54 protein-coding genes, 1 tRNA gene and 1 riboswitch are annotated in these 52,841 nt (G+C 36.5%); of the genes, 23 read left to right on the top strand and 32 right to left on the bottom strand.

Going from position 1 to position 52,841, the window contains the following annotated elements:
* Window positions 1-87: 87 nt before the first annotated feature.
* The 5 genes from V7124_RS15460 to thiT form a co-directional block, all read right to left on the bottom strand.
* Window positions 88-543 carry a helix-turn-helix transcriptional regulator gene (locus tag V7124_RS15460; protein WP_335490587.1) on the bottom strand — a complete coding sequence of 152 codons (456 nt, stop codon included), beginning with the start codon at window positions 541-543 and terminating at the stop codon, window positions 88-90.
* A 102-nt stretch (window positions 544-645) separates the two neighbouring features.
* A complete protein-coding gene (locus tag V7124_RS15455; RefSeq protein ID WP_335411170.1) occupies window positions 646-801 on the bottom strand; it encodes a FeoB-associated Cys-rich membrane protein in 156 nt (51 codons plus the stop codon).
* 17 nt (window positions 802-818) lie between these two features.
* Window positions 819-2,825, bottom strand: coding sequence for a ferrous iron transport protein B (feoB, locus tag V7124_RS15450; RefSeq protein WP_335490582.1), 2,007 nt, complete (start codon window positions 2,823-2,825; stop codon window positions 819-821).
* Complete coding sequence (locus V7124_RS15445; protein WP_335490578.1) at window positions 2,825-3,049, bottom strand: FeoA family protein; 225 nt, start codon at window positions 3,047-3,049, stop codon at window positions 2,825-2,827. Before V7124_RS15445 ends, feoB begins: the two co-directional genes overlap by 1 nt.
* A gap of 146 nt (window positions 3,050-3,195) precedes the next feature.
* Window positions 3,196-3,771: an energy-coupled thiamine transporter ThiT gene (gene thiT, locus V7124_RS15440; RefSeq protein ID WP_335411175.1), complete on the bottom strand. Its 576-nt coding sequence runs from the start codon at window positions 3,769-3,771 to the stop codon at window positions 3,196-3,198.
* A gap of 107 nt (window positions 3,772-3,878) precedes the next feature.
* Window positions 3,879-3,985: riboswitch (TPP riboswitch) on the bottom strand.
* 167 nt (window positions 3,986-4,152) lie between these two features.
* Here thiT and V7124_RS15435 point away from each other — a divergent pair.
* Both V7124_RS15435 and V7124_RS15430 read left to right on the top strand, forming a co-directional pair.
* Window positions 4,153-5,283: a histidine kinase N-terminal domain-containing protein gene (locus tag V7124_RS15435; RefSeq protein WP_335490573.1), complete on the top strand. Its 1,131-nt coding sequence runs from the start codon at window positions 4,153-4,155 to the stop codon at window positions 5,281-5,283.
* A gap of 313 nt (window positions 5,284-5,596) precedes the next feature.
* The gene (locus V7124_RS15430) at window positions 5,597-6,949 is read left to right on the top strand and encodes a hemolysin family protein (protein WP_335411178.1); all 1,353 of its coding nucleotides are present in this window, start codon (window positions 5,597-5,599) and stop codon (window positions 6,947-6,949) included.
* Between the two features lie 8 nt (window positions 6,950-6,957).
* Here the strand turns inward: V7124_RS15430 and V7124_RS15425 are convergent, their stop codons facing one another.
* Window positions 6,958-7,242 (bottom strand): hypothetical protein, encoded by a 285-nt coding sequence (locus tag V7124_RS15425; RefSeq protein ID WP_335490567.1) that lies wholly within the window; start codon window positions 7,240-7,242, stop codon window positions 6,958-6,960.
* Window positions 7,243-7,325: 83 nt separating this feature from the next.
* Window positions 7,326-7,661, bottom strand: coding sequence for a hypothetical protein (locus V7124_RS15420; protein ID WP_335411180.1), 336 nt, complete (start codon window positions 7,659-7,661; stop codon window positions 7,326-7,328).
* Window positions 7,662-7,948: 287 nt separating this feature from the next.
* On the opposite strand from V7124_RS15420, the gene V7124_RS15415 reads away from it, so the two are divergent.
* The 6 genes from V7124_RS15415 (at window position 7,949) to V7124_RS15390 (ending at window position 13,279) form a co-directional block, all read left to right on the top strand.
* The gene (locus V7124_RS15415; protein ID WP_335411181.1) at window positions 7,949-8,251 is read left to right on the top strand and encodes a HesB/YadR/YfhF family protein; all 303 of its coding nucleotides are present in this window, start codon (window positions 7,949-7,951) and stop codon (window positions 8,249-8,251) included.
* A gap of 261 nt (window positions 8,252-8,512) precedes the next feature.
* A complete protein-coding gene (gene atpB, locus V7124_RS15410; RefSeq protein ID WP_335490544.1) occupies window positions 8,513-9,226 on the top strand; it encodes a F0F1 ATP synthase subunit A in 714 nt (237 codons plus the stop codon).
* 24 nt (window positions 9,227-9,250) lie between these two features.
* On the top strand, window positions 9,251-9,637 hold the full coding sequence (locus V7124_RS15405; protein ID WP_335490541.1) for an ATP synthase F0 subunit B: 387 nt from the start codon (window positions 9,251-9,253) through the stop codon (window positions 9,635-9,637).
* A 4-nt stretch (window positions 9,638-9,641) separates the two neighbouring features.
* The gene (locus V7124_RS15400; RefSeq protein ID WP_335490538.1) at window positions 9,642-10,613 is read left to right on the top strand and encodes a DUF3939 domain-containing protein; all 972 of its coding nucleotides are present in this window, start codon (window positions 9,642-9,644) and stop codon (window positions 10,611-10,613) included.
* Window positions 10,614-10,852: 239 nt separating this feature from the next.
* Window positions 10,853-12,109 carry a DUF445 domain-containing protein gene (locus tag V7124_RS15395; RefSeq protein WP_335490535.1) on the top strand — a complete coding sequence of 419 codons (1,257 nt, stop codon included), beginning with the start codon at window positions 10,853-10,855 and terminating at the stop codon, window positions 12,107-12,109.
* Between the two features lie 93 nt (window positions 12,110-12,202).
* On the top strand, window positions 12,203-13,279 hold the full coding sequence (locus V7124_RS15390) for a putative glycoside hydrolase (protein ID WP_335490533.1): 1,077 nt from the start codon (window positions 12,203-12,205) through the stop codon (window positions 13,277-13,279).
* Between the two features lie 169 nt (window positions 13,280-13,448).
* Here the strand turns inward: V7124_RS15390 and V7124_RS26290 are convergent, their stop codons facing one another.
* Entirely contained in the window at window positions 13,449-13,640 is a 192-nt protein-coding gene (locus V7124_RS26290) for a hypothetical protein (protein ID WP_420490548.1), read from the bottom strand.
* Window positions 13,641-13,941: 301 nt separating this feature from the next.
* Between V7124_RS26290 and V7124_RS15385 the strand changes: the two genes are divergently transcribed.
* Both V7124_RS15385 and V7124_RS15380 read left to right on the top strand, forming a co-directional pair.
* Entirely contained in the window at window positions 13,942-14,274 is a 333-nt protein-coding gene (locus V7124_RS15385) for a hypothetical protein (protein WP_335411188.1), read from the top strand.
* Window positions 14,275-14,504: 230 nt separating this feature from the next.
* Entirely contained in the window at window positions 14,505-15,038 is a 534-nt protein-coding gene (locus V7124_RS15380) for a DUF1259 domain-containing protein (protein ID WP_420490547.1), read from the top strand.
* A gap of 127 nt (window positions 15,039-15,165) precedes the next feature.
* Here the strand turns inward: V7124_RS15380 and V7124_RS15375 are convergent, their stop codons facing one another.
* Window positions 15,166-16,575: a SpoVR family protein gene (locus V7124_RS15375; protein WP_335411189.1), complete on the bottom strand. Its 1,410-nt coding sequence runs from the start codon at window positions 16,573-16,575 to the stop codon at window positions 15,166-15,168.
* 206 nt (window positions 16,576-16,781) lie between these two features.
* Here V7124_RS15375 and V7124_RS15370 point away from each other — a divergent pair, with 206 nt between their 5' ends.
* On the top strand, window positions 16,782-17,036 hold the full coding sequence (locus tag V7124_RS15370; RefSeq protein ID WP_335411191.1) for a YhdB family protein: 255 nt from the start codon (window positions 16,782-16,784) through the stop codon (window positions 17,034-17,036).
* A 105-nt stretch (window positions 17,037-17,141) separates the two neighbouring features.
* On the opposite strand, the gene V7124_RS15365 is transcribed toward V7124_RS15370, so the two are convergent.
* The 3 genes from V7124_RS15365 to V7124_RS15355 all read right to left on the bottom strand — a co-directional run bounded on the left by V7124_RS15365 (window position 17,142) and on the right by V7124_RS15355 (window position 20,182).
* Entirely contained in the window at window positions 17,142-17,864 is a 723-nt protein-coding gene (locus V7124_RS15365) for an SDR family oxidoreductase (RefSeq protein WP_335490530.1), read from the bottom strand.
* Window positions 17,865-17,910: 46 nt separating this feature from the next.
* Window positions 17,911-19,653 (bottom strand): phospho-sugar mutase, encoded by a 1,743-nt coding sequence (locus V7124_RS15360; protein ID WP_335490527.1) that lies wholly within the window; start codon window positions 19,651-19,653, stop codon window positions 17,911-17,913.
* Window positions 19,654-19,795: 142 nt separating this feature from the next.
* Window positions 19,796-20,182, bottom strand: a complete 387-nt coding sequence (locus V7124_RS15355) for a YhcU family protein (RefSeq protein WP_335411196.1) — start codon at window positions 20,180-20,182, stop codon at window positions 19,796-19,798.
* 141 nt (window positions 20,183-20,323) lie between these two features.
* Here V7124_RS15355 and V7124_RS15350 point away from each other — a divergent pair, with 141 nt between their 5' ends.
* Window positions 20,324-21,241, top strand: coding sequence for an RluA family pseudouridine synthase (locus V7124_RS15350; protein ID WP_335411197.1), 918 nt, complete (start codon window positions 20,324-20,326; stop codon window positions 21,239-21,241).
* 46 nt (window positions 21,242-21,287) lie between these two features.
* Here the strand turns inward: V7124_RS15350 and V7124_RS15345 are convergent, their stop codons facing one another.
* Entirely contained in the window at window positions 21,288-21,545 is a 258-nt protein-coding gene (locus tag V7124_RS15345; protein WP_335411198.1) for a GlsB/YeaQ/YmgE family stress response membrane protein, read from the bottom strand.
* Between the two features lie 315 nt (window positions 21,546-21,860).
* Here V7124_RS15345 and V7124_RS15340 point away from each other — a divergent pair, with 315 nt between their 5' ends.
* From V7124_RS15340 to V7124_RS15330, 3 genes are all read left to right on the top strand, one after another.
* The gene (locus tag V7124_RS15340) at window positions 21,861-22,475 is read left to right on the top strand and encodes a DUF47 domain-containing protein (protein ID WP_335490524.1); all 615 of its coding nucleotides are present in this window, start codon (window positions 21,861-21,863) and stop codon (window positions 22,473-22,475) included.
* 11 nt (window positions 22,476-22,486) lie between these two features.
* A complete protein-coding gene (locus V7124_RS15335; protein ID WP_335411201.1) occupies window positions 22,487-23,479 on the top strand; it encodes an inorganic phosphate transporter in 993 nt (330 codons plus the stop codon).
* 113 nt (window positions 23,480-23,592) lie between these two features.
* A complete protein-coding gene (locus V7124_RS15330) occupies window positions 23,593-24,168 on the top strand; it encodes a YitT family protein (RefSeq protein ID WP_335411202.1) in 576 nt (191 codons plus the stop codon).
* A gap of 44 nt (window positions 24,169-24,212) precedes the next feature.
* Here V7124_RS15330 and proC read toward each other — a convergent pair whose 3' ends face one another.
* From proC to V7124_RS15315, 3 genes are all read right to left on the bottom strand, one after another.
* Window positions 24,213-25,016, bottom strand: a complete 804-nt coding sequence (gene proC, locus V7124_RS15325; protein ID WP_335490520.1) for a pyrroline-5-carboxylate reductase — start codon at window positions 25,014-25,016, stop codon at window positions 24,213-24,215.
* A gap of 192 nt (window positions 25,017-25,208) precedes the next feature.
* Window positions 25,209-25,883 carry a deoxyribose-phosphate aldolase gene (gene deoC / locus V7124_RS15320; RefSeq protein WP_335411207.1) on the bottom strand — a complete coding sequence of 225 codons (675 nt, stop codon included), beginning with the start codon at window positions 25,881-25,883 and terminating at the stop codon, window positions 25,209-25,211.
* Window positions 25,884-25,986: 103 nt separating this feature from the next.
* Window positions 25,987-26,928: a sugar-binding transcriptional regulator gene (locus tag V7124_RS15315; RefSeq protein ID WP_335411208.1), complete on the bottom strand. Its 942-nt coding sequence runs from the start codon at window positions 26,926-26,928 to the stop codon at window positions 25,987-25,989.
* 253 nt (window positions 26,929-27,181) lie between these two features.
* Here V7124_RS15315 and V7124_RS15310 point away from each other — a divergent pair, with 253 nt between their 5' ends.
* A complete protein-coding gene (locus V7124_RS15310; RefSeq protein WP_335490517.1) occupies window positions 27,182-29,359 on the top strand; it encodes an MMPL family transporter in 2,178 nt (725 codons plus the stop codon).
* 14 nt (window positions 29,360-29,373) lie between these two features.
* On the opposite strand, the gene V7124_RS15305 is transcribed toward V7124_RS15310, so the two are convergent.
* The 6 genes from V7124_RS15305 to fabF all read right to left on the bottom strand — a co-directional run bounded on the left by V7124_RS15305 (window position 29,374) and on the right by fabF (window position 34,097).
* Window positions 29,374-29,919 (bottom strand): 2-oxoacid:acceptor oxidoreductase family protein, encoded by a 546-nt coding sequence (locus V7124_RS15305; RefSeq protein WP_335411211.1) that lies wholly within the window; start codon window positions 29,917-29,919, stop codon window positions 29,374-29,376.
* A 1-nt stretch (window position 29,920) separates the two neighbouring features.
* Window positions 29,921-30,673 carry a thiamine pyrophosphate-dependent enzyme gene (locus tag V7124_RS15300; protein ID WP_335411212.1) on the bottom strand — a complete coding sequence of 251 codons (753 nt, stop codon included), beginning with the start codon at window positions 30,671-30,673 and terminating at the stop codon, window positions 29,921-29,923.
* The gene (locus V7124_RS15295; RefSeq protein WP_335411214.1) at window positions 30,670-31,734 is read right to left on the bottom strand and encodes a 3-methyl-2-oxobutanoate dehydrogenase subunit VorB; all 1,065 of its coding nucleotides are present in this window, start codon (window positions 31,732-31,734) and stop codon (window positions 30,670-30,672) included. The genes V7124_RS15300 and V7124_RS15295 overlap by 4 nt, the downstream gene beginning before the upstream one ends.
* 20 nt (window positions 31,735-31,754) lie before the next feature.
* Entirely contained in the window at window positions 31,755-31,985 is a 231-nt protein-coding gene (locus V7124_RS15290) for a 4Fe-4S dicluster domain-containing protein (RefSeq protein ID WP_335411216.1), read from the bottom strand.
* Between the two features lie 12 nt (window positions 31,986-31,997).
* Window positions 31,998-32,666: a hypothetical protein gene (locus tag V7124_RS15285; RefSeq protein WP_335411218.1), complete on the bottom strand. Its 669-nt coding sequence runs from the start codon at window positions 32,664-32,666 to the stop codon at window positions 31,998-32,000.
* Window positions 32,667-32,855: 189 nt separating this feature from the next.
* Complete coding sequence (gene fabF / locus V7124_RS15280; RefSeq protein ID WP_335411220.1) at window positions 32,856-34,097, bottom strand: beta-ketoacyl-ACP synthase II; 1,242 nt, start codon at window positions 34,095-34,097, stop codon at window positions 32,856-32,858.
* Window positions 34,098-34,316: 219 nt separating this feature from the next.
* Here fabF and V7124_RS15275 point away from each other — a divergent pair, with 219 nt between their 5' ends.
* The 3 genes from V7124_RS15275 (at window position 34,317) to V7124_RS15265 (ending at window position 36,503) form a co-directional block, all read left to right on the top strand.
* Entirely contained in the window at window positions 34,317-35,042 is a 726-nt protein-coding gene (locus V7124_RS15275; protein ID WP_335490514.1) for an AzlC family ABC transporter permease, read from the top strand.
* Window positions 35,039-35,362, top strand: coding sequence for an AzlD domain-containing protein (locus tag V7124_RS15270; RefSeq protein ID WP_335411226.1), 324 nt, complete (start codon window positions 35,039-35,041; stop codon window positions 35,360-35,362). Before V7124_RS15275 ends, V7124_RS15270 begins: the two co-directional genes overlap by 4 nt.
* 130 nt (window positions 35,363-35,492) lie before the next feature.
* Complete coding sequence (locus V7124_RS15265; protein ID WP_335411229.1) at window positions 35,493-36,503, top strand: DUF1646 family protein; 1,011 nt, start codon at window positions 35,493-35,495, stop codon at window positions 36,501-36,503.
* A 53-nt stretch (window positions 36,504-36,556) separates the two neighbouring features.
* On the opposite strand, the gene V7124_RS15260 is transcribed toward V7124_RS15265, so the two are convergent.
* Complete coding sequence (locus V7124_RS15260) at window positions 36,557-37,585, bottom strand: GGDEF domain-containing protein (RefSeq protein ID WP_335411231.1); 1,029 nt, start codon at window positions 37,583-37,585, stop codon at window positions 36,557-36,559.
* 232 nt (window positions 37,586-37,817) lie between these two features.
* Between V7124_RS15260 and V7124_RS15255 the strand changes: the two genes are divergently transcribed.
* A complete protein-coding gene (locus V7124_RS15255; protein WP_335411233.1) occupies window positions 37,818-38,480 on the top strand; it encodes an FMN-dependent NADH-azoreductase in 663 nt (220 codons plus the stop codon).
* Window positions 38,481-38,519: 39 nt separating this feature from the next.
* On the opposite strand, the gene V7124_RS15250 is transcribed toward V7124_RS15255, so the two are convergent.
* Window positions 38,520-39,521: a DoxX family membrane protein gene (locus V7124_RS15250; protein ID WP_335490511.1), complete on the bottom strand. Its 1,002-nt coding sequence runs from the start codon at window positions 39,519-39,521 to the stop codon at window positions 38,520-38,522.
* 177 nt (window positions 39,522-39,698) lie between these two features.
* On the opposite strand from V7124_RS15250, the gene V7124_RS15245 reads away from it, so the two are divergent.
* Both V7124_RS15245 and V7124_RS15240 read left to right on the top strand, forming a co-directional pair.
* Window positions 39,699-40,805 carry a GGDEF domain-containing protein gene (locus V7124_RS15245; RefSeq protein ID WP_335490508.1) on the top strand — a complete coding sequence of 369 codons (1,107 nt, stop codon included), beginning with the start codon at window positions 39,699-39,701 and terminating at the stop codon, window positions 40,803-40,805.
* Between the two features lie 156 nt (window positions 40,806-40,961).
* Window positions 40,962-42,227 (top strand): HAMP domain-containing sensor histidine kinase, encoded by a 1,266-nt coding sequence (locus tag V7124_RS15240; protein WP_335411239.1) that lies wholly within the window; start codon window positions 40,962-40,964, stop codon window positions 42,225-42,227.
* A 45-nt stretch (window positions 42,228-42,272) separates the two neighbouring features.
* Here V7124_RS15240 and yhbH read toward each other — a convergent pair whose 3' ends face one another.
* The 6 genes from yhbH to queG all read right to left on the bottom strand — a co-directional run bounded on the left by yhbH (window position 42,273) and on the right by queG (window position 49,618).
* Window positions 42,273-43,439 (bottom strand): sporulation protein YhbH, encoded by a 1,167-nt coding sequence (gene yhbH / locus V7124_RS15235; RefSeq protein ID WP_335490505.1) that lies wholly within the window; start codon window positions 43,437-43,439, stop codon window positions 42,273-42,275.
* A gap of 288 nt (window positions 43,440-43,727) precedes the next feature.
* Window positions 43,728-45,623, bottom strand: a complete 1,896-nt coding sequence (locus V7124_RS15230) for a PrkA family serine protein kinase (protein ID WP_335411243.1) — start codon at window positions 45,621-45,623, stop codon at window positions 43,728-43,730.
* A 561-nt stretch (window positions 45,624-46,184) separates the two neighbouring features.
* Window positions 46,185-46,934 carry an oxygen-insensitive NADPH nitroreductase gene (nfsA, locus tag V7124_RS15225; protein ID WP_335490502.1) on the bottom strand — a complete coding sequence of 250 codons (750 nt, stop codon included), beginning with the start codon at window positions 46,932-46,934 and terminating at the stop codon, window positions 46,185-46,187.
* Between the two features lie 56 nt (window positions 46,935-46,990).
* Entirely contained in the window at window positions 46,991-47,464 is a 474-nt protein-coding gene (trmL, locus tag V7124_RS15220; RefSeq protein WP_335490499.1) for a tRNA (uridine(34)/cytosine(34)/5-carboxymethylaminomethyluridine(34)-2'-O)-methyltransferase TrmL, read from the bottom strand.
* A 66-nt stretch (window positions 47,465-47,530) separates the two neighbouring features.
* Window positions 47,531-48,397: an amidase domain-containing protein gene (locus V7124_RS15215; RefSeq protein ID WP_335490496.1), complete on the bottom strand. Its 867-nt coding sequence runs from the start codon at window positions 48,395-48,397 to the stop codon at window positions 47,531-47,533.
* Window positions 48,398-48,484: 87 nt separating this feature from the next.
* Entirely contained in the window at window positions 48,485-49,618 is a 1,134-nt protein-coding gene (gene queG, locus V7124_RS15210; RefSeq protein ID WP_335490493.1) for a tRNA epoxyqueuosine(34) reductase QueG, read from the bottom strand.
* 107 nt (window positions 49,619-49,725) lie between these two features.
* Between queG and V7124_RS15205 the strand changes: the two genes are divergently transcribed.
* Window positions 49,726-50,397 (top strand): B3/B4 domain-containing protein, encoded by a 672-nt coding sequence (locus V7124_RS15205; protein WP_335490490.1) that lies wholly within the window; start codon window positions 49,726-49,728, stop codon window positions 50,395-50,397.
* Between the two features lie 72 nt (window positions 50,398-50,469).
* On the opposite strand, the gene V7124_RS15200 is transcribed toward V7124_RS15205, so the two are convergent.
* Together V7124_RS15200 and uidA are read right to left on the bottom strand one after the other, a co-directional pair.
* Window positions 50,470-50,543: transfer RNA gene (locus tag V7124_RS15200), tRNA-Gly, on the bottom strand.
* A gap of 196 nt (window positions 50,544-50,739) precedes the next feature.
* Entirely contained in the window at window positions 50,740-52,551 is a 1,812-nt protein-coding gene (gene uidA / locus V7124_RS15195) for a beta-glucuronidase (RefSeq protein WP_335411256.1), read from the bottom strand.
* Window positions 52,552-52,841: the final 290 nt, after the last annotated feature.

Genomic DNA, 52,841 nt, shown 5'->3' with positions numbered 1-52,841 from the left:
GCGCTGGACAGTAATCTAAGTTCCCAAAACTTATACTTATCTATTAGAAAAGCCCTCGAAATAATCGAGAGCTTTTCTTCACCATACTTATTCATTCTTTGTTATTTCTTTAAAGCGGATTTTGGATTGTTTCTCATCTAAGCTGCTATATATCCGATAGTTTTTGTTATCCAAAATACGAAAGTGTTTACTAAGAATATTTTGCTGCAAAATAAAACCGTTTTTTCTTGAAACTTCACGCCACCAAATCCTGCCGCCAAACGTTTTCATTTTCCGGTAGTCTATCCCTTCGCGAGCAACTGTCTCCAGGACTTCAAGTGGTTCACTTCCAAATAAAAATTGGACTGTTTCTGTTTCTCTAAACAAAGCACAAATAGATACGACTGTTGACCAGCTTGCAAGGACCCTTCCTTTTTCAATTTGTACAAGGGTTTTCTTGGATACACCTATAATTTCTGCCATTTTATCCTGTGTATAGCCTGCTTCTGTGCGGATTAATCGTAATTTATCTGAAACTAGGATAATAATTTCTTCTCTATTCATATTAAAAACCCACTTTCACTACTACTAGTGTAATTTTACACAAGTTTACTACTATTTAAAAGAAAAAACTGCTATCGATTAAATGATAGCAGTTTTAATAATTTATTTTATAGGACTGCCGCATTGACTTTGACTCGAGCAGGATTTTTCAAGGTCACACGCTGCACACTTTCCCTTTTTTGACTTGTTAATAAATTTTACTAATGCCCAAGTAGCGTAACCAAAAATCGCAGTGCCAATTATGAAACTTCCTATCATATGGTACACCTCCAATCTTAGACTAGTCCAAACAATTTTCCACCTTGATAAATCACCAGGCATAAAACATAAGCAAGAATTAAGGCATAAAGAATTGCAAATGCCGTCCATTTTCTTGAGCCAGTTTCTTTATAGATCGTTGCCGCAGTTGCTAAACACGGAATATATAATAGAATAAAAACCATAAAGCTATAGGCAGCAAGCGGTGTATAGAAATCGCTCAATATACCTTGCAAGCTCGCATTTTCAGGTATGAAATAAATAATATTCATGGTAGAAATGATTGCTTCTTTTGCTAAAAATCCTGTTATTAAAGAGGCGGCAGCCTGCCATGTCCCAAATCCAATTGGCTCAAGGATCGGCGCAAATAAATTTCCGATTGCCGCTAAAAAGCTATCATCCATATCTACTTTTAACCCATTCGGCCCAGCATATGATAACAGCCAAATAAAAACAGAGCCAGCAAAGATAAATGTCCCAGCTTTTCTGACAAAGCCCTTGCCTTTGTCCCACGTACTCCTCCAAAGCGATTGAACCTGTGGAAGTCGATACGGCGGCAGTTCAATAACGAACATTGATGTTTCAGATTTTAATAATGTTTTAGTAAAGATTTTTGCTAATACTAATGCAACAAAAATCCCCAGTATATAAAGGCTAAACACAATAAGTGCTTTTTGGCCTGCAAAAAATGCACCTACAAATAATGCGTATACAGGCAGGCGTGCAGAGCAGGACATTAGCGGTGTTAATAATATGGTCATTAGTCTTTCTCTTGGTGTTTCAATTGTTCTAGCCGCCATGATTCCAGGTACATTACAGCCAAATCCAATCATCATCGGAATAAACGCCTTCCCATTTAGCCCAACGGACTCCATAATTCGGTCCATCACAAGCGCAACACGAGCCATATAACCAGAATCCTCTAATAAGGATATAAAAAAGAACAGAATAAAAATCTGTGGAACAAACACCAATACCCCACCAACACCAGCAACAAGTCCTTCTATAATCAATGCATGGATAAAGTCTGAAGCATTAATAACATTTAAAATGCTTTCAAATCCTGTGGTTACCGGTCCGGTCAAGAATCCATCAAGCACATCAGAAAGTGGTGTACCCAGCCAATCAAAAGTCAGCATAAACATCAAGTACATGCATAATAAGAAGATCGGCATTCCTAAAAAACGATTTGTTACAATATTATCTATTTTCTCCGATAATGGAACTGTGCTGCTTATTTTTTGAACAGAAGCATCGAGAATCGTTTCTATCATTTCTTTTCTTTTTAAATAAATAAAGTTTGCCAGAGATTTCCCATGGGAATTTTCCTGTTTAACTACTGACTCTAATTGTGTAATGATTGATTCAAGTTTACGATCTTCTATAAGATTGGACAGGTAACCTTTAACATATTCATTCCCCTCAAATAGTTGAATGGCAAGCCATCTAGGTGAATGTTCGGTTTTTCCAATTAATTCAATACTAATTTTATTTATAGCGTCTTCTACAGCTTTCCCATAGTAAACATGTTTTTTTACCTTTGAATGGTTCGAGCTTGTTGATATGACCTCAATTAGGCGGTCACACCCTTTACCACTGCGTGCTACTACTGGCACAACAGGCACACCTAATATCTGTGATAGCTTTTCCGTATTAATCTGAATTCCTCGATTTGTTGCGACATCCACCATATTTAACCCAATTAATACCGGTTTCTCATATTCAAGCAATTGCATTGTTAAATGCAAATTACGTTCTAATTGTGAGGCGTCTAAAATATTTAGCAACCGGTCTACTGGTTCATCTAAGAAAAAAGAAGTAACGACACCTTCATCCTTCGATAATGGGTTCAATGAATAAACACCGGGCAAATCAATTAATCTTCCTATATTATTCTTGAAAACTCCGACCTTCTTTTCGACTGTAACACCGCTCCAGTTGCCGACATACTCATAGGCTCCTGTTAGATTATTAAACAATGAAGTTTTTCCAGTATTCGGGTTTCCAATAAGAGCAATTTCCATTAAACTCTCTCCACTTCTATTAAGCACGCTTCTTTGCGACGGAGTCCAACACACTGTCCACATGATTCAATCATCACTGGCCCGCCAAATGGCAGGATACATTTGACACATACCTCTGACCCTTCTGTTATCCCTAAATCAAGTAACCGTCTTTGAACAAAGCGGCCCACATTTGATATATTTACTATTTTCCCTTTATCGCCTGCTTTAAATGATCCGAACATCTATATCACCCTACCTTTTGTTAATTGAGAATGATTATCTTTCTTTATATAGTCATTTTAACATTAATAACTGTGGAATATAATGTGACAAAAATCCGAAATAATTTCAAAAAAAAGAGAAAAGTCAAGGACTTTTCTCTTTTTTCTTAAACCATTTTTTTGGGTGCAGCACCTATCACAAGGATTACAATGATTGCAGATACGATAAAGCTTGGCAGCATATACGTTCCATTATAAACTAGAGAATAAACTGCTACAGGCTGGCCTTCAGGTGCAAATTTACCAAAGAATACGATACCTGAATAAACATGAGCGAGATATCTAAGAGCACTTCCCAAAAAGGTCCCTACAATCACATAAGTAATCCAGGTTTTTTTGTTATTATTAGAAAGGGAATTCTTCACCTGTGCTGCAAAGATACCAGCTAAACCAACAACTGTAAAGGCAACACCATAATCAACAATACCCTGAATCGGCGTATAAATTTGTGAAAAACCAAGGATAAATTGAAGTAATCCAAGTAGAAATCCAGATAATAAACCACCTTTTATTCCCCAACGAAACGCCATTATGAAAATGGGAATCATCGCGATTGATATAGATCCTCCTTGTGGCCATATTTTTAGCGACAAGAGTCCTGAAACCAAATCCAATAAATACGCTAGTGCTGAAAAGACTGCTACTTCAACTAAAAATAATGTGTTACTACGCTTTTTCTCCATACATGTTCCCCCTATTTTTTTGTAGAGAACGTCCGATAGGTTATTTTCTAATGGCGCCAAAAAAAAACAATGCAGGACATTTAAGGATTGTCTGCATTGCTTGAATTAATATCGGCAAACCACATCCCTACGCTAGTGTTAACTAACAGGTTCATAGGGTCAGAACTCGAACGTTCACTCTCAGCCACCAAAAGCAGCTCCCCCTGTGGAAATATTTAATTGATTTCATAAACGAATATACTATTAATATAGAACTTTTACAAGGAAAAACTACCATCCATGTTATAATTTAAAGATATAAACGCAAAATTAAAGGAATTATCAGGCAATATCACGAATTATGTTTTAATTAGTTTGCGAATGTCGTAGGGGGAAACATTAATGCTATCTGAAATACAAACAGATTTAATTGCCTTTTTTGATAAGAATAAAGAAAGCATGCTTCGCGAATGGGAAAATTCAATTATCATTTCTAAAGGTGATCCCTTTAAAGATAAAATTCGTGACAATGGGATAGCTCTTCTCAATGTCGTCCTTAACATGCATCTGATGAGTGAGCAAGAGATTCTGGACATTATCCAAAAGCACGCCTTAGAAGTTTCTGAAGAAAGAGCCCTAGCCAATATAAATATTGGAGAATTTGTTTATAACGTTAATCAAGGTAGAACGGTGTTGTACAGTTATTTAAGTACGGCTGGTTTACAATGGGACGATCTTCAAGAATCGATTAATAAGATAAATTTCTGCTTTGATAAATTTCTTTATTATGCGGTATCTCATTATACAGAAGCTAAAGACAAAATTATTGAAGAAAAAACAATGTTTATTGATTCAACTCATCAGGATCGTTTAACACTTCTTGGTCAAATGACCTCTAGTTTTATTCATGAATTTAGAAATCCACTCACTTCGATTCAAGGGTTTATTCAACTTTTAAAGGCTGACCATCCAGAAATGAAGTATTTAGAGATTATTTCAAGTGAATTAGAACAACTGAATTTCCGAATTTCACAATTTTTGCTTCTATCTAAAAAGGAACTAATCGGCAAAGAAAAAGAACATTTTCATCAAAATAAATTAATTGATGAAGTCTTAAATTTCTTATATCCAAGTATCTTGGACGGTAAAGTAAAAATAAAGAAAGAAAATGTTGGTGAGGTTACACTTTATGGCTATGCGGATGAAATACGACAAGTTTTTATTAATATAATATTCAATGCAATTGACGTGTTAAATCATAACAGAATCCCCAATCCAACTATTGAAATTAAAAGCTTTATAGAGAATAATACACATGTTGTTATATCCATCTCTAATAATGGTCCAATGATTCCTGCGGAATTGAGCAAAACCATATTCGAGCCTTTTTTCACAACAAAAAAACTTGGTACGGGTCTTGGTCTATTCGTATGTAAAGAAATTATAGAAAAACATAAAGGTGAATTAACCTGTTCTTCCACTCCCTATCTAACAATCTTTACAATAAAATTACCACTTGCCATGTCTCCTTAGAAGGAGACTTTTGTTTATTAATTTATTTTTTAAAATTATAGTTTTCTGATTCATACAGACAAGACTTTATTCATAAAATGTTGATACCAACTACTATATAAACTAGAACGTTTGACTGTACAGTTGTAATTTACTATAATTATTTTAAAATTTAGATTACCCGAGGTGATATGATGGGGCTGTCTATCGTATCTTTTTGATTTAGCAGTTTATTGTGAAAGACGTTCCGATCTAATTTCTTCATATCTAGTTTTCTTTTAAATAATTAGGAGGTGACTCCTTAACTCGTATAATACGAGTTAAGGGAATTTATTTGGACATATTTAACTTGGTTATTATAGCCATTTTAATTGCGTTGACTGCTTTTTTTGTAACTTCAGAGTTTGCTATAGTTAAAATTCGGAGTTCAAGAATCGATCAGTTAATTGAGGAAGGCAATTCGAGTGCTATTTCAGCAAAAAAGGTAATTTCGAACCTGGATGAGTACCTTTCAGCCTGTCAGTTAGGAATTACCATTACTGCCCTTGCATTAGGTTGGATTGGGGAATCAACCATTGAACATATACTCGCTCCCCTTTTCAATGGACTAGAAATTCCTGAAGGTGTTTCCCGCATATTATCCATTGGGATTGCATTTGCGACAATCACTTTTTTACATGTTGTCGTAGGAGAACTGGCACCTAAAACACTGGCAATTCAAAAAGCTGAATTGATTACGCTTATTATGTCACGACCGCTAATCTTCTTTTATAAAGTGATGTACCCTTTTATATGGATATTAAATGGGTCAGCACGAATTGTGACGAGCATTTTTGGTCTTAAGCCTGTGTCTGAAAGTGAAATGGCACATACCGAGGAAGAGCTTCGAATTATCCTTTCTGAAAGCTATAAAAGTGGTGAGATAAACCAATCTGAGTTTAAGTATGTAAATAAAATTTTTGAATTCGATAACCGTATTGCCAAAGAAATTATGGTTCCTAGAACAGAAATTGTTTCATTATCTAAAGATGATACTTTGGATACTTTTCTCCAAGTAATACGTGAGGAAAAATACACGAGATATCCGATTATTGATGGCGATAAAGACCATATAATTGGTCTCGTAAATATAAAAGAAATGGTTACTGATTTAGTCAGTAAAGAAATTCTTTCAACCAAAACATTAGAACACTACACTCGTCCGATTATTAGAGTAATAGAAACCATTCCAATCCATGATTTACTTGTAAAAATGCAAAAAGATCGAATGCATATGGCTATATTAATGGATGAATATGGGGGTACGTCTGGACTTGTTACAGTTGAAGATATCCTTGAAGAGATTGTTGGTGAGATTCGTGATGAGTTTGATTCAGATGAAATCCCAATGATCCGTAAAATTGAGGAACACCATTATATTATCGACTCAAAGGTTTTAGTTACTGAGGTAAATGACCTGCTTGGAGTAGATATAAATGATGAAGATATTGATACCATTGGCGGATGGATTCTTACAGAAAATTATGAAGCAAAAGAGGGCGACTCCATTCATCACGGACCATATTCCTTTAAGATACTCGATATGGAGGATCATCATATTAAATATATCGAGGTAACTAAGAATGTAAGTGATGTAGATCAAGATTCTCATAACATTTCCCTGTCACAAACAGAAGTACTATCCTAAATTACTTTTCATTGCAGACCAAATTGATTGTTGGTCTGTTTCTTTTTGTCATAATTTTGTAATAATCCGTCAATAATCCAATCACCCCAACACTTGAATACATACTTTAAACTAAAGGGGTGAGAAATAACGATGGAATTAATTTTATTATTTTTAGCTGCAATACTATCTGGTTTTGTATTAATGAGTGTTGAACTGGTATCATTTTTGAGCTTCTTAGGTCCAATTTTTGATATCATAGGCTCATTAGCGATGATTATTTTTTCTTTAGTACTTCTCTTTAAAGCGCTCAAGAAATTATTTAGTAAATAATTCGAGAACGCTTTCAAATATTTTTCAACAAAAAAGATCAGAGTCCATATCTGATCTTTTTCCGTTATCTATTTTTTAAAATAATTATTTCTTCTTCTGCTTTGGCTAATTTAATGAGGTGTGAATCAAGGCGGCGATTTATATGCCTAACTTCCTCACCATTACCTGAATTTCGCTTTAATTCATTTACTACATTACTCTGTACATCTTCAATACGCTGCAGTGATTCCTTTATGTCTGACAAGTCAATTTGATTAACTTCTACTCGATGCTCAATACTGTCCATTTGTTCTAAACGAGAAAGTCTATGTTCAATATTTCCTAAAGTTTTATTAAAAGATTGTATTAATGTTTTTATATCTGATATGTCCTCAGTCAATTTATTGAGTTTTTGCTCCATGTTTTTAACTCCCTTTTCGTATTACAACCATTTTATCATCTTTAGCACTTTATATATGTTACAATTTTTAAAACAACGCATTTTCGAATTTAAATTCTTTTTAGTATCCACTTTTCAGGAAGAATATTGCAGAAATATGAACTTTTTTTAAAAAAATCTCTCCCTTAAAAGATATAGTTAAAAATGTCACATGCAAATCAATTTAAAAGCCTTACTCTAATATTATAAGAAATGGACTAACACATTTCTTTCTAATTGACAGTCTATCTTATTATGGATATTACCATTTGGAAAAGGTTGGTGCATTTAATATGAACATATCTATTGATGAAAAAGCTGTAAGATGGTTTACTGATGAGTTCCAAAACAATCACGTAAGAATGTTCCCACAATATGATGGTTTTGGTGAGAAGAACAAAGGTTTTAGCTTGGCATTTTCAGCAGAAGCACCAACAAATATTGGTTTTTTGAAAGAAATAAATGGCATTAGACTATATGTAGAAGGTAATGATGTATGGTTTTTCGAAGATACAGAAACGTGGTTATCCTACAACGATGAAATAAATGAAATTCAAATTTCCTTCAAGTAAACATTAGCTATAAATTAGTTGATACCTTAATATTCTTAAATTTGGCACCCATTCTAATTGGCTGCCTTTTTTCTTTATAATTACTATTCTAAACAATATAATTGGTGTTACCAACACTACATTAAATTTGTTAACTATCATGCTAAACATATATTTCTGAAAATTAGGAATAAATTGTGAACTATGTTGCAATAACAATTTATTCGCCTTATAATGTAAGCGTAAACATAGTAAAAATTACCTATTTAAGGGGTTGGTATTATGGAACACGCTAGGCCTCAAGTCGTATTATTTAATTTAACCTTTGATTTATCAATCATCTTAACTACCACTATTTCTGCACTATTTGTTTTTATAATCGCCTATTTTTGTACAAGAAACCTTACAGAAGGTACACCAAAAAAATGGCAAAATTTTATGGAATGGATATTGGATTTTGTCAAAGACATAATGAATAATTCAATGGGTACTACTAACAACTTATTTATTTTGTCCACTGGAATATCGCTTTTAATGTATTTGTTTATTGCCAATCTGTTAGGTGTCCCGTTTTCGATCATCACAATTGAACAACACCCCGTTTCATGGTGGCGGTCTCCCACTGCTGATGCACATGTCACCATGACTTTAGCTATCATGATTATAGCCTACACACACTTCATCGACATCCGACTACATGGTTTTAAACACTTCATGTTCAGCTTCTTTAAACCTTTTAAAGCTTTGTTCGCAATCAATATATTAGAACAATTTGCTACAACTCTTACCTTAGGGCTCAGATTATTTGGTAATATATATGCAGGTGAGGTTATGTTAGCTTTACTTGCTGGTGCTGTAACACAAGGATTTTTAGTAGCTTCACTAGCTGTATTACCAATGCTTATTTGGCAAGCTTTCTGTGTTTTTATTGGTGCCATTCAGGCTTATATATTTGTTACACTTACGATGGTTTATATTGGTCACCGCTTAACATAATAAAATATTAGGAGTTGATTTATTTTGGGTGATATAACTCTGTTTGGACTACCAATCTCGTTGGGGACTATGCTGTATCAAGCTCTAATATTTACCATTTTAGTTTTTATACTAAAGAAACTAGTATTTAAAAAGTTAGTTGGTGTTTTGGACAGTAGAAAACAACATATTGAAAATCAGCTTCAATTAACAGAACAATATAAGCGTGATGCTGAAAAAAATCTAGAGCTAAGTTCTGAAGTTCTTATTCAGGCAAGAAAAGACGCTAGAGAAATAATGAAGCATAGTGAGAATGAAGCCAAATTAATATTATTGGACGCTAAAGCAGAGGCTAAAGAAATTCTGAAGGAAGTGAAAGAGGAATCATTTCGTTCCCGTTCATTTATGCATAAAGATAGTAAGGGGGCGTAAAAATATGAAACACAAATTTACAAAGTACTTAGGCAGGGTAACAGAAAACCTTGAAATAGGGTTTGAAGAAAAATTCATTTACGTTCATTACACAAAAGGAAAAACTGAAAAAACTGCATGCATTTTAAAAAATAATGATAAAACGCAAAATGAATATTTAGAGGCTTTTTTTGAAGAAAATAATGTCTCTGAAGAAATGAAGAAAGAAGTACGAAAATTTCTTAACAATGAAAAAAACTTTAACGATGAACATTGGACCGAGTTTACAAATTTTTTAATGAAAACCCTTTCGATGAATATGGTATTTGGTTTAACGGTAGCCTTAACCGTTTTCGCCTTTTATAAACTAGGATCTTTCCTAGAAGGACGCTATGGCTTCGAACCTCGGTTAACAGTCATTTTTACTTTAATAGGCATTGCGATTGGAGGATTTACCGGATACTCAATGATTCAAAAATATTTCAAAAAACCAATTCCTAAGAACGTCCAAGAAGAATATGAGTCACAAAAACAAAAAAATGAAACGACAGACTTTCCAATTATTGATGTCAGCGTTGAACAGGTTCGAAAAGCGGTAAGACAATTTTCAGATAATCTACCCAAAGGTGTATTCCGTACTATTATTGTCCAGGATGATAATAGTATCGATTTTAAACAACTAGCAAATATTTTAGGTGGGATTCCAGCGAAGAAGTTTTATATGTCCAAAGAAACCTATGATCTTTTTGAAGAAAATGAAAAGAATATTCCCGGTGAAATGGACATGGTTCAAAAAGCAGTCGACTTATATGTTAAGGAACGTAAGGAATATCCCATGCTTCGATTTGATCCACATCGAAGGGTTAACTATTATCAATTAATTCAAGATAGTTATCTAAAATCTGCACCTGAAACACAGTTTTATATTACTGAACTGGATGGACTCATAACCCATATTCGGCCAGAAAAAAGAAAAATGGAAAACTCCTCTCACTAGCGGCAGCGGAGTTTTTTTTTGCTTTTTTTCAGGATATTGAGATAATAGCAATAAATATATTTTATTTGTAAGGGCTCTTTTCTTAAACTTTATTAATTTTTATAATAAAATTTAAGAAGAAAAGAGCTTGCAAACTATAATCAAAGGCGCAAAATAACTATTTCCACGTTAAAATCGGCATTAAGATTTTAACAAAAAATATTACGAAAATAGCCTAGTGAAAAATGAGGGATACAAAGATGACGAATAAAAAGAATAAATCGCAGCATTTAGCGAAAATTTCTCTTGCTGTAATGGGAGTTGGTTTCGTAGCGACTTTCCCCTTTCAGGATTCCCTTTGGGGACTCATTCTTCAGGGGGGATTTGAAGCAGGCTTAGTTGGGGGACTAGCTGATTGGTTTGCAGTTACTGCATTGTTTCGCCACCCTTTGGGTATACCCATACCGCATACAGCCCTTTTACCAAAAAACCGCACGAGAATAATAGCTGGAATTATTAACATGTTAGAAAATGATTGGCTGACCAAAGAAAGTATCAGAAAAAAAATATCAACCATTCCATTTACCGAGAAGCTATTTAATTTAGCCAAAAATGCACTAACCGGACAGCAAGTAAGAAATGGAATCATTACATTAATCCAGCATTTACTTCATTCAGTTGACAGTGAGAAAGTTGCACCCATCATCGAAGAAGAATTAAAATTAAAACTTAAAGAAATTGACACTAGTAAATATCTTCCACTTGCGATTGATCAAATCCTAAGTAGGAAATATGACGAAAAAGCACTCGATTTTATCCTTAAGGAAATTCATGAATGGTCAAGTAAAGAAAGTACAAAAGAAAGACTTGGTCGACTTGCAGTTGATGCATTGGAAAATATTAAAGCGGATGGTTTTATGCAATTTGCTCTAAAATCTTTTACCAACATAGTGAATGAGGAAAAATTGGGAAATATTATTCAAGGTCTCATTCAAAAAGGTGTTGTAAGCTTAAGGGATCCCTATAATCAAAATAGGCAAACCCTACTTTATCATATAAACACCAAACTTCAAGATGTTAAAACAGATGAAAAACTAACTTTGGAATTGAACTTAATTAAGGAACAAATGATTTCAGATTGGAATTTAGCAGATACAATCACAAAATTTATAGAACAGCTTAAACAAAAAGCGATTACTACCATTAAATTACCCACCTTTTACGAAGGTTATCTTCTTCCACTTTTAACAAAAGCGCTTGAAAGCTTGAAAACAGATAATGAAAAAGTAACGGCAATTGAGTCTTGGATTCAGCAGCAAATTTCCATTTTTGTCGATAATAATCATGGGAAAATTGGTAATCTTGTTAAGGAAAACTTAGAAAAATTGGATGATAAAACTCTCATTGACATGATTGAAACAAATGTTGGAAAAGACCTGCAATGGATCCGTGTTAATGGTGCAGTCTGTGGTTTTCTTATCGGACTTATCCTAGTTGGAGTTAAATTGTTTTTTTAGAATTCTGGCTATCTTGTGCCTCAAGATAGCTTTTTTTATAAAAATCACTCTTAATGCGCATTCTAATGGGTAAAAATATAAAGGAGCGATATTATGAGAAAGTTTTTACTCACTCTGTTTGTAATTTTACTATCTTTTAGTCTTCCCTATCATGGAACCGTTCTAGCTGCTAAACCTTTTCAAGAACCGATTAGAGGTATTTATGTGACGGCTCCAACTACAAATAAACCTTTGTTTAATGAATTACTGGCACTCGTCAACAATACCGATTTAAACGCTATGGTCATTGATATTAAAGATGATCACGGAAATCTTACCTTCGTCCCTTCAAAAAAATCACCCTATCATCCAATTGCACGTCCATACATTACGAACCCTTCTTCACTCATGAATACGTTAAAGGCAAATAATATCTACCCAATCGCTAGAATTGTTGTCTTTAAGGACAATGTGTTAGCAAATCAGAATCCGAATTTAACGTTTAAAACCACAGGCGGATTATGGAAAAACCCACGGGGAGATTCCTTTACTAACCCCTTCCTTCAAGAAGTTTGGGATTATAATATTGGAGTGGCATTAGAAGCTGTAAAGTTAGGATTCAAAGAAATTCAATTCGATTATGTTCGATTTCCTGAGAAGTTTGAAAAAGTCGAAAATGAGCTTATCTACGACAAATCTCCCTTTCAAGGTAATAGGGTTACGGCTGTAAGTGAGTTTGTCAAATATGCAAAAGAAAAACTAACCCCCTACAATGTTAAAGTTTCCGTGGATATCTTTGGTAATGCAACGGTTATCCCTGAAGCAAGTGGAATTGGTCAGAACTTCACAAATATTGCACAGAACGTCGATGTAATCTCTGCCATGATTTATCCTAGCCATTGGACAGCCATTTTTGGCATTCCCAAACCTGATTTACAACCCTATCAATTAGTTGAGGGTTATGCCAAAGTTGAAAATGTCAGACTCAGAGAAATCACCAATCCCCCCATTTCCCGGCCATGGTTACAGGATTTTACCGCCACGTGGCTTGGACCGGGTAACTATAAGGTTTATGGAAAAAAGGAAGTGGAGGACCAAATTCGTGCCTTACATGCACAGGGAATAAATCAATATTTGATATGGAATGCTGCAAATAAATACACCCTAAACGTTGACTACACACCGTATTGAGACATGAGAAGGCAGCTATAATAAAATAGCTGCCTTCTTTTTTACATATACTTCCGATGAACACCTTTTCCATCGTATGAATAACCTTCTATTGAAAGTGAATGGTTAATGGTAATTCCCACAAATAATTACAGATAAATAGAACATCTTCCTTTTCATTTATTAGATGCTAATTGTCTCTGCCAGGCTTATAGTTATACAGACCTCTATTATCTTCATTTTCTTTATAATTATCTATAAATAACTTTCCGCCTTCTAAATAAGTTGCTAAAATTGTATCCTCCACTTTTTTTCCCTTTTTTCTAAGTTCGTTATTTAACCAATCTCGGTCTAATTGTAAGTACTTTAAATTATGATAAATAATTTGACCACAAAATCATCTTTTCCCACCTTAGCCATAAACACACTCCCCATTAACGTATTTCACTCATTCTTTTTGAAGATTAGCCTGGTACTACATACTTATCCCCTCCTTTACTATCCACTTTTCCATGATATTTGCACTTTTTTAATTTATGTTATTGGACATGGTTGATTTTCTTATGTTGCTAGTCAAAAAAAACATTTTCAGGAAAAGGGTGTTTGTCCTCGGTAACTCGTCCAATCCATAGTACATTTAGGGAATAAAATGCTTAATAGACAGGGAAAAGGAGTTGAAAAAATTGAGTAGAAGAAACAGAGAATTTGATAATCAAGGAAATCAAAGTGTGTTTAGAGGCAGTTCTAGAAATAACAATAACAACAATAACTCAAACGTCGATGTTAATGTTGATAATGAATTCGATAATGAAGTTAGAAATACTTCAGAATCAGAAGCAGAAGCAGAAGTACGTAATACAGACAGAAATACAAATATTGCCAGAGCAACTATCGAAAACTCAGGAAATGCTCGAGTAAATATTAATCTAAATAGCAGAAGCAATGCACGTGTAAGATCCGAACAAGACCAAGAAAATGATCAAGATCAAAACACCGATGTAGATGTAGATTTTTAAATAATAACAATTGTGGGTGGGATAAATGGATTCCACCCTTTATTAGGATAAATAGTTCAATAAACACTTTTTGATTTTATGGTTGTTGGGACTGGTCCTGCTGGTTCATTCCCATGTGAAAATATTGAAAGAAATTCTTCAAAAATGGTTTTTTTCCATAATATGCCTATTGCAAACTTCCATTCCTGAATAAACTAGTAATGAATCTGTTGGACAAGGAGGTGATTCGAGTGAGTAGAAGAGAGTATGATAACTCAAGAAATTTTGATACAAATTTTAATGTTAATAATGAATTCGACTTTGATTTTGACCCGAATATGGATGAAGATTCAAGAAGAAGAACTGCAAATAATCGCAGGAATATGGGTAAAAGGAATACGTCAACGTGCCAGCAACTTGCAGATATTATTGGAGGAGAGGTTATTACTTCAGCTCCTGTATGTGTTGTTCAACGCCTTCGTAATATTAATGCTACTATTTTGGGCCGCCGTACCCAATCCCCTCTAGCACTACCATTTGCTTTATCCTTTGAAAACAACATTGGCGGGAGAACGCTCAATTTAGGAGAAACAGTTATCCTTCAAAGAGAAATTAATCCTTTCCTAACTGCATTACGCCGAAGGGGAATTACAGTTACTGCTGTTCATAACCATTGGCTATTTGAAAACCCAAGACTAATGTATATGCACTGGGAAAATGTTGGAGATCCGTTTACGTTTGCTAGAAATAGTTTTGAAGCTGCTAAAGAAGTTGGTTTATTGTAAAATGGTGGCCATTTGTGATGCTTTCAATTTCACAAATGGCTTTTTATAATTACTTTTTAGGAGGTTTTTACAAATTGAAAATATTCAAATAATAAAGGCAGCTATTCTTTAATAGCTGCCTACATGGTTACAAATACTTCCGATGAACACCTTTTCCATCATACGAAAACAACATTCTCCGCTCTTCAATCATCGTCTCAATATGAACAGGTCTTCCCCATAATTGTTGAATATAGGGCAAAACCTTTTCTAAATATTTCACATCTAATTCTACACCCTCAAACCAATGCTTTAAATAAAGTTCCCCGTTTTTTAAATAGTCACCATCATTGACAGTAATGTATGGAAACCCTCCATTTACCCGCATGTTTACTAACTGATCGCGGACCTGTTCCCATTGTTTATCAACAATTTTGTAATCTCTTCCCTGTTTTTGAAACAGATACATATCTTCTCTCATAACGAGGTCTTTGTTTAAATAATTACGCAAAAACGATATGTCCGATTCCACTTCGCGAACTTCAAACATTTTTTCACGGCCAGAACCAGGCTTAACGCCTCTTCTTATCATATCTTCAGTCGGATTATCGTACCGTTCTTCAATATCCTCAAAAATCTTAATGCCAAGATAGTATGGGTTTATGCCTGTTTTTGATGGCTGGACAACTCCTGCGTTTAATTTTGCAAACTCTAGTGCCTCACCACTGGTTAAGTCCATCTCTCTAATGATTCTTTGATGCCAATAAGATGCCCAACCCTCATTCATGATTTTCGTTTCAAGCTGCGGCCAAAAATACAGCATTTCTTCTCTCATCATTGTCAAAATATCTCGCTGCCAATCCGTAAGTTCTCGGCTGTAGGATTCAATAAATAATAATAAATCTTTCTCTGGTTTGGGAGGAAATTGTTTCTTCCTCGGCTGATTTGTCTGCTTCTTGTCTTTGTCATCTAACTTCCATAAATCATCATAAGGTGATGCAGTTGGCTGTATCTCTTCTTCTACATCATCTTCCATGGACCAAGCTAGCTTAGGTCTCATTAAAGAAGGGTCAATATGTTCATCAATCGCCAATACCGCGTCTAAGAATGTTTCGATTTCCCTTTTTCCATATTGGATCTCGTAAAGACGGATTCTTTCTGCTGTTGCAGCCATACTTTCAACCATATCCCGCTTTGTATTCTGGAACCGAACATTATTCTTAAAGAAATCACAATGGGCAAGAACGTGTGCAACGATTAATTTATTTTGGATGAGTGCATTCGAATCTAATAAGAATGCATAGCAAGGATTCGAATTAATAACCAGTTCATAAATTTTACTGAGTCCTAAGTCATAATGCAGCTTCATTTTATGGAATTGCTTGCCAAAGCTCCAGTGTGAAAATCTGGTGGGCATACCATATGCACCAAAAGTGTAAATGATTTCCGCTGGACAAATTTCATACCGCATCGGATAAAAGTCTAAACCAAATCCACGGGCTATTTCAGTTATCTCACTAATTGCATATTCAAGTGCTTTGCGATCGTCCCCATTCATCTCCATTCCCCCTTTTACCTCTTACCACAATGTATGAAGTAAATCTGGGATTGATGAAACAAGATTTTTGTTGTCACTTGTTTAGAATGTTATACAGGTAAAAGTTGAAAACCGCGTTAGAACGGATTGTCCAACATTTTCTGTGAAAGTTATCGCTAAAATATCATAAAATAACTTCAACTCCTAGTAAGGAGGAGACAAAACAAATGAATAAAATGGATTATGATCGAGCCTTGTATTATACACATCGCTCTGAATGGGATAATTTACTGATACTCATGGTGCGTACAAAAGACCAATTGTTATCAAAGCGGATAGAGCAATTCCTGCATGCTTACAACTTTGAACGTGACTATTCAGTTATTGAAAACAAATTATATTCGCTACTTCGTTATATCGACCATGCTAACGAAACCATTGATCCTGAAAATAATGAGTTACCGATGTATAGTCTTTCCTGAAATACCAAGTGGATACTATTATTGTTGAGAAATGTTTACCCAACCGGACCAAAGAATTCCACCAAAAAAAACGGCTTCCTACCGGAAGCCGTTAAAATATCTATATTAAGCAATAGGATATTGTTGTACAAGAGGATGTAGTACAATCTCATCAATGACCATATACTTAGGCGCTGAAGCCATATACACAACTGCATTAGCAATATCTTCAACTTTAAGCCAATCCTGTTTCTCTGGTAATCCTTGTGTCGATTCGGCAAAATAGGTATCAACCATACCCGGGTTGATGGTTCCCACTCGTATGCCATACTCACGTACTTCTTGGGAGACAGAACCAGAAAAGCCTTGTACAGCATATTTAGTTGCGGTATAAGCAGCACCGTTGGGAATGGTATATCTGGCTACATCCGAAGCAATCGTAATAATGGTACCTGTTCTACGCTCTTTCATATGTGGCAGAACAGCTTTCGTAGCAAGAAACACACCCTGTACATTTACTTCAAACACCTTTTTCCATTCTTCAAGCGACACTTCCTCTGTTAGTTTAAAGAATCCGGCACCAGCATTATTCACCAACATATCCACATGACCATATTCCTCAATGGTTTTCTTAACCACCTGCTGCAAGTCTTCTTCTTTAGATACATCAGCTTGAATTGGCAGTATATGAGGGAATCCTTTTTTCTTTAGTTCATCAGCCGTTTCTGAAATTTGGGCTGAACTCCCTATAATTGCTAATTTCATTCCTTGCTCAGCAAGTTTAGCCGCAATTTCTTTACCAATTCCTCTTGAAGCACCCGTGACAATCGCTATTTGACCCTTTAACATATTTTCATACCTTTCGTATTGAAATACTTAGATGAGTGTTGAAAAATTAGTTACCTGTCACCATTTTGATTTTTTCGTCAACAAGCCCCATAAAATTACTTTCAATTTCAAGTAATTTATTCCTGCTTTCAGCCAAACTATCGCTATTCACACCAAAGTAAAATTTCACTTTTGGTTCTGTACCCGAAGGTCTCAAGCATACCCAAGAACCATCTGTAAATGTATATTTTAAGACATTTGATTTCGGTAAATCGATCTTCTCTTCTCCATTAGTTGTTTGTCGAATACTAGTTAAGTAATCCTCTGATATTGAAATCGTTAAATTACCAAGTTTCTTTATTGGCTCAGAACGGAAAGAAGCTAGAATCTGCTGAATTTGTTCCGCACCTTCTTTACCTTTTAATGTTAACGACCTAAGACCTTCCTGATAATAACCATACTTTTCAAATACTTGCAGTAAGCCCTCATAAAGCGATTTACCCTGTTTTTTATAGTGGGCACACACTTCAACAGCTAAAATAGCTGCTTGAACGGCATCTTTATCCCGTGCAAAATCTCCAATAAGGTAACCATAACTTTCTTCATAACCAAATAAGAAAGAATTCTCTCCCGTTAACTCATATTCTTTTATCTTTTCAGCAATAAATTTAAAACCTGTTAAGACATCAAAGGTAGGTAAATTATATGCTTGAGCGATTTTTCTGCCGATTTCAGATGTCACAATCGTTTTTAGGACAACTCCATTTGTCGGAAGAGTCCCTTTGCTCTGTTTTTGAGTGAGGATATAATCTAACAATAATGCACCGGTTTGATTCCCTGTTAAAACAATATACTCTCCTTCATGATTACGCACTGCTATTCCTAAACGATCTGCATCTGGGTCAGTTGCGATTAAAAGGTCAGCTCCAACTTTTTTACCATCCCTTATTGCTAATTCAAACGCTGCATGTTCCTCAGGATTTGGGCTTTTTACGGTTGAAAATTCAGGATCTGGCAATTCCTGTTCCTTCACAACGGTTACGTTTGTATATCCTAATGCTTCTAAAGCTGAGCGAACAGGCTTATTCGCAGTCCCATGCAATGGTGTAAATACGATTTTTACATCTATTTCATTTGCGATGCCTGGATTTTCAGAAATAGTTTTTAGTTTTTCGATATAAGCTTGGTCAATTTCCGCACCGATTGTGTTAATTAATCCAAGGGCTCTGAGATTTTCCTCAGTATCAACCTCAATTAACAATTCGTTCTCTATTTCGTTAACCTTCGAAATTACCACGTCTGCAGCATCCGGCGGTAACTGACCACCGTCTGAACCATATACTTTATATCCGTTATATTCCGGCGGGTTATGGCTAGCCGTAATGACTATTCCTGAAAAGGCATTTAAATACCTTAAGGCAAACGAAAGTTCAGGAGTTGGTCTTAATTCATCAAACACATATGTTTTTATTCCTTTAGTGGCAAGTGTTTTGGCAGCCTCCATACAAAACTCTGGAGATTTATGTCTTGAATCGTAGGCAATGACCACACCCCGTTGTTTTGCCTCACTACCTTGTTCGTCTATGTATGCAGCTAATCCAGCAGAAGCTTTGCGAACAGTATACAGGTTCATACGATTGGTTCCTACACCAATTTCTCCTCGCATTCCGCCTGTACCGAACTCAAGATTTTTATAAAAAACTTCCTCAAGCTGTTTCTCATCATTCTTTATTTCCTCAATCTGTTGTTTTAACTCATCATTTAAAGTAGAAAACTCAAGCCATCTCGTTGCATTCTCTTTCCAATTCATGATTTTTTCCTCCTTGTCCCTTACATATTTATATTGTTTGATTCTCCAATAAACTTACACCTATTTATTGTATATTTTATCTCTGTTAGTTCCAAGGATAATTAATAAAAAAATGCCTGCAATCGCAGACATCTTTCCGAACTTATATAAGGACTTCATTTGCGGCTTTGATATAAATACTAAAGATACTATTTTTCATAGTCCTTGCTTCAACAAATTGTTCAAACCCAAACGGAAAGAAAAGACCATATTCCTGCAGGGTGGAAACATTCCTGTTAAATAATGCTGCATATTGTTCATCAAGAGATGGCGACTCAAGTATTGAGATAACCGTCTGCATACTGGCCATTACTTGAAAAGCATCTTTTAATGTATTAAAGTCTTCTGGTGTATGCAATACTTTTAATTGATCAAACTCACTAATTTCCTCATCCGTAAAATAGAGTGGAAAAACAGAAGAATAGATATAACTCACAAGTCCACAAATTTCTTCTTCCTGTCCCGGCGTCGGGGCAAAAACAATTTTCACTTGTAACCCACCTTTGCGATAACAATAATCTATCGTAATATATATACATAAGAATAGCACAGAAAAAGACTCATTTACGTTGGTAATTAAAACCACGTTATTACTTTAGGGAATTTCCAAGTAAAAAGAGAGGGAGTTAAAATGCTGAAAACAACGCGAAAAGGCAACTGGATGGAATTGATTACACCAAAAAAATGGCAAGGAAAAACCATTGAGGATATACTTCGAAACGAATGGGAGGTCCCAAGAAAACTAACTCATTTATTCCGCATGGAACATAAAATACAAGTAAATGGAAACAAAGCCAATTGGAGTATACCGCTCGTAACAGGAGATAAGGTTCTTATTAAATTATTTGATGAAGAGGACCAAAATTCCATTCCCGCTTTCTTTTATGATGTACAAGTCTTGTTTGAAGATGATCATGTAATTGTTTTTAATAAACCACCTTTTATGAACACACATCCTAATGATGAAAAGGATCAAAATACACTTGTAAATGCAGCAAAGTTCTATCTTGAATCAAAAGGTGAAAATGGTAATATACACCAGATACATCGCTTAGACAAGGACACTACTGGTGCTATCCTCTTTGCGAAACACTCGCTTGCCGGTGCGATCTTAGATCGAATGCTCGAAAAACGTGAAATTAAAAGGACCTATTTGGCAATTATCCAGGGTCATATAAACAAGAAGAAAGGGACCATCGATGAACCAATAGGACGGGACCGTCATCATCCCACTAGAAGAAGAGTTTCTCCATCTGGCCAAAACGCCATCACACATTATCAATTCATTAAAGTTGAAAACAGTAATTCGTATGTTAAGTGCTGGCTTGAAACAGGGAGGACCCATCAAATACGTGTTCATTTTAGCCACATCGGTCACCCTTTAATTGGGGATATATTATATGGAGGGAAACCAACCTACGATAGGCAGGCACTTCATGCTGCAAAATTAGCATTCACACACCCCATTACTGGTGAAGAGATCATTTGCTATGCTCCAATGATTGATAAATCTCCTATATTCAAAGACATTGATGTCTATAGTTTATAATCAATAAAGACCTCCCCTTCTTTTAAAAGGGAGGCCTTTATTTTATTTATCTGTCTGTTTTCCTGAATGCTCTCATTACAAGTGACAGCAGGAAGACTAAGACTACAGCCCCGATAATGGCCGGGATAATGGCAAAATCAGCCACATTTGGTCCCCAATTTCCTAGAAGTAAAGTACCTAGCCATGCACCAATAAAACCAGCAATAATATTACCAAAAATACCACCTGGAATATCCCTACCAACAATAAGACCAGCTAACCAGCCAATAACGCCACCAACGATTAATGCCCAAATGAAACTCATTCAGAACACTCCTTTTTTGTAAATATCTTTTTATAACACGGTTATTTATAAATCATGGCACCCGTGTAACCATTAAAGTACCCATTTTATTAAAAAACATTCTTAAGAAATACAGTTAGCAAAAAATATACATAATTGTATTTCCTCAGGTTACATTAATGGAATATCTATGGTTATAGCATTGAAAAATTTGCAGAATATTCTTTTGTTAAGTTTTTGTAAATTACGTTAACTTTTTGTATTTTTTTAAGTATTTTTCCGCTAAAATGATATCCGTTGTCGTAACTACTTATACATACTTTAGGGGGATTCAAAATGGCAAAAAAGGTTGATAAATTTTCTGCTTTATTAAGTAATATTTCTTCTAACTTAAAGGAAGGTGCAATTTACTTTACTGATTATAAATTAAAAAATGTAAGTGATTTGAAAATTTTCTCTGAAAAAATGAAAGAAATTGAAACGAAGGGTGATACCTTTGTTCATGAAGTAATTAAACAATTAAATGATGCATTTATCACTCCTATTGAACGTGAAGATATTCTTCATCTAGCAAACAGTATGGATGATGTTTTGGACGGCCTTGAAGCAACAGCAGCATTATTTGAAATGTATTCCATTACACAGGCAGATGATTTTATGCTTCAATTTGTTAGTGCCATAAAATCCAGTGTTCATGAAATTGATAAAGCAATTGAATTGTTAGCAAGTAAAAAATTGCCTCAAATGAGGGAGCATGCAATAAAAATTAAAGATTACGAATCAAAATGCGATAACATTTTACGTCAATCGATTAAGCATTTATTCGCAGTCGAAAAAGATCCAATAAGGATTATTCAGTTTAAGGAAATTTATGAAAATCTCGAAGAAATTGCTGATAGCTGTCAGTCAGTTGCTAATACACTTGAAGCCATCATCATGAAAAATGCGTAAGGAGCACACAAATGGAAATATTAATTATTTTAGTTGTCGTTGGTGCCCTTGTATTTGACTTTATAAATGGGTTCCATGATACGGCTAACTCAATCGCTACCTCTGTTTCTACAAAGGCTCTTAAACCACGTCATGCCATTCTTTTAGCTGCAATTATGAACTTTGTTGGTGCAATGACGTTTACAGGTGTCGCTAAGTCAATTTCTAAGGATATTGTTGATCCTTTTACACTTGAAAATGGGTCTGTCGTTATTCTTGCAGCACTTATTTCAGCCATTTTTTGGAACTTACTTACATGGTATTTCGGAATCCCTAGTAGTTCTTCCCATGCGATAATTGGTTCAATTGCGGGAGCGGCTATGGCTTCAGCAGGGTTTGGCGCACTTAACTACACTGGATTTCTTAAGATATTAGAAGCACTTATCCTTTCACCAATATTGGCTTTTGCGGTCGGCTATATTGTTTACAGTATTTTTAAAGTAGTATTTAAGAATGCAAATTTAGCTAAAACAAATCGAAACTTTCGCTATATGCAAATCGCAACAGCAGCACTTCAATCTTATTCCCATGGTACGAATGATGCCCAAAAAGCAATGGGGATAATCACGATGGCCCTTATTGCCAACGGTTACCTAGGTGCAAATGCAGATGTTCCGTTTTGGGTACAATTCTCTTGTGCACTTGCAATGGGTCTAGGAACGTCAGTGGGTGGCTGGAAGATTATTAAAACTGTTGGTGGAAAAATCATGAAGATTAGACCAATTAATGGGGTAGCTGCAGATTTGACTGGTGCAGCTGTTATTTTCGGTGCTACATTCTTGCATGTACCAGTTAGTACAACACATGTTATTTCTTCAGGAATTCTAGGAGTGGGAGCTTCTCATCGATTAAAGGGTGTAAAATGGGATACAGCTCAAAGAATGCTGATTACCTGGGTAATTACCCTCCCTATATCAGCAGCAATAGCAGCCATTTGTTTTTTCATCTTAGATCTGTTTTTTTAAACAATACGTTTCAAGAGGATGGTATTTTCCATCCTCTTTTTTTATTGTGAACACTTCTAAATGTAATTCATCTTCATACTTTTTAAGTAGGGACAAGTTTTGGAGTGATCGCCATGAAACATAAAATTATCGCTATGCTTATTGGCAGTTTATTACTAAGTCTTGGTGTCAATGGTTTTCTAGTGCCCTATCATCTGCTTGATGGAGGCGTTATTGGCTTAGGGCTAATCATGCACTATTTTTACGGCTGGCCAACTGGCCTTAGTATGATCGTTTTAAGTCTTCCTCTCTATATCTTGGCATGGTTTTTTGAAAGAAGGTATTTTTATTACAGTCTGCATGGACTGATTATCTCTTCCTTTTGCATTGACTTACTCTCGTTTATTAATGGAAAAATACAGCTAGGTATTTTTCCTAGTACGGTCATTGGCGGCATCCTTGTAGGTGTTGGGATTGGTTTAATGCTCCGCTATGAAACAAGTACGGGTGGAACAGATTTACTAGCACAAATCCTTACAAAATTCACCTCTATCAATGTTGGGCTCATCATTTTTTTACTTGATAGTCTTGTTATTGCAAGCGGAATTGGAGTGGTAGGATTAGAAAAATTTTTCTATTCTCTTCTTGCAATTATTTTTGTTGCCTTGATGACGTCGATAACCGTTATTAAAAGGCCAGAAATATATTAATGCAAAAAGAAGAACCTACATAAGTGGGTTCTTTTAACGTACATTTATTTTAATGACTTCGCTTTTTCCGTGCAGCTTTCCATTGCAGAAAGTATTGAACCACGAAATTGCTTCTTCTCAAGGACAGCAACAGCATCTATCGTTGCTCCGCCTGGCGTACAAACATCATCCTTAAGTTTACCGGGGTGACTTTCAGTTTCTAGTACCATTTTAGCAGCGCCAAGGACTGCCTGTGCCGCCAGACGGTATGCCTTATCTCTTGGAATTCCTTGCATTACACCTCCATCAGCCATTGCTTCAATCAACAGGTACACATAGGCTGGGGATGAACCACTTATAGCTGGAACAGCATCCATTAAGTTTTCTTCAAGCCTCTCTGTTTTACTAAAGGTATTGAAAAGACGCTCAACCATCAAAACATCTTCCTCACTAAGCCGATTATTGGGACAAATAGCGCACATTCCCTCGCCAACCAATGAAGGGGTGTTGGGCATTGTCCGAACAGCCTTCATACGAATACCAAATGCATTATCTATATCCTCTAAGGTAATCCCAGCAGCAATTGTAATAATAATACAATCCTGATTGAGTTCATTTTTTATCTCTCCAATTACTTCAGTATATTGGTTAGGCTTTACAGCTAGGAAAAGAATATCAGCACCCCTAGCTACTTCTAAATTATTATTGGTGGCAGCAATTAGATAGTTTGTTTTAATTTTATCAACCGTACTTATTGATTTAGCACTAGCAATCATATTTTCTTTTGGTATTATCTTTGATTTTAAGATACCTTCAATCATCGCTTGGGCCATTTTTCCAGCACCAATGAATCCGATTTTTTTATTCAAAAAATCCTCCCCTTTTCTACTTCATTCCTTTAATGGATATAAAAATACATCCTTCCACCAATCAACCTTTTTCGATTGCGATATTATTAATATCTGTCCATCCTAACAATTATACTCATAAGCAGGAGACATTAAAAAAGACAGGAAACTGGTCTCCTGTCTATACATTTATTTTGTTATGCCAATCTATAATTAATAATCGCTTAAAGATCGTTCGCCTTTACTAATCGATACTCCAGAACTTGCACCAATACGAGTGGCTCCAGCTTCAACCATTGCAAGTGCGTCCTCTAAACTGCGTACACCTCCAGAAGCTTTAACACCAATCTCTGGTCCTACTGTTTCACGCATTAAACGGATATCTTCAACAGTAGCTCCACCAGTTGAAAACCCGGTAGAAGTTTTTACAAAATCTGCGCCAGCTTTTACTGCGAGTTCGCAAGCTCTTACCTTTTCTTCATTTGTTAATAGACATGTCTCAATAATAACCTTTGTTAATGCTTTTCCTTTTGCTGCCTCAACAACTGCTGTGATATCTTTTTTGACTAGGTCATCTTGTTTATCTTTAAGTGCGGAAATATTGATAACCATATCGATTTCATTTGCACCATTTTCAATTGCATTCTTTGTTTCAAATGCTTTTGTTTCTGATGTAGACGCACCTAAAGGAAATCCGATTACTGTACATACTTTAACTTCTGGGGTATCTTTAAGCATTTCTGCTGCTATTTTTACCCAAGTTGGGTTAACACACACAGAAGCAAATGAATATTCTTTTGCTTCTTCCACTAACTTCACGATTGCTTCTTTTGTTGCATCTGCTTTTAATAATGTATGATCAATCATTTTAGTAACATTTTGAGTCATCATGTAACCTCCATATTTTTAATTTACTTTTGTACCTTCACAATTTAACTATAACAAAGAAATTGAACATTTGTAAACAGTTATTTGAACAAATGTAAAGTAATTATTTTTTATCAAGAAGGAACTTGGCAGTGAATTGGTCCGTTATTAAAACATTAGCATACTGTCCTTTTAGTGCACCGTAAATGCCTTCAATTTTATTGGGTCCACCTGCAACGAGTATCGAATATTCCTTTTGCCGCAGGTCCTCGAGTTTAACGCCAAGTGTTCTTTCATTCAGACTTTCATTACATACTGCACCATCTTTATCAAAAAAACGAGAACAAATATCCCCGACTGCTTTTTCATTTAATGCCTTCTGGTCACTTTCAGTAAAATAACCCATTTGAAATAATAAGGAATCCTTTTTAATAGAACCAATCGTAAACAATGCTATGTTAGCTTGCTTACCCAGTTCAAGGATTTTATGAATATGACGATCAGCCTCCATTGCCTGTTTTACCACAACATGGTCCACGATTGCCGGCAAGGGAAGATTAAGGGGAGTAGTATTGTAGGCCTTCCCAAAAAGGTACAAGATTTCAGAGGCATACGTATTTGTTTCTGCGTGGCTGACGCCTCCTTTTAATTGGACAACCTTGACGCCTTTGACAAATTTCTGCTTTAACTCTACGGCAATATGGTACACCGTCGTGCCCCAGGTTACCCCGATAATATCTTGATCCTTTACAATTTCATCGAGAAATAATGCTGCTTTTTCACCGAGATAATTTTTTATTATATGATCTTCAAATTGCGGAATTGAGGCAACGATTGCCCTTTTTAAGTTGAACTTTTTTTCCAATTGTGCGGCCAGATTTTCAACATCCTCAGTTGGGTCCATGATCGTAATTTGAACAATTCCCTTTTCTTTTGCTTGTTGTAATAGACGCGAAACGGTGGGGCGTGAAATACCCAATACCTTAGCAATTTCGTTTTGATTATAATCCAATATGTAATATAATTTTGCTGCTTCAATTATCTTACTTAATTTCTCACGGTCCACTGTTCATCACCTTCGATCCAGACTTTTCTCCATTATAACAAGATATGATATTTTTTTCATTTGTAAAATATAGTTTGAACAATATTTCAATTTTCCCCTCTTGTACCATTGTTGTATTTTCATTAATTATTGAGGGAATGATTCTTATCATATTTATTATTGTGTTTGACATGAAATAGTTAACCGTTAGTATAAACGGGTTCTGATATACTAAGGTAAGGGAATTATTACCTAAAAAGGAGGTTCGAAAAAATTGAGTAAAGTCGGGGGATTCATATACCGCAATCGAAAATGGGTACTTGCCATTTGGATACTAATGATTGGACTATCGATTGTATTCGCATTAAAACTCCCTTCTGTTTTAAGCGGAAATGGTTTTGAATATAAAGGTGAATACAATGAGACAAGAAAATTGCTTGAAAATGAATTCGGACAAGCAAAATCTTCTATCATCCTTGTCTTTCAAAGAGACAGTAAGGTTAATGAACATGATTGGAATCAGTATATCAAAGCAACCATTGAAGATCTCAAACAATTTGATGGTGCAAACCATATTACCACTCCCTTTGATAGAGAAGGGATGATAAAAGATGAATTTGCCTATGCATTATTATCCTTTGATAAAAAAGCTGAAGACCTAGGCAAAGAAATTGATCAATTGAACCAATTACTTAAAAATAAAAAGGGATTAAAAGTTACCATGACCGGTGAGCCAATCATTGTTCAAGACCTAAATATCGCTAGCCAAGAAGATTTAGCGAAAGCGGAAATGATTGGACTCCCCATTGCATTAATCGTTTTGGTCCTAGCTTTTGGCGGATTAATTGCTGCCTCCATACCGATTGTTATTGGGGTTGTTTCGATTTTAGCTACAATGGGCGTCGTTTACTTTTTTAGTTATGGTACTAATTTAACCATCTTCATACTAAATATTGTCCCAATGATTGGACTCGCTTTAAGCATTGACTTTGCCTTATTATTAATCAACCGCTACAAAGAGGAATTACATACTAAATCCATTCAGGAAGCGATTGAAATTAGCGTTGCAACCGCTGGTCGTTCGATAGTATTTTCAGGTCTTTGTGTTTTTATTGGGTTATCAGCCCTATGGTTCATTCAAATTGACATTTTTCAGAATGTAGCTCTTGGTGGTATGACGGTTGTCTTCCTTTCAGCTTTTTGTGCTTTGACTTTTCTTCCCGCCTTACTTGCTGTTATCGGAACAAGGATTAACAAATTTAGCATCCTTCGTGTAACAAATAAGAAAACAAATTTTTGGCACAGGTTTGCTAAGTTTGTGATGAGGCACCCTGTTCTTATGGCAGGGCTATCCTTAGCCATTCTGTTAGCTGGACTGATCCCTGTTGCACAAATGACTATGTCGATTCCTGGAGTAGAATCGCTGCCGGCTAAATATCCTTCAAGAGTAGCTTTTGAGGATTTTGAGGACCATTTTATCCCTAAGGATAAACGAACTGAAAAGAAAGTAACGATTGTTCTTGAGACAGAGGGAAATATTCTAGAACCGGTAAATCTTCGGAAAGTAGACAAACTTCTTGAGGATATTACGACGGATAAACTAGTTGACACGGTTGATTCTCCCTTTTCTGCAACCGGCATTCAAGATGAGGAGCAACTCTCTCAACTACTCCTTTTGGGACAAAAAGAACAAACAGCACCAATCTTAGACTACTTTGTTAGAAACAACAAAATGCTGATTAACGTCTATCTAAATACTACTGATCATTCTGCTGAGGCTAGAGGATGGATCCGTGATTGGTCTAGCAGGGATTTAGATTTGAATGCTCATTTTGGCGGCGCGATAAAATTTGAACAAGAAATCTTTGATGAGATATTTAAGAAGGCTCCTTATGGATTAATATTAATCGTTGTCTCTACCTTCTTTATTCTCATGGCTGCTTTTCGCTCGATTCTTATTCCGCTAAAGGCAATCTTAATGAATATATTAAGCCTAAGCTGTACGTTCGGAATTGTGGTATGGATTTTTCAGCAGGGTCACTTAGGAATAGAACCTGTCGATATTGCACTTATTTTACCCGTTTTTGTATTCACCCTAGTCTTTGGACTTTCAATGGATTACGAAGTTTTCTTAATTTCAAGAATTCAGGAGTTTTATTTAAAAACGGGGGATAATACCGAGGCTACCATATCTGGGTTAACGTACACGAGTAAGATTATTACCTCTGCTGCAGCAATTATGATTGTTGTTACGGGAGCTTTTGCATTTACTGGTGTAATGCCAATTAAACAGTTAGGTGTCGGTATTGCCATTGCCATTTTCATTGATGCCACCATTGTAAGGATGGTTCTAGTTCCTGCATTAATGAAGTTGTTTGGTGACTGGAACTGGTGGTTCTTCGGACTTAATAAAAAAGGTCATAAAAACGTGGAAAGAAGCCAGCCTGATTAAGGCTGGCTTCTTTCTTAAGCAATCATTGATACAGCAGAGGCACCTTTATTCAATGCCTGTTTGTTTACTTCGATTAAATGATGTTTTTCAGATGATAGAACTTTTTTTAGTGACTCGATTATGGAGTCACTTGAAACTACCTTTTTACGTTCTAAAAATGCTCCTAATAAAATCATATTAGCGACACGTGCATTGCCTAAGTCGTTCGCCATATCTGTTGCCGTCAATTCCATAACCTCAATGTCTTTTCGTTCTGATACTTTCGTAACTAATGATGAATTAGTAATCAAAAGGCCACCTGGACGTACCTTAGGCTCGAATTTATCAAAGGAAGGATTATTTAAGACGATGACCGTTGATGGACTGGTTACTAGCGGTGAACCTACTTGTTCATCGCTCACTACCACTGCACAATTTGCTGTTCCACCGCGTTGTTCCGGCCCATAGGATGGCAGCCATGAAACACCTTTCCCTTCGAGCATTCCTGCATAAGCAATCAACTGCCCCATCGACATAACACCCTGTCCACCAAATCCAGCGATAATGATTTCTTCCAACATATCACATCTCTCCCTCTTTGTTTTTGTAAACTCCAAGAGGATAAACAGGGACCATGTTTTCTTTCACCCACTCTAACGATTCATTTGGATCAAGTCCCCAATTCGTTGGACATGTAGACAGGATTTCTATCATCGAAAAGCCAAGACCCTTTTTCTGAGCTTCAAATGCTTTACGAATAGCTCGTTTTGTTTTTTGAATATGTGGAACATCATGTGTTGAAACCCTTTCAATATAGGCCGTTCCATCTAGTGTTGCCAGCATTTCACAAACCCTTATCGGTGAGCCCTGAATACTCACATCACGGCCAAATGGTGTGGTTGCTGTTTTTTGGCCAATTAAGGTTGTCGGCGCCATTTGTCCTCCTGTCATACCATAAATAGCGTTATTGACAAAAATAACAGTAATTTTTTCCCCTCTGGCAGCTGCATGAATGACTTCACTTATTCCAATGGATGCTAGGTCTCCGTCCCCTTGATAAGTAAACACAAACCGGTCTGGCAAAACCCTCTTAACTCCTGTAGCAACTGCCGGTGCCCGGCCATGTGCAGCCTGGGTCATATCACAGTTAAAGTATTCATAGGATAAAACTGAACATCCTACCGAAGCAACTCCAATCGTATCTTCTAAAATATCCATTTCTTCTAATACTTCACCGACGAGACGGTGAATAACTCCATGGGTACAACCTGGACAATAATGTGTTGGTTTATCAGTTAATCCATTCGTTTTTTTAAAAACGGTCTTCATTGTCATACTGTGATCCCCCCAGCGACAGTGATAATCTTGTCGTAGATTTCCTCCTGTGTAGGTACAACTCCGCCAGTACGACCAAAGAAATCTACTTGTGCATGGCCATTAACAGCAAGTCTGACATCCTCCACCATTTGCCCAGCACTCATTTCCACAGACACAAATCCTTTTACGCTATCCCGAGTTTCGATGAACGGCTTTTCTGGGAATGGCCAAAGGGATATTGGGCGAATCAAACCAACCTTAACACCCTCACGGCGTGCTTTATTAATAGCATTTAATGTTATACGGGCAACCGTTCCATAAGCGACCATAATATAGTCAGCATCATCCGTTTTATACGTTTCGTAGCGAACCTCATTTTCCTTTATCATAGCGAATTTCCTCTGCAGGGCATGGTTGCGCAGCTCCAGTCCTTCAGCGTTAAGCTCAAGAGATGTAATAATCTTTGGAGCCCCATCGCCGCGTGTACCTGTAGTCGCCCAATCCTTTTCCGGCAATTTTGTTTCAGGATGTATACCAAATTCAACTGGTTCCATCATTTGGCCCAGCATACCATCTCCCATAAGAATGACCGGTGTCCGATAGCGGTCAGCAATTTCAAAGGCTTCACGGGTTAATTCTACTATTTCTTGTAAGGACGCAGGTGCTAACACTGGTATATTATAGTCACCATGTCCACCGCCTTTTGTCACTTGGAAGTAATCAGACTGAGCAGGTTGAATATTCCCTAGACCTGGACCACCTCGAACGATGTTTACAATCAATGCTGGAAGCTCTGAACCTACTAAATAGGATATTCCCTCTTGTTTTAGGCTAAAACCTGGACTTGACGATGATGTCATAACCCTGACCCCTGTCCCTGCAGCACCGTATACCATATTGATTGCAGCAATTTCACTTTCTGCCTGAAGAAATAAACCACCAACTTCAGGAAGTCTTCTAGCCATATAGGCTACCAGCTCACTTTGCGGTGTGATTGGGTATCCAAAAAAGTACTTGCAGCCTGCTTGAACTGCAGCTTCCGCAATGACTTCATTTCCTTTCATTAACACTTTCCCCATACTTTATGACTCCCTTCAAATTACACAGTTTGCAAAACCTTAACTGGCCTATATACCGATATAACAGAATCCGGGCATACTTGAGCACATTTTGCACAGCTTATGCAATGGTCCTGGTCGGTTACCGCAGCAGGACGATAGCCTTTTCCATTTAAATAGTCTGCTAGAAAAATAACATTTGTTGGGCATACTTGAACACAAAGTCCGCACGATTTACAAATATCCTCATTAAAAACAACTCTCTTATCCACTGTTTTCCACTCCTATCCTTCCCATGGTAATTTCATATAGCGCTTGATGAACATTACCTGATGGCTTTTTGCAAAACAAATGGCTTCATTTTCTATATCCACAGAGATGGTTGTGTATAGCAGCGGGATCGAAAGCATGTTTGATATCTTCGAGCATAATTCATACCCATTGAGGATGTCAGCCATGCTCGTTTCGCTGCCGATATTGGAATTGTTGATGATTCCCGTTACCTTTAAACGAGCAGCCTTTTCAATCTGCTCAATCGTGTACCTCGCTCCTTCTAAGGTGCTGACATATGGACGGTTAGCGTTCAAGACGAATAACAGCTCAGGTTCTAAATGCTTCCATTCATGATAATACTGCCCTAAAGCCGTTGCTCCGTCTTTATCGCCGCCAGCATCTATAATCACTCGATACCGATTGTCGTGTAAAACACGATAGATTTCCCCCGAAACAACGGGTAAATCAGAGGTTGCCAGGCGGTTGGCAGGGGCAATTAATTCAATATCCTGCTGCTCGAAAATATCTGCAACGTCCCTAGAACGAAAATAAGGGTTAATGATATCTAAGTCATTAATAGCTAATTTGTTATATATCTTTTTCTCGTTCAATGCCAGATTTATCGCAATCTCTGTTTTGCCACTCCCAAAATGGCCAGTTAGGATGGTGATTCTATTCAATGTAACGGATCCCTCCTAAATGTTTTTCAAATGTAAACGGTTACATTTATGCAATTACCGATTATATCTTTATTATAAATTACCTTTTCACAAATCTGCGTTGACCAATGTCACAGTTTAATGAACATGGCTTTTTAAAAAAGCTGGAGCATAATAAAAATTATGCTCCAGCATTTTTTGTTGATATTGTTATTCGGTAAATTTTTTAAAGATCAAAGTGGCGTTATGACCGCCAAATCCTAATGAGTTGGATAAAACCACTTGAACATCCTTCTTCTTTGCTACGTTTGGAACATAATCTAAATCAAGTTGTTCATCAGGTGTTTGATAGTTGATCGTGGGCGGGATAATTCCATCCTTGATTGCTAAAAGAGAAAAAATGGCTTCTATTGCCCCAGTTGCTCCCAATAAGTGACCGGTCATTGATTTCGTGGAACTGACAGATAATTTATAGGCATGGTCTTTGAATACTTCTTTGATGGCTAAGGTTTCATACAAATCATTATAATAGGTGGAAGTGCCATGAGCATTAATATAGTCAACTTGTTCAGGTGTAATTCCGGCGTCAGCTAATGCTAATTTCATGGCTCTCCCTGCCCCTTCTCCCTCAGGTGCAGGAGTCGTAATATGGTGAGCGTCACCTGTAGCTCCGTATCCTACTAATTCTCCATAAATGTCGGCACCACGAGCTAATGCATGTTCTAATTCTTCTAAAACTACAATACCTGCGCCTTCCCCAATGACAAAACCATCACGATTCTTATCAAATGGCCTGCTTGCTGTAGCCGGGTCTGGATTTTTTGAAAGTGCGGTCATATTTGAAAATCCTGCGACCGTCATCCCTGTAATGGTTGCTTCCGTTCCGCCAGCAATCATCACATCCACATCCCCCTTTTGAATCACGCGGAATGCATCACCAATGGAATTGGCACCCGACGCACATGCTGTAACCGAACAATTGTTGATTCCTTTAGCACCAAGTGAAATGGATACTTGTCCTGCTGCCATATCAGGAATAAACATCGGTATCGTAAACGGATTGACCCTTCTTTGGCCTTTTTCAATAAACTTCCGATGTTGTTCCTCGAATTCAGCCAAGCCGCCAATTCCTGATCCAATCCAAACGCCAACACGTTCCGGTTGAATTCCCTCTCCAATTTGGAGTCCTGCATCCTTAACAGCCATTTGACTTGCTGCAATAGCAAACTGGCTATAACGACCCATCCTTCTGGATTCTTTTTTATCCATAAACTCTTCAGGTGCAAAACCTTTAACCTCTGCTGCAATCTTGACGTCAACCTTTTCAACATCAAAAAGAGTTGCAGGGCCAATACCGGAAACACCACTCTTGATCTGTTCCCATGATGTTTGAGCATCATTCCCCAAAGGAGTGACTGCTCCAACACCTGTAATCACTACTCTTTTATTCATTTAATGCTCACTCCCAAATAGATTTTTTCATTGATTCTTACACTCTTTCTATAGTTTAACGAATTCAGAGTGGCTGGACAAATTAATTCGTTCCGGCACAGCACGTTTCTTGGGTTGCGTTTCAGGTTTGATGTAGAATCTAACTTCATAAAAAATCTCCTTGACTCTTTTTTGTGTTTATTCTAGCCTACATATAAACAACAAAAAGGTGGGGACACGATGAATGAATTATCTTATGAAATGACAAACGAAGACAATATCCCTACATTTTCCCAAGGAGTAAAAGATTGCATTCCAACTTTAATTGGGTACATCAGTATTGGAATTGCTGCGGGGATTGTTGGTGCTTCATCAAATCTAAGTATAGTAGAAGTAACTCTTTTATCGGCATTTGTTTATGCTGGTGCAGCCCAATTTATTATTTGTGCACTGTTACTATCAGGAAGTCCAATTTCAGTCATTATTTTTACAACTTTTATTGTAAATTTACGGCATTTTTTATTATGTATGACATTGGCACCCCAATTTACAAAATATTCTCTATTGAAAAATATCGGAATCGGAGCTCTTGTAACAGATGAAACGTTTGGTGTTGCCGTTAATAAAATTGCTAAAAGGGAAAGTATGAATGCCCGATGGATGAATGGGTTGAATGTAACAGCTTACCTATTCTGGATCTTATCTTGTATGTTGGGCGCCATCTTTGGAAAATGGATATCAGAGCCAGAAGTGTTGGGATTAGATTTTTCCTTAACTGCTATGTTTTTGGCATTGCTCGTTTTGCAATTACAAAATATTGAAAATGGTAAATTGAAGTTTTATCTATCATTAATTGTTTATATAGTTATATTTATGTTGGTTTTATGTATGTTCGTTCCATCTTATGTAGCTATTATTCTATCAACAATGATGGTTGCAACGATTGGGGTGGTAACAGACAAATGAGTATAAATTTATCCGTTTTATTAATTATTTTAGGGTGTGCTATAGTAACCATCATTCCGAGAATCATTCCATTTATAGTAATAAGAAATATTCAGCTCCCGAAAATTGTGGTCAAATGGCTTTCTTATATCCCAATTTGTATTTTTTCTGCACTTATCGTGGATAGCTTTATTATCGAAGACGAATCATTACTATCAGTTGATTGGAGTGTGGTTGCTGCTATTATACCAACTCTTATTGTAGCCTTATGGACAAAGAGTTTGTCCGTTACCGTTATTGTTGGTATCTTATGTATGGCTTCTGTTAGGTTTTTGTTTTAATTGTTTTTGACAATTTTCTGACCTTCTTCTACGATTTTTCAAAAGAGGAAAAATTCAGTAAAAATATTTTGCAAAATAGAATATAATAGATTAGAAGATTTAAATCATATAGAAAAGGGATTTGGTATAAATGATTGGTTTATTGATAATTTTAATATTGGTTTTGTTTTTACCTTTTTCAGTTAAAAAAGTAGAGCACAATTTGGAGATCTTCTTATTTGTGATGGGGATTGCCGCTGCGACGATTAGTGGCATGATGGATCTACATTTAATAGAAAAAGCCTTAATTGACCCAATTAATATTACGCTTGCTGTCTTAATTGCCGGTTTAGTTTGTAAATGGGGACAGGTTCCGCTAGAAAAATCTATTTTGTGGCTAAGTAAACTATTATCTCCGAGGATTTTTTTCGGACTAACTGTGATTATTTTGGGACTGGCATCAAGTATTATTACGGCAATCATAGCAGCGATAGTCCTGGTTATTATCATTAATGTCCTTACATTAGACCGAAAATCTGAAATTCGATTTACAGTCTTAGCTTGTTTTTCGATCGGACTTGGGGCAGCCTTAACACCAATAGGCGAGCCATTAGCTACGATAACAATTAGTAAATTAAATGCTGACTTTTTCTATTTAGTAGATTTGATTGGACCAGAGGTTATTCCCGCTGTAGTCATCTTTGGAGTATTGACTTGGTTTTTAGTTAAACCAATAGAAAGCGCTGACAGCTTAGGTTCAGAACAACAAGCGGAAAGTTATAAGGAGATTCTGATTCGATCTGCTAAAATCTATTTATTTGTTATGGGTCTAACCTTCCTAGGGCATGGTTTTGAACCATTAATTAATGAATACATACTAGGGCTTCATCCGATGCTCCTCTATTGGATTAACATGATTTCTGCTATTTTGGACAATGCCACTCTTGCTGCAGCTGAAATTAGTCCAGCTATGGACCAAGAAACCATTCGTGCTGTTTTGCTCGGTCTAATTATCAGTGGCGGGATGTTAATACCTGGAAATATACCGAATATTATAGCTGCAGGGAAACTTAATATAACTAGTAAGGAATGGGCAAGATTTGGTGTTCCTGTAGGCCTCATTACAATGGCCGTTTATTTTGTTATCCTGTTCTTATTTTAAAGCATCAAACAAAAAAAGAATCAGATTCACTCAAAAGTGATTCCGATTCTTTTTTATTTTGCCAAAAAATTCATCCGGGCAATGGCCTTATCTTTCATCAATGGAGAAAATAATGTATAGCAGTTTCTCCCCTGCTCTTTTGATTGATACATAGCGAGGTCTGCATTTTTTATTAAAGTTTCCATATCTTCACCATGAACTGGATACAGACTGATACCGATACTTGGTGAAATCTTAAACTTGTGCCCATAGATATTAAATGGCTCTTTCATAACATTTATTATTTCTTCACTTACTTTAAATGCGTCAATTGCTGATAGTATTTGGGGAATATGTATGAAAAATTCATCTCCGCCAAATCTGGCTAATACGTTATCCGCCTTTATTACTCCTTTTAACCTCGAGGCAACAGATTGCAATAACAGATCTCCTGCTTCGTGTCCTAAGCTATCATTAATTACTTTAAAATGGTCTAAATCCAACAATAGAACGCCCTTCATTTTATCTACTATTCCAGTAGCAGGTTTAACGCTTTTTAAACAGGATTTAATAAACCATCGGTTAGGTAAACCAGTCAAGGCATCATGGTAGGCCATATGTGATATCTTCTCTTCTGCATTTTTTAGATCCGTTATATCTAATCCAAATCCAAGTAAATAATCATTCTGGGATTCTTCCAAATGAATAATGGTTTTTCCAGTAAGCATATGAATTTTCTTACCTTGGAATACTGTCTCCACTTCATTGGTTTGCAGCTGACGCTTTTTCCACACTTCTAGGTCAATCTCCCGTTGTCGCTCTGCAATTGGCTCAGGAAAAAAGTCAAACACTGTTTTCCCTACAATATCTTCCATCTTGACACCATGTTCTTTACATACCTGTTTATTTACAAATATCGTCACACCTTCAGGATCCTCCAAGAAAACATTCATAGGTAATGCATCAAGAACCTTAGAATGCAACGATTCATTGTGACGAAGCCTTTCGAATAGCTGTTTTTCTCTCTCCTCTAATTCTTTTACTCTTATCCGTAACTTCTCTATTTCACTATCTTTATCAATTTGGGAAATTTTCCGATTCATGGTTAATTCCGCCTTTAATGTTAAATCTGCATCAGTAATAGTTTAATCATAATATATTGTTGGTTAAATATCGAACATGATTTCTAACAAATTAATGAAAAAATATCCATTTCCCCAATAGATTATGACACCTAATGTTCAAGAAATTCACCTATTTTACAAAATTAAGCAAGCTAATTTTTCTTATAATAGTAGTAATGAAGATTATTAACTGATGGGATGTGTTTTTTAGGTGGAAAAACTATTATATATTACAGCAAACCCTAAAGGCCTTGAGAAATCAAAAGGGCTAAAAATTGGTGAAGCATTTATCAACTCCATAAAGGAAGAAAATCCAGAGATGGAGATTAAAACGATTGACTTATTTACATTAGATATTGCACATATGGATGCTGAGTTAGTGTCTGCACGTGGCAAATTAGCAGGGTACGGTTATACATTAGATCAATTAACCGAAGGGGAAAGGGAAAAAATTCTTAAAATGCATGCACTTGCTGATGAATTTCTCTCTTATGACTATTTTGTTTTCGTCTCACCAATTTGGAACTTAAGCTCACCAGCGGTTTTAAAGGCATACTTGGATAACCTATTTATTGCTGGTAAAACGTTTGCCCATACTGCCAACGGTCCAAAAGGACTACTTACCGGTAAAAAAGCCATTCATATCAATACACGTGGCGGTCTATACACAGGAACTCCAATGAAAGATTTAGAATGTGGGGATCGTTATTTAAGAATTGCGCTCAATTTCTTAGGAATTGAAGTGATGGACACCATTATTGCAGAAGCTTTAGACCTTTACCCGCAAAAAGTACAGGAAATTGTTGAAAAAGCAAAAGATGAAGCCAAAAGAGCGGCGAAGGAAATGATAAAAACTCCAGTTAGCTTGGCCTAACTGAAAAAAGCTTCCTTATTTGGGAAGCTTTTTTTATGATTACGCAAACCGATAGTAAATAAGAAGGAATGTTGCCATTGTAAAAACAAAATTTAAAAAAACAAAGACCATTTGAGAAATTTTTGTCCTATGGATTTTAATAGGCGGATCGTAAAACGATACCCCCTCAATAATAAAAATGATTAAAACGATATGAATCATTAGGTGCCCAATAATTTCAGTAACACCAAAAAGCATCGTGGATGAAATAAAAATTAACGTCAGCACAAAAGCTAAAAGACGATTCAGTATCCCAACGATTAACAAATAGCCCACCACAAATTCAATAAATGCAGCCAAAACAACAAATATTGATGGAGCAAATCCAAATGTAGGGACTGCGTGCTGATGAATAATATCAATACTCATTGCAGGATAGACCCATTTCTCAACCGCCACCCAGCATAAGGACAATCCTGTTCCTAAATAGAGAAATGGAAACCCCCAATCTTCTAGTTGTGTTCGTCCTACCAATAGTACTCCAACAATTGCTAGATAAAACCCATAATCAAGCATATGAAACAATCCAGAGTGTGCTAATTGATAAATAAATAAGCCAAATAAAATAATAGCGCCTGCTTTTGTAGAATAATGGTTTGGAATCAATAATAAAAGGATGGTTAGCCACATTAGTATTCGGACGATGTTGTTGGTGATTGCAAATTCTGGCGCAAATATGGTGCCGGACCAAACCTGAATCATTAACGCGAGTGCAGTACCATATTTTAATATGTATCTCGAAGATTTTCGGTATTTGTCCAGTATCACATCAACCTTTTTGGTGATTGGGATTTTATCCAATACCGGCAATACCTGCGTCAATACAGCAAGTAATGCCGCAATCAATACTGTAATCGTCATAAACATTGGCGATAAGATGTGTTCGATTTCTTCTTTTTCTGGTGTAACTTCAGTAAACCATTTTACATGTGCATCAACTAAAAATGGTGAACAAATAATTACCAAAACGAATAAGATGAAGACTTTTATTAATTTTTCCATTTGGCCCTCCTACAATGTAGTCATCTTTATAATTTTCAGAAACCACCACAAATATTCTATTGGAAAAATATCTGATCATGATCATTCCCAGAAGGAAATTTTTCTTCTATAATAAGTTAATAATCGAAAAATATTAAAAAATACCTAACGGCAAATTATATATTTAGGAGTACATGAATGGTAAAAGATCTTTTTTCCAATGCAACATTATTGATTGCTGCGTTTACAGTAATGGGACAAATATTTAAAAACAAACCACTGCATCCCAACTCGAATAACAGATTAAAAATTTATTGGGGAATTTGTTATGGTTTGCTAGGAATGGTCTTAATGTTATTTAGTTACCAAATAAACGCAACGACCATAGCAGATTTACGGCATCTAGCAATAGTAATTGCTGCTGCTTTTGGTGGGTATGTACCCGCTTTAATTGCTTCAGGGATCATTGCGTTAGGAAGAATACTCCTTTTCAATTTTAATGACACTGCTATGCTTGCAGCTATCAATGCGCTGTTGACAGGAATTGTCTGCGGCTGGTTTTCTATATTAAAATACCATCCTACTTTAAAGGCATTTTATATGAACCTAATTGGTTTATTTTTCATTTCAATCGTTTTTGCTATATATATTGAAGATAAAACGGTCTTAACAAAAGTATTAATCATTCACTACCTTATATCATTAGCCGGGGGATTTTTCGCCTATCATTTATCCGTTTATATCGCAAAGATAAAAGAAACTGAACAGAAACTTCAGAAAGCAAATGAACTTCTAAATCGTCTTTCTTATATAGATGGCCTAACAGGGATTGGAAACAGAAGGCATTTTGATGAAACTCTTACTAAAGAATGGTCTTCATTAACATTAATTAAATCACCTTTAACCTTACTAATGTTCGATATTGATTACTTTAAAAAGTACAACGACACATACGGTCATTTAGCTGGTGATCACTGCCTGCAAAGTATTGCCGAAGCAATTAAGAATCTTGAAACGAATAACTCAAACTTTACATTTTGTCGATATGGCGGAGAGGAATTTGCCATTATCCTATCTTCCAGCAAGCTGAATAAAGGAATACACTTGGCGAAATTGATCCAACAAGAACTCAAAGAACTTCATATCGAACATAGAAGTTCGGAAGTATCTGCTATTGTTACTATCAGTATTGGAATAGCAACAGTCATGCCGAGCCAGGAAAATACACCTAAAGATTTAATTCAATTAGCAGATACAGCCCTTTATACTTCAAAAATAAATGGAAGGAATACCATTTCGGCTTAGTGAAATATCGAAAGGTGTGACGACACCCTTTTTTCTCAATGTTTTACATATTCCACCAATACTAAAGTCCTTTTTCAAAATAATTTGTAAATTTTGTTGTATAAAGTTGAAGAAAAATGTAAAATTTTCCTAAAAGCTCATTGGGCGGTGAAATAGATGGAAATTACCAAACACCTTTTCTCAAATCTTTCCATTTTAATTATATTGCTCCTCTTTTGCTTAATTTGGCTTGACCGAAGCAGAAAATTTAACTTATCAAAAACTACTATTATTATCTTTTTTATTCTATTGTTATGGATATGTATTCAATTTTCCTATAATCCAGTTGTTTTTGCGCGCTACGATTTACGCATTATTCCTATCGTTATTGGCGGTTTATATCTTGGTATCGGCCTTATCCTAGTTGTTGCTATGTTAATCATAAGAAGTTTCTATGGTATTGACATGGGTTTGGCTGGCACCGCGGTTCTTTATATTCCACTTGCCATTGCCTATTTTCGATTATCGCCTTGGTTTTGGAAACAATCTTCCGACCGTCGAATTACAATAGCGATTTGTTTAGGAATCATCCTTGGAATACTTACATTAGCGGGCATGGAGGGAATCCTTCACACCAGCAGTAACTGGTTTGATGCAGGATTCGCCTATTTAGTTATTCCCCCTTTAGGTATTGGTCTTATAGCCTATTCGATTGAATATATTAAAAAAAGTGTGGAAATTAAACATCAATTAATCAAAGTGGAAAAACTAAAAGCTGTTGAACAAATGGGTGCTGCTATTTCGCATGAGATTCGGAATCCGTTGACGGCTGCCAGCGGGTTTGTCCAGTTACTTAATGATGACTACCTCCCAAGACATAAACGCAGGGAATATCTCTCGATTGTAAAGGAAGAACTCAATTCAGCAGAAAGAGTCATACAGGATTATTTGACGTTTGCCAAGCCCGCTTTAGTTTCCATTGAGGAATTAAATGTGAAAAATGAACTTAGGCAAATTATTAACATCTTAACGCCAATGGCCAATCAAAATTCTGTAGAAATTATCACTGATTTTTCTGTGATTGGGTTCATTAGAGGGGATCGACAAAGATTCCGTCAATGTTTTATTAATATTCTTAAAAACGCTGTGGAAGCGATGCCGAATGGGGGCCAACTTTATCTTGAAACTCATTTCAGCAAAGATTATATAACAATCTGTGTCAGGGATACAGGCGTAGGAATGACTCCTGAACAACTGGAAAGACTCGGAGAGCCCTATTACTCAACAAAAGGAAAAAATGGAACAGGGCTTGGAATGATGGTGGTTTATAGTATTGTCCGTGCCATGAACGGTTTCATACGAGTGGAAAGTGTGATAGGATCAGGCACAACCTTTCGGATTAAATTTCCAACCATCACTTCATTTAAGAAACATGAAAGCTAGTACACGCAGTGAAAATCGACAGGAATTCTACCTGTCGATTTTAGGTTAAGCATACATCTTATTCTCTTCTTTTTGAAAAAAGCTCTTCATCGCATGGAATACATCCGCTTTTTGCTTGAGAATATAATAGCGGAATTGCTCATCCTTGATATTTTTGTAGGCTGACATGAGGGTCGAGTGGCGATTGTACTGATTAACTTCCCCGTATCCAAACATGTTCGATACTTTCATTAATTCTTCAACCAGCTTGACACATCGAGCGTTATCAGATGTAAGATTATCACCATCAGAAAAGTGGAAAGGATAGATGTTGAACTTACGTGGATTATATTTCGCATCAATGATTTCTAAGGCTTTTCGGTATGCCGAAGAACAGATGGTTCCTCCACTTTCACCTTTAGAAAAGAAATCCTCCTCAGGAACAACCTTAGCTTCTGTATGATGTGCAATAAATTCAATCTCAACCGTTTCATATTTTGTACGTAAGAATCGGGTCATCCAGAAAAAGAAGCTTCTTGCCATATACTTTTCCCATATCCCCATACTTCCACTTGTATCCATCATAGCAATAACGACTGCCTTAGAATCCGGTTTGATCACTTCATTCCAAGTCTTAAATTTCAAATCTTCCTTATAAATAGGATGAAATGCTGGTTTCCCAGTCATCGCATTTCTCTTAAATGCAGACATCATCGTCCGTTTTTTATCAATATTTCCCATAAGACCTGTCTTGCGAATGTCATTGAATTCGATATTTTCTACTAAATGCTCCTGGTCTTCTTTTCTTTTTAGATTCGGCAGCTCTAGTTGTTTGAACAAGGCTTCTTCTAATTCCATTAATGATACTTCTGCTTCAAAGTAATCCTCGCCTGCTTGATCTCCAGCGCCCTGCCCTTTTCCTGGACCCTTTTGCTGACTTGATCCGTCACGAGCTATTACGTCACCTACTTGGCTCTCACCGTCTCCTTGGCCCACATGTTTGTTTTTGTCATAATTGTAGCGAATTTTATACTCGTCTAATGAGCGAATTGGAATTTTCACCACATCGCGCCCATTGGACATAATAATACTTTCTTCTGTAATTAAGTCGGGAAGATTGTTTCGAATAGCCTCCTGAACTTTTTCTTGATGCCTTTGCTGGTCATCGTGGCCTTTACGGTGGAGGGACCAATCTTCTCTTGAAATTACAAATTGATGGGTATTGTCAGACAATGTAAACCCCTCCTTTTGAATTTTTTTCCTGAGTCACATTTTCTTTCAAATGTCATAAAATAACCCGAGTGTAATAAAGAAGTATATAGTGTTGATTACTTTATCCTATGCAGAAACCGCAAATAATTTACAAATTATTTTGACAATTAAACTCATGATAAAAATGGACGAACATAGATCCATTCGTTTTATTTTGAAAAAAACGGACTGGCAGATTCCTTCCGCCAGTCCCTACTATTTTTAGTCTCTTTTGTTAAATTCTGATGTTTGTTACGAAAACAGCCAATTTTAACGGTTTAATAAGCTGCCAACGTACCGCAAAAGTTCATTCGCTGACGTTGAGTTATAGCCATGCTCATCAATTAATCTGGCGACAACATCATTAATTTTCTTTAACTGCTGTTCATCGGGTGTTTTGGAAGAAGTCGTAATCTTCACGACATCCTTAAGGTCTGCAAATAATTTCTTTTGAATTGCTTCTCTAAGCCTATCGTGTGAGTTGTAATCAAAACGTTTACCTTTTCTTGCAAAAGCAGAAATTCTAATTAAGATTTCTTCCCTAAACGCTTTTTTCGCATTCTCTGAAATACCAATTTGTTCCTCAATCGAACGCATTAATTTCTCATCCGGATTGATTTCCTCACCTGTTAACACGTCACGCAGTTTTGCTTTGTTACAATACGCCTCAACATTATCAAGATAATTGTCCATAAGCGTTTTAGCAGACTCTTCATAAGAATAAACAAATGCTTTTTGAACCTCATTCTTGGCAATATTATCATACTCTTTACGAGCAACTGATATAAAATTCATATAGCGATCACGGAGTTCAGCCGTGATGGATGGATGTTGATCCAGCCCGTCTTTTAATGACCTTAATACGTCTAAAGCATTAATGGACGGTATTTCTTTGCGGATGATTGTAGATGAGATTCGGTTAATGACATAACGCGGATCAATACCACTCATACCTTCATCTTGATATTCTTTCTTAAGTTCACTTACATCCACTGCATTAAAGCCTTCTACATTTTCCCCATCATAGAGCCGCATTTTCTTTACTAAGTCAATATCGCCCTTTTTTGGTTCCTTGAGACGGGTTAAGATTGTAAACATTGCAGCAACGCGTAATGTATGAGGTGCAATATGCACATCTGAAACATCACTCTCACGAATCATTTTTTCATAAATTCTTTCTTCCTGCGAAACTTTTAAATTGTAAGGGATTGGCATAACGATAATTCTAGAATGTAATGCTTCATTCTTCTTATTCGCGATAAAAGAGCGATATTCCGTTTCGTTTGTATGAGCAACAATCAGCTCATCTGCTGAAATTAGCGCAAACCTTCCAGCTTTAAAATTTCCTTCTTGTGTTAGAGAAAGCAGGTGCCATAAGAATTTTTCATCACACTTCAACATCTCTTGGAATTCCATCATTCCACGATTTGCTTTATTCAGCTCTCCATCAAAGCGATAGGCACGTGGATCTGACTCGGAACCAAATTCAGCAATCGTCGAAAAGTCAATACTACCCGTTAAATCAGCAATATCTTGTGATTTTGGATCGGACGGGCTAAAGGTTCCGATTCCAGCTCTCTTATCCTCCGAGAAAAAGATTCTTTCAACTAACATATCTTCAATTCTTCCACCGTATTCCTGCTCGAGTCTCATCATATTTAATGGTGAAAGGTTACCTTCAATCCGAATCCCATATTCTTCATAAAAATCTGAACGTAAATGGTGTGGAATCAGATGAAGTGGATCTTCATGCATAGGGCAGCCCTTAATGGCGAATACAGAGCCTCTTTCCGTATGGGAATAAGCCTCTAGACCGCGTTTTAACATGGTTACTAGCGTAGATTTCCCTCCACTTACTGGACCCATCAATAATAGGATTCGCTTTCTTACATCCAGTCTTTTGGCTGCGGGGTGGAAATATTCCTCAACAAGTCTTTCAAGTGACTCCTCTAAACCAAATAATTGATTTCCAAAGAAATTGTAATTCTTAGTCCCTTTTACTACCTCAATGCCTGCATCTTTGATCATATTATAAACTCGTGAATGTGCCGATTGTGCAACCCATGGCTTCTCTTTTAACAACAATAAATAATCCCCAAATGTACCTTCCCAACGAAGCTTTTCTTCCTCTTCTCTAAACATCTCAATTTTTTTTAGAATATCCATAAGGCCCTCCCCCTGTAGCGTTATCAGAGACGATTAATATACTCTATGCATCAAGGAACTTGAACATGCGTATCGTTGCAGTATTCCTGCCCATCTTTTTTGTTTTATGAAAAGAATGGAATATTGTTCTTTTCATTTTTTAAAGTTAGGCTATAATAAATGTATATGTGTCTAATTAAAGAAATATCTTAAAATTAAGGAGGCTTTACATAAGCATGGGAACATTTCTAATTATTTTAGTCATGGTGGCATTTTTAGCAGCTATTTTCACAGGTGGATATAATGATAAGCCAGGTTCCAATAAATAATTTTTTCATTTAAAATAGGCTGCCACTAGGGCAGCCTTTTATTATTCAGGTAGAGCAATATTCGTTTTTTGAGGACTGTATGCTCTTTTGTAGAAACTGTACGCTTTATTGTAGAAGCTGTACACTTTATTGTAGAAACTGTACGTTTCTTTTGTAGAAACTGTACGCTTTATTGTAGAAGCTGTACGCTTTATTGTAGAAACTGTACGGTTTTGGGCAGAAACTGTCCACTTGTCCGTAAAAGCTGTACGCTTTATCTCATATTCATCTTATTTTTTTGAACAAATTCCTTCATATACATCCGTGTTTGTTTTTCAAGCATAGCCGCCATTTGCTCTGTCCAGCGATCTTTTCTTTTTCCGGCAGTTCTTTCTTCATAATAGCTTGAAATTTCTTTGTCATATTCTTGAAGCTGGCGCAAATAAACTTCTTTATCCTGTTCATATTCCTCTTCATGATAAATATGCTCAAGAGGAAGCCTTTGCTTTTTGTCATTTATTTTCTCAGGGTAGCCTATCGTCATTCCAAAGAGAGGAATGACCCTCGCTGGAGTTTTTAATAATTCCTTTACTTCGTCAAGCTTATTTCGAATACCGCCTATGTAACAAATGCCTAGCCCCATAGATTCTGCAGCAATAGCAGCATTTTGAGCAGCTAATGCTGCATCAATAAGAGCAACCATAAACTTTTCTGTACTCTCAATGGATGGGATAACGTCTTTTTGTTCGAGGTCTCCAATCAATTCATGTCGGCTTAAATCTGCGCAAAAAACCAAAAGATGACCACTGTGGGCAACATATTCTTGATTTCCTGCTATCTCTGCAAGCTTTCGCTTTTTTTCCATGTCTTTAATGCCGATAATCGAATAGGCCTGAATAAAACTAGATGTTGAAGCAGCCTGAGCACAAGCAACAATCGTTTTTATTTGTTCATCGGATAATGGCTCGTCCTTAAAATGACGAACGGAACGGTGATTTAATATCGTGGTAATGACTTCATTCATAATGACACTTCCTTTCTGTGATTAGAAAAAGAGGCCATAAAACGGCCCCTAAATTCTTATTTTAAATGATGAAATTCCTGTTGCCTCAGAGCTTCATAGATTAAAATAGCAGCTGTATTAGATAGATTTAGGGAACGAATATTATCATTCATTGGAATCCTTAGGCTGACATCCTTATTATTTTCAATCACGTCCTTTGGAAGCCCCGTCGTTTCCCGTCCAAAAATGAAAAAATAATCTTTATCAGGATTGCTATAGTTAAAGGAACTATAAGCCTTTTCCCCAAACTTGGTGATATAGAAAAATTCTCCGCCATCATTCTTCTCGTAAAAATCATCTAAAGAATCATAATAGACGATATTTACAAACTCCCAATAATCCAATCCTGCTCTCTTCAACATTTTATCTTCCGTAGAAAAACCTAATGGACGAATCAAATGGAGGGATGTATCCGTTCCAGCACAGGTTCTAGCGATGTTTCCTGTGTTTGAAGGTATTTGCGGCTGATATAGTACGACATGTATTGCCAAATCACTCACCTCATAAAAAAAACTCTTTAAATATTATACCATTATCCACCCGCCAAACAAATTTACTTACCCATCCACAATCGTGAAAAACTTATATTTAATATTTGGTGTGTACGCGGATGAATCTTGATATGCCCAATATCTCATGCGACTATTATAGGTATTCGCATTAACCAGCGGCATTCCGTCTGCATCCTTACCTGTCACAATCGTGTTATGGTTATAACGACCATCCCCTTCGAAGTCGTAGCAGATAACATCCCCCAATAACAATTGATCCGGGCTGCTGACCTCCCTCGCCCTTAATCCGCTCTTAGAATTAGGTAAATACAACCGTAAAGAATGGGCCACAGTCCAGCTATAACTCCAATTATTACTTCTGAGCCACCAGCCTGTTCCCTTGTTTGGATACCCTCTCATCGGCGCTTCGCCTGCATGAAGACATTGCGAGATATAATTCGTACAGTTGTTTTCAAACGACTTATAGGCAGGATTGTGGGTATTCCACCAGCGTTCCGCATATTGAACAGCTTTTAAGCGATTATACTGGTAACTAATCCGTTCCTCCTGTTCATCTTCTGCAACGATTTCCAATTTAGGCTGCTTCGTATATGGATTTATTTCTTTATCCATAATCAAATCACTTTTAAAAAACTTACACATTCGTACTTCTACTTCTTCCTCTTGATAAAGCACTCCTTTTTGCCTGATAAGAAATTGGTAGTGAACCTGATAAATAGTGGTTTGAAAATCTCCATCCACTGATTGGTTGATGATGTTACCCCTTGCTTTCACCTTTACGATTTCAGCAGACCGTTTTGTAAAAGACTCTAGCTTCTTTTCGGCCTTATCATAATTAATGGACTTCCCCTTACTCTTCGAAACAAATTGTTCGACTCGACTCTCAAACAATTCTTGGAGTGATTTATGCACGTTAATCTCCCCCTTCTGTTTCATACATATGTGCAGAGGGGAATTTTAATTAAAAAAATGAGCAAAGACTGATTGTCCTATGCTCATTTAGTTCTTTAGTTTTAATAAGCTTTTTTCAATTTCACTCTTTACTTGTAAATCTTCTTCCTTATCTCCTGCTTTTTCCAATGCTTCAACTGCTTCTGGACTGCCAATTTTCCCTAGTGCCCATGCAGCCGTTACTTTTAAAACAGAGCTCGTTTCATTTTCTAAAACATCCCGTAATTCTGGGATTGCACTCACGTCCTTAAAATGAGCTAGTGCGATAATGGCATTACGCTGAATTGGCTTTTTGCCACGCCACGATCCAGCTACGGATCCAAATTTGTTTTTAAACTCTCGATTGCTCATTTTTAACATGGGCCTCAGTAATGGTTTGGCTATTTCAGGGTCAGCCTCCATTTCTTCATGAAAATGAAAATCCTTACCTTTATTGACAGGGCAGGACGTTTGGCAGGAATCACACCCATACACTCGATTGCCGATTTTGTCTCTAAATTCTTCGGGAATCACAGCTTTTGTTTGTGTTAAAAAGGCGATGCAGCTCTGTGCATTAATTTGTCCGCCTTGTACCAAGGCTCCGGTAGGACAGGCGTCGATACAAGCTGTACAGGAACCGCACTGATCCTCCATTGGTGCATCAGACGCAAAGGGAATGCTGGTAATCATTTCACCAAGATAAATGTAGGAGCCAAACTCCGGAGTCATGACCGCACAGTTTTTACCGCTCCAACCAATCCCAGCCCTCACTGCAACAGCACGGTCAGAAAGCTCACCGGTATCAACCATTGATTTGATACGAGCCTCCGGTACTTTTTCAAGAATAAAATCCTCCAGCTTTTTTAACCGAACTCGTAAAATATGGTGATAATCTAATCCCCATGAAGCCCGAGAAAAAAAGCCTCGCCGTTCCCCTTTTTTCCCTTCGACACGAACGTTCATCTTTGAAGGATAGGCAAGTGCTATGGAAATAATCGACCGTGGTTCTGGAAGAAGTAAAGCAGGTGTAACTCTTTTTTCAATATTTGGCTCCTCAAAACCAGATTGAAACCCAAGTTCCTGCTGACGAATCAGTCTATTTTTTAGCTCAATGAAAGGATCTGCTGTAGTAAAACCTATTTTATCAATGCCAATTGTTTTACTAAAAGCAATGACTTCTTCTTTTAATTGATCAATCATCATTTTGTAACCTCCCTTCTTCTAAAAAATGATCTATGGTAAGCGACAAATTTTTTATTCCATATCTAATTATGATAAACTATTTTTATTATAATTTGGAGGTGGAATCATTGGAAATTCAGCTTTCGTCAAAAATAATCAGCAAGATTCCTACTTTTAAGCTTGGAGTCATTGAATACAAAGATATTACCGTAGGCGATTCCCCACAAATGGTAAAAGGAAGACTGCAATTGTTTCAAGAATCCATTTACTTTGATTTGGAAAATAAAAATCTTATAGAACTGCCGGGTATTCAAGAATGGCGCAGTATTTTTAAAAATTTTGGCAAGGATCCTAACCGTTATCGCCCTTCTGCAGAGGCTCTTTACCGCAGAGTCCAGAAACAGAATTATCTTACCACGGTCCAAAGTGCCATCGATATTAACAACTTCTTTTCCCTGCAATATCAAGTACCGATTGGTATTTATGACACCGATCAACTAAAGGGACCTATCACAATCGAAATAGCGAAGGCAGGGGAAGAGTATTTTGGCCTGAATGGCCGGATGAATTCCTTAGAAAACCTTATCGTCTCAGCGGACCGGCTTGGACCATTCGGCAGTCCGTTTGTAGACTCCAATCGAGCGCCGGTAACCGAAGCAACAAAAAATGCCCTGCAGATTATCTATTTACAGCCGTCAACAGCGGTGAGCAGTGCGGAAAGACTGACAGCGTCATTGATGAAGATGTTCACACAAATACATGGTGGAGATGCTAGCTTCAATATAATAGGAAGCGATTAGAAGCGCCCGAAAAATAGAAAAAACGCAATGCATCGTTTTCAAGTAACGATACACTGCGTTTGGTAATATGTATGGAGCGGGTGATGAGAATCGAACTCACATCATCAGCTTGGAAGGCTGAGGTTTTACCACTAAACTACACCCGCACAAAAGTAAGTATAAACAAAAAATAAAAAACTTAAACTGACTTTTATTATATTACATAGTTTTTCCCCTACCGTCAAGAAGATTTTGCGTTTTTTGTCGAAAAAAATTGTTCTCTGAATACACGTAGACCAAAAAAGGTACAGATATATGGGTCATATATCTGTACCTTTTAATCATCATTACCTTAGTTAACAATCAATTCTTATATCCAAAGTCCGGAATGTTTTTCCAGCGGTCGCTTAAATAGCGTACAACCATTTTTGGTTCTCTTGATCTTGTAAAAATCCCTTTTTTATTACCTTGAACACGCATGATGCCAAATTTTGTTTGGAAATCGGCAAAATTCCATAGTTGCTCGCCGACAAAGTTAGGAATCTCATCAAATACTTTGCTATTCATGCGATAGTAATCTTCTTGATATTCTTCAGAGAATGGCTCACCATACGCACTATGGAAACCTGCTACGGTATCCGCACCATATTCTGTATACATAATTGGTTTATCTGGATATTTTTCCTGCCATTCTAGCAGTTCTTGACGAGTCTTTTCTTCCGCCGTTATTAAATCACCATTTTGGACATACCAGCCAAAGTAACGATTTAGGGCAATAACATCTGCCAAGTCTGTACATTTGTCAGCCTTTGGAGTAGCCATCATGATACCAACATACGTACATGGACGTTTTTGTGGATCCAATTCGCGAGCCAGACTGAATAACGGCTCAAAATACTCATGAGAGCCATTTGAATAAGTCGCCGCCTCGTTGGCAATTGACCACATCACAACACACGCATGGTTCTTATCACGATCGATTAATTCACGAATAACTTGTTGATGGGCCTCATGTGTCTTTATATCCTTCCAAGTATCATCCTCAAACTCGCCCTTTTCTAAAATCGATACGTCAAACGTGAATGATAACATTAAACCAACCGCTGGTGTTTCGTCAATGACGACAATTCCTTCACGATCACATAAACGCATCATTTCTTCTGAATATGGATAGTGGGACGTCCGGAAGGAGTTCGCACCCATTTCCTTCATCAAATTAATATCAAGTACATTATAAGCCTCATTCAAGCCACGGCCATTCACATACGTATCCTCATGTTTTCCAAAACCTTTGAAATAGAATGGTTCGCCGTTGATTAAGAACTTGCCGCTCTTTACTTCCACCTTGCGGACACCGAATGACTCTTCATAAACATCAATTGTTTCTCCGCCTTTAATACCTTCCACTTTTGCTTTATAAAGATAAGCATTCAATGGCTGCCATAACTGAACATTTTCGATTGCCACGTTTATATCTGTACCTGAAGATTGAGCCACTTGCTTGCCTTCTTCATCTAAAATTGTTACCCGGACTTCATCAAAATTTCCTTCTGTTTTCACGGAAATCTGCACATCCGCTTTTTTAGCAGCTAAATCAATATTCGGCACGATAGTAATATCTTCGATGTATTCGCGTGGTGTAGAATAAATCCTAACTGGACGGTGCAAGCCTGCATAGTTAAAGAAGTCAAAGTTTTCATCCACTTTACGAATGATGCGGCCATTCTCATCTTTCTTTTCACTATAGTTACCAACTGGTAAAGTTGTATAATCTAACAGATTGCTCAAACGAACAGTTAAACGATTGGCACCATCAACTAGATAGTTATTGATTTCCACTTCAAACGGCATAAATCCGCCTTTATGATGAGTAATTTCCTTGCCGTTTACGTACACCCATGCTTCATGCGTAGCAGAACCAAAACGTAAGACTAATCTTTCATTTCGCAATGCCTTCGCAACCGTAAATTCTCTTTCATACCAAATATAACCGTTGTGCTCGCGGATTTCTTTTGACACCGTCTGGTCATTAAATGAAGCAGGAACAGCCATCACTTCATTGGTTGGCAGCGGTTGTGACACCTCGATTGATTCCACTTCTCTATCAATCATAAATTTCCAAACTCCACTTAAATCCAAGACAACACGACTTTCTGTAGCTATTGGATATAACATATACTTTCTCCTCCATTCAATTTGTTTCGATTTATAAGCTTTCATTTCCAATGGATATGGTATCCACTTAGATAATCTGATATTCAATAATGTAAGGGCTTTAAAATCATTATAATCAATCTATTGAAGATATTATGGTAAAATTTTTTCTATATTAGTAAATATATTGCTTTTTATCTTTTTTTTTATTAAATTTTATAAAGGCTGTTTTCGTAACATTGTTGTTAAAATCTTAAAGCCGATTCTAACGCGGAAATAGTTATTTTGTACCTTTGAATTTAGTTTGCAAG

The organism is Neobacillus niacini, from assembly GCF_036961885.1.
GTDB lineage: Bacteria > Bacillota > Bacilli > Bacillales > Cytobacillaceae > Neobacillus > Neobacillus niacini_H.
This window is presented reverse-complemented; position numbering and strand designations above follow the sequence as displayed.

What these genes read in the sequence shown, in the direction of transcription:
- uidA (WP_335411256.1), bottom strand. Translation starts at nt 52,551, where the DNA reads ATGTTATATCCAATAGCTACAGAAAGTCGTGTTGTCTTGGATTTAAGT.
- V7124_RS15295 (WP_335411214.1), bottom strand. Translation starts at nt 31,734, where the DNA reads ATGGGGAAAGTGTTAATGAAAGGAAATGAAGTCATTGCGGAAGCTGCA.
- V7124_RS15445 (WP_335490578.1), bottom strand. Translation starts at nt 3,049, where the DNA reads ATGTTCGGATCATTTAAAGCAGGCGATAAAGGGAAAATAGTAAATATA.
- V7124_RS15260 (WP_335411231.1), bottom strand. Translation starts at nt 37,585, where the DNA reads ATGAATCGGAAAATTTCCCAAATTGATAAAGATAGTGAAATAGAGAAG.
- V7124_RS15335 (WP_335411201.1), top strand. Translation starts at nt 22,487, where the DNA reads ATGGAAATATTAATTATTTTAGTTGTCGTTGGTGCCCTTGTATTTGAC.
- V7124_RS15370 (WP_335411191.1), top strand. Translation starts at nt 16,782, where the DNA reads ATGAATAAAATGGATTATGATCGAGCCTTGTATTATACACATCGCTCT.
- V7124_RS15460 (WP_335490587.1), bottom strand. Translation starts at nt 543, where the DNA reads ATGAATAGAGAAGAAATTATTATCCTAGTTTCAGATAAATTACGATTA.
- V7124_RS15330 (WP_335411202.1), top strand. Translation starts at nt 23,593, where the DNA reads ATGAAACATAAAATTATCGCTATGCTTATTGGCAGTTTATTACTAAGT.
- V7124_RS15395 (WP_335490535.1), top strand. Translation starts at nt 10,853, where the DNA reads ATGACGAATAAAAAGAATAAATCGCAGCATTTAGCGAAAATTTCTCTT.
- V7124_RS15245 (WP_335490508.1), top strand. Translation starts at nt 39,699, where the DNA reads ATGGTAAAAGATCTTTTTTCCAATGCAACATTATTGATTGCTGCGTTT.
- thiT (WP_335411175.1), bottom strand. Translation starts at nt 3,771, where the DNA reads ATGGAGAAAAAGCGTAGTAACACATTATTTTTAGTTGAAGTAGCAGTC.
- fabF (WP_335411220.1), bottom strand. Translation starts at nt 34,097, where the DNA reads ATGAATAAAAGAGTAGTGATTACAGGTGTTGGAGCAGTCACTCCTTTG.
- feoB (WP_335490582.1), bottom strand. Translation starts at nt 2,825, where the DNA reads ATGGAAATTGCTCTTATTGGAAACCCGAATACTGGAAAAACTTCATTG.
- V7124_RS15455 (WP_335411170.1), bottom strand. Translation starts at nt 801, where the DNA reads ATGATAGGAAGTTTCATAATTGGCACTGCGATTTTTGGTTACGCTACT.
- V7124_RS15390 (WP_335490533.1), top strand. Translation starts at nt 12,203, where the DNA reads ATGAGAAAGTTTTTACTCACTCTGTTTGTAATTTTACTATCTTTTAGT.
- V7124_RS15420 (WP_335411180.1), bottom strand. Translation starts at nt 7,661, where the DNA reads ATGGAGCAAAAACTCAATAAATTGACTGAGGACATATCAGATATAAAA.
- nfsA (WP_335490502.1), bottom strand. Translation starts at nt 46,934, where the DNA reads ATGAATGAAGTCATTACCACGATATTAAATCACCGTTCCGTTCGTCAT.
- V7124_RS15275 (WP_335490514.1), top strand. Translation starts at nt 34,317, where the DNA reads ATGAATGAATTATCTTATGAAATGACAAACGAAGACAATATCCCTACA.
- V7124_RS15360 (WP_335490527.1), bottom strand. Translation starts at nt 19,653, where the DNA reads ATGAATTGGAAAGAGAATGCAACGAGATGGCTTGAGTTTTCTACTTTA.
- V7124_RS15265 (WP_335411229.1), top strand. Translation starts at nt 35,493, where the DNA reads ATGATTGGTTTATTGATAATTTTAATATTGGTTTTGTTTTTACCTTTT.
- V7124_RS15270 (WP_335411226.1), top strand. Translation starts at nt 35,039, where the DNA reads ATGAGTATAAATTTATCCGTTTTATTAATTATTTTAGGGTGTGCTATA.
- V7124_RS15350 (WP_335411197.1), top strand. Translation starts at nt 20,324, where the DNA reads ATGCTGAAAACAACGCGAAAAGGCAACTGGATGGAATTGATTACACCA.
- V7124_RS15300 (WP_335411212.1), bottom strand. Translation starts at nt 30,673, where the DNA reads ATGACAATGAAGACCGTTTTTAAAAAAACGAATGGATTAACTGATAAA.
- V7124_RS15400 (WP_335490538.1), top strand. Translation starts at nt 9,642, where the DNA reads ATGAAACACAAATTTACAAAGTACTTAGGCAGGGTAACAGAAAACCTT.
- V7124_RS15365 (WP_335490530.1), bottom strand. Translation starts at nt 17,864, where the DNA reads ATGTTAAAGGGTCAAATAGCGATTGTCACGGGTGCTTCAAGAGGAATT.
- V7124_RS15230 (WP_335411243.1), bottom strand. Translation starts at nt 45,623, where the DNA reads ATGGATATTCTAAAAAAAATTGAGATGTTTAGAGAAGAGGAAGAAAAG.
- queG (WP_335490493.1), bottom strand. Translation starts at nt 49,618, where the DNA reads ATGATGATTGATCAATTAAAAGAAGAAGTCATTGCTTTTAGTAAAACA.
- V7124_RS15250 (WP_335490511.1), bottom strand. Translation starts at nt 39,521, where the DNA reads ATGGAAAAATTAATAAAAGTCTTCATCTTATTCGTTTTGGTAATTATT.
- V7124_RS15345 (WP_335411198.1), bottom strand. Translation starts at nt 21,545, where the DNA reads ATGAGTTTCATTTGGGCATTAATCGTTGGTGGCGTTATTGGCTGGTTA.
- V7124_RS15435 (WP_335490573.1), top strand. Translation starts at nt 4,153, where the DNA reads ATGCTATCTGAAATACAAACAGATTTAATTGCCTTTTTTGATAAGAAT.
- V7124_RS15305 (WP_335411211.1), bottom strand. Translation starts at nt 29,919, where the DNA reads ATGTTGGAAGAAATCATTATCGCTGGATTTGGTGGACAGGGTGTTATG.
- V7124_RS15240 (WP_335411239.1), top strand. Translation starts at nt 40,962, where the DNA reads ATGGAAATTACCAAACACCTTTTCTCAAATCTTTCCATTTTAATTATA.
- deoC (WP_335411207.1), bottom strand. Translation starts at nt 25,883, where the DNA reads ATGACTCAAAATGTTACTAAAATGATTGATCATACATTATTAAAAGCA.
- V7124_RS15340 (WP_335490524.1), top strand. Translation starts at nt 21,861, where the DNA reads ATGGCAAAAAAGGTTGATAAATTTTCTGCTTTATTAAGTAATATTTCT.
- V7124_RS15375 (WP_335411189.1), bottom strand. Translation starts at nt 16,575, where the DNA reads ATGAATGGGGACGATCGCAAAGCACTTGAATATGCAATTAGTGAGATA.
- atpB (WP_335490544.1), top strand. Translation starts at nt 8,513, where the DNA reads ATGGAACACGCTAGGCCTCAAGTCGTATTATTTAATTTAACCTTTGAT.